Below are 57,671 nucleotides of genomic sequence, written 5' to 3' on the forward strand. Positions count from 1 at the left end.
AAAATTATATTGTAGTTATATTTTTACCCTCTGTCATTGGCTTTATACGGGTTTACCCGTTAGGTGCAAGATATAAGGTAGGCAAAGCAGTAAAACAAAATAAAGTATATATAGTTCCTGATTATTGGATTGGCAGCGGTATGTTAGCAGCAAATGCGGTTACTGATGATTTATTTAAGTATTTAGTTAAATGAGAAAATTTTATTATGGAAGACTTTTGCCGTCTACCTAAAAATACTTCATCAACAGGAAAAATTATGTTTACTATCCATTGTAACTATCCGTAATCAATACGTTTTCTGTAAGCTTGCAGCGTAAGTCCTAAGAATGTGAACACTCAGATATAAATATATATTTATCTGTTGAACAACACTAAATATTATGATTTTAAATTGTAGTCATACAATACCTGCCCAACTCAAAAATTCCGCCTATGGTTCAAAAAATTCCGTTTAACGTTCATTATCATCATCCGCAATCAATGCGTTTCCTGTAAACTTTATAATAATTCTTTTATTGCTCTATTTCAAGTATGATTCCTAAACCATTGTATAAACAGACCACTAGCAAAAAAATAATAGTTCTTGTGTTCTAGCATTTCAATGAAAAAATATACTAATTTATTATCAAAATATCTTCTGCCTCAAAAAACGCGCGCTATTTGGTTGACTCTTGCGCTGTTATCTAGTATTGCTCTACAATTAATCAATCCGCAAATCATTGGCTACTTTATTGATACTGCTGTTGCGGGTGTTTCTACTCAAACACTTTATTTCGCTGCTACTATTTTCATTGCCGTTGCAATTCTAACTCAGCTTTTCTCTATAATTACAACTTACCTCAGCGAAAATGTTGCTTGGACTGCTACTAATGCGCTTCGCAGCGACTTAGTTACTCACTGTCTTTCTCTTGACTTTTGTTTTTTTAAGTCTCGTACACCTGGTGAGTTAATAGAAAGAGTAGATGGTGATGTCAATGCTTTATCACAATTCTTCTCGCAATTGGTTATAAATATTTTAGGCAATGTTATTTTACTTGCTGGTATTTTAATCATACTGTTTTTACAAGATTGGCGTATCGGCGCCTCTTTAACTATATTTAGCTTTATAGCACTCAGTATACTAGTAAGTTTACGACCCCTTGCAATTATACCTTGGACTGCTTATCGTCAAGTAAGTGCAGAATTTTTTGGATTTATTGGGGAATATATTGTAGGACTAGAAGATATCCGCGCGAATGGTGCTGTGAATTTTGTCATGCACCGTTTTTATAAATTTTTACAACCTTGGCTGTCTATTTACCATAAAGCTCGTTTTGCCGATACTACTGTTTGGGCAACAACGGTAGGATTATTTGCTGTTGGGAATGCTCTCGCTTTAGGAATAACTGCTTATTTATGGAACCAAAAAGCAATTAGTATCGGTACAATTTATGTATTATTCCATTATACAAACTTACTACAAGAACCAATCGAGAAAATCCGCGAGGAATTAGAAAACTTTCAACAAGCAGAAGCTAGTATTTATCGTATTCAGGAAATTTTAGACCATCCAGTAAAACGAGACGTGACTAATCTACAGGCATTAGAAGCTGGAGCATTGTCGGTGGAATTTGACAATGTTTGTTTTAGTTACGAGTCAGATAATCAGCGCGCGCTTAATAATCTATCATTTTACTTACCCCAAAATCAAGTATTAGGAATTTTAGGACGCACTGGAAGCGGTAAAACTACAATTACACGTTTACTATTAAAATTTTATGAACCGCAATCTGGTTATATACGTTTAAATAATATTCCCAGTCCACAAATATCTTCAAAAGAATTACGTACACGAATAGGTATTGTTACTCAAGATGTACAGCTATTTCACACTACAGTGCGTAATAACTTAACTTTTTTTAATCCTGCCATTGACGATACAGAGATTATAGATATTTTAACAGAATTAGGTTTATATAAATGGTTATCTTCACTTCCAAATGGCTTAGATACAATCTTAGCATCAGATAGTACAGGTCTTTCTGCAGGACAAGCACAATTACTTGCTTTTGCTCGTGTTTTTCTCAAAAACCCCAGTTTAGTTATTCTTGATGAAGCTTCCTCTCGTCTTGACCCCAACACAGAAAAAAGTTTAGAAGCAGCAATTGATAAATTATTATTAGGACGTACTGGAATCATTATAGCCCATCGTCTCCAAACTATACAGCGAGCTAACCAAGTTCTAATATTAGAAAATGGACAAGTACTGGAATATGGCAGGCGCCAAGATTTACAAAATAATTATCATTCTCATTTTGCTCAGTTGTTAAGGACTAACTTAGATGAATCAAAATAAAAAAATAGATATCAAACAACTTTTATGGCGAATGATTCGCTATAATTTTAGGCTTTATTTAATCGATGCTTTTTTTTGGCTATTTATTGCTGGACTCCCTATTATACCAGGATTGATTATTCGAGAATTTTTGAATACCCTTACTAATCAATCTCAATTTAGCTTATCACCTTGGACGTTTGTTATACTCTTAGTTGCAACTGGAATTGGCAGAGTAATATTTATTTTCATTGGTCGCGTCACAAAAACTCAGCACCGCTTCACGATGAGTGCTTTGATACGACATAATTTATTGCGTATAATTCTCAACCGTCCTGCTGCACTAGCTTTGAAAAGAGAAAACCAATCCCAAAATAATTTAGCATTAGGAGAATTAATTAGCTACTTCCGTGATGACGTTGAACTTATAGAAGATAATGTTGTTAGCACTTCTGAACTATTTGACGCGGGAGTGTTTGCGACGATAGCTTTTATAATTCTAGCTAGCATCAATTGGCAGATGACTATTTTAATATTTCTGCCTGTAGTTGGAATTGTAGTTTTCATCCAACAAATGGAACACCGCATTAAACGCTATCGTCGCGCGAGCCGTATGGCAACTGAGAATGTCACAGGATTAATAGGTGAAATATTTAACTCAGTACAAGCCATCAAAGTTGCAGGCGCCGAAACATCAGTAATTAATCATTTTCAAAAGCTCAACGACCAACGGCGCCGAACTATGCTCAAAGACCAATTATTTACCGCTATTTTAAACTCTAGCTTTCAAAATCTAGTAAACTTTGGCACAGGAATAGTATTACTATTAAGCGCAAACTTACTAAAAAATAATATCGGATTAACAGTTGGAGATTTTGCTTTATTTGTATATTACTTGGCGTATATCACCGACTTTATCACATTCTTTGGAGAATTTATGGCTTTAACTAAACAAACAGAAGTCTCTTTCGAGCGGATGACCGACTTAATAGAAGATAATACTAATTTATCTAATACCTTAGTTGCCTCTCGACCACTTTACTTAAATAATATCTGGGGAGAAAGACAAAACTTACCTAGAATAGAACCAATACAACAAACCTACTCAGACTTACAAACATTAACCGTTCAAAACCTGACCTACTTACATCAAGGAAGCAACCAAGGAATTAAAAATATCACCTTTGAAATACAACGAGGAACTTTAAATGTAATCACAGGAGACATTGGAGCAGGAAAAACAACCCTATTACAAGTTTTATTAGGACTATTACCCTTACAAACAGGTAAAATTTACTGGAACGGCTGCTTAATAAATGACCCAGCAATCTTTTTTACACCTCCTCGCAGCGCTTACGTACCACAGATTCCTCAATTATTCAGTCAAACATTACGAGATAACCTTTTACTTGGTAGACAGGCGCCACGAGAAGACATCGAAAAAGCACTATATAATTCAGTCTTTGCCGAAGATATTGGCGCCATGCCCTTGGGACTAGAAACACTAGTAGGTTATAAAGGAGTTCGCCTTTCAGGTGGTCAACTACAACGAGCAGCTATAACGCGCGCTTTAATACATCAACCAGAATTATTAGTATTTGACGACATCTCCAGCGCATTAGACGTACAAACAGAAGAACAACTTTGGCGGCGCCTGTGTAACACTCAAAAGCAACAACATACTATCTTAGTAGTATCACACCGTGAATGGCTAATCAATCGCGCAGACCAAATTATTGTAATTAATCAACAGTAATACAAATGGCGCCACGACAAAACCACAACGTAGGGTGCGATCAGTCTATAAAAAACCCTCAACATCTTAACAAAACTTGTGGACTGATTGCACCAGCAAGCAAGGAAAGGCAACCACGGAAAAGCAGAATTAATAAAATATTAAAATGCTTTAATGTCGCCAAAAGTTTATACTACACCAACTTAAGGTTATAAGTTATTACATATAAAATCAAAATTTAATTATATAAAATTACAAAAAAAACAGTAATAAATTATACAATAAATATTTACCTTTTTTGGGTTTTAACTTATTATTTAAACATGATTCATCCAGGGTATTAATGATGAGCTACGATAACGTTTGTAAAATATTAGCTGAAAAATATCCACTTGATTTTGCGAAATGGTTAATCTCAACTAAAGTACGAAAAGTCAAAGTGCTAAAAACAGAATTGAGTATAGAGCCAGTTCGCGCGGACTCCGTATCATTTTTGCAAACACGAGAACGTATTCTTCATATAGAATTCCAAACTCTACCTCCATCCAAACCTCCAATACCTTTTCGGCAGTTGGATTATTCCGTCAGACTTAAGCGACAGTACGATCTTCCTGTGACGCAAGTGGTTATTTTCCTAAAATTCACAGATGACCCAATCGCTTATACAGACGAGTATAGAGACGAAACGACAGTCCATAAATATCAAGTCATTCGCATGTGGGAGCAAGACCCTGAGATATTCTTAAACAGCGAAGGATTGTTACCACTGGCGCCATTGGCAGCAACAAGTTCGCCAGAAGCCTTACTGTCGCAAGTTGTCGAGAAGATTGCTACAATTTCAAATAGAGGTGATAGACAAAACACTGCTGCATATACACAAATATTAGCTGGTCTCAAGTTTGACAAAACAATGATTCGCAATTTATTAAGTGAGGACATCATGAAAGAATCAGTAATTTATCAGGATATATTACAAAAAGGAGAAAAGCAAGGGGAAGAGAAAGGTGAAAAGCGAGGTGAGAAAAATGAGGCTTTTCGCCTTGTAAGTCGTCAATTAAATCGAAAATTCGGCGCCATCGACTCATCAATTATTGAACGTCTCCAAGGCTTGACAACAGAGCAACTTGAAGCTTTAGGAGAAGATTTTCTAGATTTCTCAAGTATTTCTGATTTAGAAGCTTGGTTAAATAGATAATTAAGAGTCTAACTTTAAACTATATATTCTCAGGTCAAAGATAAAAACTTTGACCTTTTTTATAATTGTGTCAGCAGTTTAATAACCTCTCCCCTTACCCCTCTCCTACAAGGATACTGCTGACGAATGGTAGATCTGACCCCTCATTTCACACAAATTGGCGGTAGAGACCGTATTAATTCGGTCTCTACGTAGGTCTGGAATAAGGCAAAATCGTTGTCGTGATGGGCGCCCCGAATCGCCAGCAGTATCCTCGTAGGGAAGGGGTTAGGGGTTAGGGGTTAGGTTCTTAGTAAACAAGTTACCCATATAAAATACATATCTGCATTGACTTGTAAGAAGATTATGCTGACCAATATGATGCAGTATGTGAATATAGTCAAATTATGCAGGTTAAGATTTAATTTATAATATTTAAAAATATGTACTTATCTGACGCTTCCGGAAATCTCTCTAGAAGCGTTAGTTTTACGTTTTCCTTTGAGAAAAATAAGTACACCTATTGACAAGCAGTAAAAAGAGAATGATAATCATTTCAATCAAAACAAATAATTCTCTTTGCAACTGATACAACAGATGTAACGGATAAGTTATTGGTAAGTATGGTTATCTAAAATAACCTATCCGCTACATCCGCTCATCATCCGTTGCCAGGTTTGCCAGCTATTTTAGAGGGGAGGACATGGATATATTTCAGAATTGGATGATAGAATCTGCTGGGTGTGATATTTGTAACATTTCTACATTAAACACTAGCCATAACCGTGTTATTGTGCAACAACGTATTCGTTCTAATAAAAATTGTTTATTAGAGTAACGGGGAAAGTTTGGTGAAAATCCAGCGCTGTCCCGCAGCTGTAATGAGGCAAAACTTGTCTCTAAGTCAGAATGCCCGTCAATAGTCACAAAAAAGTAAAATTATCTGCGAGGTACAGATGAGAAATATTATATGTAATTCCCAATGGGGAATAAATTTTGCTGTGTCTCTGACAGCAATGTTAGGGATATTATACGGTCATAGCGCTGTTGCAGAAATTACGCAGGTATCCGAGTTTCCTAAGAATGAAAAAACTGCTTCAGATTTACAACCCGTTGCAGAAGAAATTGCTCAACAACCTGCATTAACAGAAGAGACAGAACCAGATATTGAATTAACTGTAATTGAAAAGTTATTAAATGTACCTGTTTATGCACCTTTTCGTCGTGAGGGGACAGTCAAAGACTCGACTCGTCCTATCTATGTCATTACTGGTGAAGAGATGGAAGCGCAAGGCGCCAGAACAGTTCGAGAAGCGCTGAAGTTTCTGCCTGGTATACTCCCAGATGGAACGGTTGGAACTGAACCTCATGCTTTGAGCGGTCAGTTTATTCGTGGTTCTAATAGTGAACAAGTGCTGATACTACTAGATGGTAGACCAATCAATAACTTAGGTGGTGGTCGTTTTGATTTGTCAGAATTTACTACTACTAATATTGAGCGGGTGGAAGTACTACCTGGTGGGGGTTCAATTTTATATGGTTCTGATGCGATTGGTGGAGTTATCAATATTATTACTCGGCGCCCGCCAACAGAAAACAAAATTACTACTGATACAAAGGTAAATTTTGGTTCATATGGACTTAACCAACAAAGTATCCAGTCTGGTGGAAGAACGGGAAATATTGGTTGGGTAGTTGGATATAACCGTATTCAAGGAAAATATAATTACCCTTTTTCAATTCCCGAAGCTAACTTTAGGGGAGTGCGTAAAAATAATGATGCTCTGTTTAATAACTTTAATGTCAAGTTAGAGGCAGATTTAGATAAGCGCAATACTTTAACTTTGTCTACTTTATACTTGGGGAAAGACCAAGGTACACCTGGGGGAGTTCCTATACTTGTACCGCAATTTGGTCAAGGTTCTGGTAATGTTCTCACCGATAGAAACCGGAAATATACAGACCAAGTATTAAGTGATTTAACTTGGAATTCTAAACTGGGGAATGGAGATGATTCATTACTAACAGCAAAATTTTATCTTGATTTTACCAATACTCGCTTTGACTCTAATTCTATAACTATTCCGCCTCAATTCAACAGAAGATTTGAGACGAGGCAAAGTTCTTATGGTGTTCAAGCTACCCATAGCTGGCAGTTCGACAAAAACCATAGTGTTGTTTATGGTTTTGATTATCGCAATGTCAATGTCAATAGTAGTGCAATTAGGTTTGCTACAGGCGCCAAAGTCCCCAACTATGATGATACTATTGGTCAAGGCGCCATCTTTGCCAGGTATGAAACAAGCTTTATCCCTAAAGTCAAGTTAAATTTTGGTGTGCGTCAAGATTTTAATAGTTTAGCTTCAGGTGGAGCAACATCTCCATCAGTGGGTGTGAAGTGGGATATAACTAACTCTACTACTCTACGAGCGAACTATATCAAGAACTTTCGCGTTCCAACAATTGCTAACTTATTTAATGTTAACCCTACTAATGTTGGTAATCCAAATCTTAGACCTGAAAGAGGAGATAGTTACGATATTGGTATTGACCAGAAATTAGGTGATATTGGTTTACTGCGCTTAACATTTTTCCAAAATAATATATCTGACCTCATTGCTTTTAAATCTATCAGACCTGCTGTGAACGGAGTAACTGGAACATGGGAAAATATTGGTTTAGTTGAAACAAGTGGAATCGAAGCTGCATTAAATTTACAACTTGCAAAGAATCTTTACGCTTTTGTTAATTATACAGCAAATGACCCACGCATTAAAAAAAGCTCTAATCCCGCAGAAATTAATAAAGAATTAAGATTTGCAGGCGCCGATAAACTAGGTTTGGGTGTTTCATATGAAAATCCTCAAGGGTGGTATTTTGGACTATTAATGAATTCCCTTGGTGCATATCCAACGAATAATACAAATACCGAATCATTAGCTGGTTACACAACTTTTGACGCCAAAACTCGAATTCCTCTCAGTCAGAATTTTACACTTAATGCTAGTGTAGATAATATCTTTAATCAAAGGTATCAGTTGTTTGCAGGATTCCCTGATGCGGGTAGAGTGTTCCAAGTTGGTTTAAGCGCGAATTTCTAATTATATATACGAGGAAAATTGCCATGACTCAATTTAACCCAATGGTAAAACCATTAAATCAGATTTCTCGCGAACCTACTGGTAATGGTTGGAATATAGAGTATGAATATTTTGATTGTCAAAGTGATGTGCTTGCTTGTTTGACTTACACATTATTTCAAGATAACTGGCATCAAATTGGGTTGGGTCATCTTGAGCAAGGCAGCGTTTTAGAGCTAGAATTTAATGAGGCGCCTAAAAAATGCGTTCTTTATGATGGGTATCTCACGGTTATTGCTCAAGAGTGGCATTTTCACTTGTGTATCGAAGAAACTCTAGGTGGTCCAGATAACGAGACTCCACCAGAACAGCGACAACAAAGATTAATTAACAAAGGTGCATTATATCGACGCATCAACCCAGAAGGAGAACCGAGAAGCTGGGGTATACAGTTTTGGAATGGTGCGGGTGAAAAAGCAATGACTATATTTCTACCAAATCCATATATAGAGGATGAGAATTTATTACCTGATGGTAAAGCGAATTTTGCTAAATTAGACTTTTACCATGAACTTCGGGAAACTTATGTATTGGGAACAAAGCAATTACCTTTTACCAAGAACCCTTTTAAGTGTTCTTATGTAGCAGTTTGTACATCTGGACGCTGTTATCCGTCTCAGAAATGGCAACCTACATTTGAAGCACTTTTATCAGCAGTAGAAAAAGCCAAATTACATATAGAAGTGCGAACAACTGGTTGCTTACAGGTTTGTAAATTGGGTCCAGTTGCTTTTTATTCTGATGATAAAACTTGGTATACTCGTGTTCAACCAGAAGTTGCAGAGAAAATTGTCAGCGAGCATTTAATTCAAGGTAATAAAGTCATAGAATATATTTACCCACCTGTTTAATTAATGTAGAGACGTGACATGTCGCGTCTCCCTTACAATATTTTTATTTAAAATGGCTATGATTAAACCGCAAAGAAAGAATAAGAAAAATTATTTAAAACGATTATTCTTTATTTTCACTATCTTCATCATCTCCACATTAATTATTGCCTGTCAAAGTCCAAAAAGCAACCCTGACTTGGCCGCGACTAACCCATCATGCGTTCAACAATACGAAAGAACGCGCGACTACTTCCCAAACAAGGTTAAAATCACCCGCGCGAAAGGATTTAATGTAGAATATCATAACCACTATAAAGTTATCACCATTAATAACCCCTGGAAAGGCGCCAATACCAACTTTAAATACATTCTAGTTCAATGTGGTACACCCGCACCTCAAATTTCAGGCGCCCAACTAATAACAGTACCCGTTAATTCAGTCATATCCCTCTCTACTACTCATTTACCTCATTTAGCAAAATTAGGTGTAGTTGATAAATTAGTTGCTGTTAGCGATACGAAAACTGTCAATACCTCTGAAGTAGTAGAAAGAATCAAATCAGGTAAAGTTGCCAATGTTGGAAGTGATGCTACCGTCAATGTCGAGCAAATCTTAGAACTAAACCCAGATTTAATTACAACCTATGGGACAGGTAATGCCCAAAGCGATAGTTATCCTAAATTGTTAGAAGCAGGTTTGAAGGTCGCTATCAACGCTGAGTATATGGAAGATTCACCCTTGGGTAGAAGCGAATGGCTAAAGTTTACGGCTTTATTTTTTAATAAGGAGAAGGAAGCAGAACAGATATTTGGAGAAGTAGCAAGAAGGTATGATGAAATTGCAGCAAAGGCAAAAGCTGTAAAAACACGTCCAACTGTATTTGTAGGATTTAATTTTAAAGGTACTTGGTATATGCCAGGTGGTAATAGCTATGCTGCTAAGTACTTAGAAGATGCTGGTGCAAACTATCTTTGGAGTAATGAAAAGTCATCAGGAAGTTTACCTTTATCGTTTGAAGTAATTATCGAGCGCGCGACAAATGCTGATTATTGGCTAAATATGAGCCAAAAGTGGAAATCTAAACAAGAGATATTAGCCGAAGACTCTCGCTATGGCGATTTTAAAGCCGTCAAAACAGGGAATCTCTATAATAATAACGCGCGCGTGAATGAAAGCGGTGGTAATGACTACTGGGAAGGAGGAATTAGTAATCCTGATGTGGTTTTGTCAGATTTAATCAAAGTCTTTCATCCTGAAATTTTACCACAGCACGAATTAGTTTTTTATCGTCGTCTCAGTTAATGTCATGCTGAGGAACGTTAACGAAGTTTTCCCGAAGGGTAGCTTCTGGAACGAAGCATCTGGAACGAAGCATCTCTTAAAATTTCAAACTGTCATGCTGAGGAACGTTAACGCAGTTTTACCGCAGGGTAGCATCTCTTAAAATTCCAAATCTTTTAGATTCTTCGCTGCGCTCAGAATGACATTTATATTACTTTTAAAATATCGTGCATCGGAGAGGCGCCAATATATGTATATAACTAAAAACATTTCAAAATACTTAAATCAATACTCATTTTTTATAATATTGATTACCACATTGATTTTAGCCTTTTTATTAGACATAGCACTCGGCTCTGTACAAATTCCCATAGCTGAAGTTGTCAAAGTCTTATTTGGAGGAGATGCAGAAAAAGCTAGCTGGACGAATATTATTATGAAGTTTCGTTTGCCAAAAGCCATAACTGCAACAATAGCAGGCGCCGCTTTAGGTGTAAGCGGATTGCAAATGCAAACAATTTTTAGAAACCCACTCGCAGGACCTTTTGTATTAGGAATAAGTTCCGGTGCATCGTTGGGTGTAGCTTTGGTTGTCCTAACGGCAAATTTAGCTGGAGCAGGAGCAATTTTCCAAACTTTGGGTATTTTTGGTGATTTGAGTTTAGTTATTGCATCGAGTTTAGGCGCCGCTGCGGTGTTAGGTTTAGTTTTAATAGTGTCACGTAGAGTCCAAGATACTATGACATTATTAATATTAGGTTTGTTATTTGGTTATGCTACCAGCGCATTGGTTAGTATTTTGTTGCAATTTAGTGATAGTCAAAAAATCCAAGCATATTTACAATGGACTTTTGGTAGCTTTGCTGGAGTGACTTGGCGCTCCTTGCCTATCTTAGCAGGTGTAGTATTATTAGGTTTATTAGTCGCTGTTGCACTCTCAAAACCGTTAAATGTACTTCTCGTCGGTGAGTCCTATGCTTTGACGCTAGGTTTAAACTTGGAAAGAACAAGATTTTGGATAATTACGAGTGCTTCTATATTAGCAGGCGCCATTACAGCATTTTGTGGTCCCATTGCTTTTTTAGGTGTGGCAGTTCCCCATCTTTGTAGAAGCATGTTTAATACCTGTGACCATCGTATTTTAGTTCCTGCTGTAATGATAATGGGCGCCGTTATGGCACTATTTGCTGATTTAATGTGCGTATTACCAGGGAACCAAATGGTGTTACCACTCAACTCTGTAACCGCTTTACTTGGTACACCTGTTGTTTCTTGGGTGATTTTGCGACGCTATTATACAAAATGAGAAACCAGTGAATGATAGAACGTGATTCAATACTGCAAGGGATAAAGTTTCTGTAGGTTGGTGTTTAACCGAGCAGTATTGGAACGTAAGTATGTCTGAATTTAATGCAGCATCTTGAAAATTAAGACCTTGCAAAAGTATTATTTAAAATAATTTGTTCAAAAGACATACCATAAGACATTATATAAGCAAGTTTTCCCCAAGTCGCTTTACCAACAATACCATCAGGTACAAGATTATTAGCTTTTTGATATTTAATTACAGCATTTTTAGTATTGGTGCCAAACATACCATCAACAGGAATGATACCATAATCAGCAATACCGTAATCAGTTGCGCTTGTTAGTAACTTTTGAAGAATTTTAACATCGTGTCCCTGAGAACCTTGTCTCAACACTGGTTGTGTTTGTATCCATACCTCTTGTTTGATTGCAGCTTTTGTCTCATAGCCAACAATACTATCAGCAATTCCCATATGTTCTAGCTGAAACTTAATAACTGCGTTTTTAGTACTAACTCCAAACACACCATCAATAGCCCCTCTATAATAGTTCAGAGTTGCTAAATCTTGTTGTAAATCGACAACAGCGGCGCCTGTAGAACCTATTTCTAACGTAACAAATGTGACTGGCATAATAGTTTAAGTGGTTGCTTACATGGACTTACTACAAGTATTATTGCGGTAGTTACGGAAATTATTTAAATATTTTTTACGCAATATTATAGATTTTTACTCCCGAAAATAAATTTCTCTGCGCTCTAATAGCCTCTGTGGTAAAAATATTTACTCTAAAACTTAGACAACTGAGCCTGCCAAGATAGTGATTGTAGCATCTACATATTAACTAATAAAACATAAGGACTATTTCGCAACAATAGATTGATTAATCTCTCACATAGCTGTTATCCTTCCTAAAAATAGTAGAGACGTGACATGTCACGTCTCTACATGATTTAAAATGGGAAAACCAAATTTACTCATCTATTCAACATTTTTAGTAAAGTTTAACAACGGTTATTTTTTACGATGATGCGATAGAATGATAACTATTATTACGTTTGCGGTGAGTGTAAAAACTTACTAAATACAGGCTTCTGTTGCAAGTGGTGCAATGTGGAAACATAACGGGAATACTAACTTTTATGCTTTTGGAAAACAAGATGAAAACAGCCTTCTCGATACTCCTAGGGTTTATTCCCCTTTGGTTATTTTCGGCGCTGCTGCACAGTATAGATATTGATGTCAAGCGCGCGGGTGGTATTAATAACCCAAGAATGCTAATTTCTGTAACAATTATTGCTCTTATTCTTGGTATATTTGCCTCTGCTCCACTAGTTGCCTTTCATAAGCTAGGTAGACGGGGATATTGGGTTGGATTGCTGATAGTATCTTGTATACTAAGTATTTATGTTGCAGCGTTTGGTATATCAGCAACAAACTTGCAGGGTTGGTTATTGGCTTTTACTGTGATAATAACAGTATGTGCCACTATTTTCTTTCTCGCTACTGTTCCTGGTGTTTTAGCACTGAGGTCTTATCGTTCAAGATTTTCTAGGTAATTAATATAAAAACTTTTAATCAGGAAAATAAAAATCAGCTTCGTCTTCATCAATGGGTTCGGAAAGATTTTGATAGTAAGCTTCCAAATCTTCTTTACTAATAGAATTTTCTGTAGGGTTTGTAAAAAATGCCTGCACTCGTAAATATTGACGCATTCCTTGGGCACTTGCATCTAAGCGTGTTGCTTGTTGAAAATCATTTGGTAACGTAGCCCTAATTTTTACCCACGCCTGTTGTATAATTTCTTCAATAGCAGGACTGGGGGCATTATCCATCAGATTTTCCAGGTTTTCTAGAATATCTATCGTTTCTATAATTTGCTTTTGTGTTTCTGGGTTATTAAACATCCTCTTAGAGTTGTGGTGGAGGTGGAATTCTTGCTAGTATTCCTTTCTGCAAAATTTCTGGTCGCTCTTGCCGGGGAATAATACCATCAAAACTTGTATAATATTGCTCGCAGAATTTAAGTATTGCTTCTGCACTTTCAAGGGCTGGCAAATCACCGAACATTAATGAAGTTTTATTTGGCGCCGAAGTAGCTATGGCACAGGGTCTTTTACATGCGCTCAAACATTCTACTTCTTGAATTACGTACTCAGGACTTAAAGACCATTTTTCTGCTAAATTTTTGACTTGGTTATATAAAATTTTGCCACCTTTTTCACCTAGATATTCCCGTTGGGTAAGGGAGAAAGAACAGGATTTGCAAATGTATAATGCGTGAAACATAAGATATTTGGTGGGAGGGGAGGGGAGGGGAGGGGCGGGTTTATTATATTGTTTTAAGTGGCGGAATGTTTCGTTAACCCGCCCGTACTGGGGTCGGAAAATTCATGTTGAAGTTTATTATATTGTTGTTTTTTCGGCAATCACTTGTTGTAAGCGACTAATAATATTATCTACTACTAATGCTCCTAAATCTCCGGATTTACGAGTACGAATGCTTAAGGTGTTTGTTTCTACCTCGCGTTTACCGATAACACCAACGACGGGTATTTTTTCGACTTCTGCGGTACGAATCAATTTACCTAAACGTTCACCTGTATTATCTATTTCAACACGTAAGCCAGACTGTTTCAATTTTTTTGCTGCTAGTTGAGCATAATCGCGAACTTCATCGCTGACGGGTAATAAACGTATTTGTACTGGCGCCAGCCATAATGGAAAGTCACCTGCGTAGTTTTCGATTAAAATACCAAAGAATCTTTCTAGTGAGCCAAATATGGCACGGTGAATCATGATAGGACGTTTTTTGCTACCATCTGGCGCCACATATTCCATATCAAACCTTTCTGGTAAGTTAAAATCTACCTGAATTGTAGAACATTGCCAAAGACGACCAATTGCATCTTTGATTTTAATATCTATCTTGGGTCCATAAAAGGCGCCACCACCATCATCAACTATATATTTCCAACCTTTAGTATTCAAAGCTTCAACCAACGCATCAGTGGCAAGTTCCCAAATGTCATCGGAACCAACTGACTTGCTCGGACGAGTGGAAAGATTTATCTCATAGTCTTTAAAACCAAAATCAGATAAAATCTTCTCTGTCAAATTTAATACGCCTAATATTTCCGAAGCAACTTGCTCTGGTAAACAGAAAATATGAGCATCATCTTGGGTAAAACCGCGAACACGCATCAATCCATGTAAAGCACCCGAACGTTCATAACGATAAACTGTTCCTAACTCTGCCCATCTCAAAGGTAATTCTCGGTATGAGTGAAGCTGATTTTTATACGTTAATACGTGGAAAGGACAATTCATCGGCTTAATTTGATAAGCTTGATTTTCTACAGACATCGAGTCAAACATGCTTTCAAAATAAAAGTCAAAGTGTCCCGATGTTTTCCATAAATCTAAATTCGCCACATGAGGAGTATATAGCAACTCGTAACCCGCTTCGATGTGGGAACGGCGCCAATAATCTTCTATTTGATAACGGATAGCGGCGCCTTTGGGATGCCAAAACACCAAACCACCACCAGCTTCATCTTGAATACTAAATAAATTAAGCTCTTTGCCCAACTTGCGATGGTCGCGGCGTAATGCTTCTTCTCGCTGCTTTAAATATTCTTGCAATTCTTCAGGTGTTTCCCAAGCTGTACCATAAATACGCTGCAACATTGGCGCTTGTTCATCACCTTGCCAATAGGCGCCTGCAACATTCAATAATGCAAAAGCCTTGGCATTAATTTCTTTTGTCGAGTTCACATGTGGACCTGCACACAAGTCCCACCAATAGTCTCTTGGTGGTAAACTATCCGCTGTAAACAGTGAAGACTCGACTTTACGACCATCAGGACTACCAATGTAGTAACGAGTAATAGTCTCACCTTCAGAAATACGGTCTAATATATCTAACTTGTAAGGCTCATCCAAACTAGCTATTTCCGCCTTAATCTCTTCTCTATCAACCTCTTCTCGAATAATTGGCAACTTTGACTTAATTATCCGTCGCATCTCAGATTCTATCTTACCCAAGTCATTGGGAGTAATACTAACCGGACAGTCAAAGTCATAGAAAAACCCTGTTTCCGTCACAGGCCCAATAGCCACCTTCGTCCCCTTAAACAGCTTTTGTACTGCCATCGCCATAATGTGGGCACATGTATGGCGTATTTTCTCTATATTCTGACTGTCTTGCTGTACAGATTGCGACTGGGCTAAAGAACTTACCATAAAATACTTGCATGTAATAATAATCATTATCATAATAGCGCATTGTAAGTTATCTGTCTTGCCTGCCCTCTCTCTGTGCCCTAGAAATCTCTGTGGTGAAAAGAAAAAATTTGTAGAATGATTACAATTTTCAGAGATTTTTGGCGCCTTCTTGTACAAACAGCATCACGGAGATTCACGACTATCCGAAAAATCCACTACATCCGGTCAACATAAAATGTATTCATAGCAATAATGTATCTTGCAGGTATTGATTTTAGTGGAGTATAAAATACCCTGTAGGCAAATACGGTTGCATCTGTACGAGCGTTGTATCTATAGTAAAAAATTCTCCGTTTAGAATTAATTGGAGTCACTAAGTATGAAGTTAGCTGTTTATGGTAAGGGAGGAAGCGGAAAAACAACCCTGAGTGCAAGTTTGTTGCAGTTTCTCAGTTATTTCTGCAATTTTCGTGTTTTAGGAATTGATGGCGACCATAATTTACATCTTGCCAACGAACTTGGCGCCACTGAAACTGACATGCAACGGGGTGAACAAGGAACCGCGCGAGATATTGGTAATGATTTAGAATGGTTGCGCGCGTACTTTGCTGGAAATAATCCGCGTATCACTGCTGATTTACCAATGATTAAAACCACTCCACCAGGAGAAGGTTCACGTGTACTCAAATTATCTGAGCCTGCAGAATGGCGCCAGCGTTATGTTACTGTTATCGATGGAGTAGAGTTAATTCGTGTCGGTGATTTCACTTCAGAGGACTACCGTAAAAAATGCTATCACAGTAAAACTGGCGCCATTGAGATATTTCTCAAACATGTCTGGGAAGATAGTAACGAAGCAATCATAGTTGATATGTCAGCAGGGAAAGATGTTTTTGCTTCCCCGTTACCCACTTTGTTTGACGGTAATATCTATGTTGTCAAACCAACTCGCAAGTCGTTAGCAAACGCAGTTGATTTTTTGAGTCATGCCAAAAACTTTGGTGTCTCCATGCTGGTAGTGGCAACAGATATTTCTAACTGTCAAGAAGTCGCTGCAATAGAAAGTCAATTAGAAAGACCTGTAGATGGGATAATTCCCCATGACCCATTTTTCATGCAGCGAGATAGCTTACTATTATCGCGTCCACCTCATGTGCGAGAAGCAAGCTTTGCTGTTTTGGATGCACTGTATAATTTAACAGACTTATTGCGACAATTACCATTACACGACTGGGACAAAATATTAACAAGAATGCTGTACCATCACGAAGAAACAGCAGCATCTTGGGCAGGTGACAAATTTAACGAACAAATTCAGCCTGGTTTCAATCCGTTTAAACACGTTAAATTTGAAGTTTCTGTGTAAGCAAAACTTAAATATTGTAGAGTCGCAACTTATGAAGGCGCCTCTACATAATTGACTTGCTTATAAGACGGTCATAATACCTTACTTTCCTCAAATACCTTAAGTTTCACATAAGAATCTTTTACTAAAGGAAGTGCTTTAATTCTGGTAAAGATTGTTTCCAAATTATGCAGGTTTTCCTCGCCTACCGAGGAAAAATCACAGTTAGTCAAAGCTATATCCGTGTTTATTTTCCCTATAATTAAGTCTGCAAACTCCCTTTCAAAATCCTTGATTAACTTGTTTTCTGCATTGTATTTATTGAGAATAAAATTTAGCTTCATGCCCTGTTTCTTTATCAGACTACAAAGCTGCTTGGCTACTTTTATACTGTTGATATTTCCTTCAACCACCGCAATAATACAGTCAAAGGCAAAGTATAAACCGTAATTTACCATGTCAGACCCAGCAACCGAGTCTAGTACTAGCCACGACCCACTTTCCATGCTGAGAGTCGGTAGCATGTGCTTGACGGGAGCCGATAAAGCGTGGGAGCATTTGTAACTATTCATGATTTCTTCGTCACCAAGTCCCAGCACTATTAAATCCAAATTGGGATTAACCTGAGTCAAATATTTATCCAGCTTTTCTGTTTTCTCAGTTTGCGGGTATGTAAAATCAACTGGGGTGGATTTAAAATATTCTCTCCACATCCCAACCTGGGGCATATTTGCTAACTGCCTAAACTCATCGTTAAAATCTTTAAAGTAGTTTACCTCGTAAGGATTCACCCCCAAACAAGTAGATAAGTCCATATTATGGTCTGCATCAATAGCCAGGGTTCTAATTTTTTTGGCTTGGCTCAAATATTCGGATAAAAGCCAGCTAATAGTGCTTTTTCCGCTTCCCCCTTTTCCTAAGATTGCGACTTTCATAATCAAATTTTTTTGAAAGTAAAAACTTATTTTTAAATTATATAATCATCGCTTGACATAAGTGAGCTACACTACAAATCTTACTATGTTCAACAATGATAATCATTATTATATTAGCACAAAAATTTTCCTTTGACAAATATTTTTTGCTTGTATTTGGGCGCCTGCTGATAACCCTACATATCCCACACCGCATAAAACAACGTAGAGACGTGATTAATCACGTCTCCACATTAATCACCTCTTCACGACAAAGGATAATTTGACTACAGTTTTTTTGTATTATTAGGTAACAAATGCATTGTTAATATCTTAAAGTCACGCACCCATCAGTATAAACATGCGTTTATGACGCTGTGTAATCGTTAATACATTTTCCAACTTATTTGGTAATTGAGCGAAATATACCAAATAAGTCGCTTGTGTGGGCAAATAATCAATTTATCTATCTAAAGATAGATAAATAGTGCAAGCTTATCTACCTCTTGAGATAGATAAATACTTCTATTGTTTAAAGAATAATCTACTGTGATGGGTTGTACATGGGTTTAGAAGCGCAATGGCAGAGTCAAGTGAATGTAGGCAGGAGGCACAAAAATGACCCTTCGGTTTCTTTTGCTTGATGACAATCAAGAAGATGCCTTAGTAATTAAAGCTACCCTTCGTTCCGGCGCCATTGATTGTGAATTGGTAAGAGTAGAAAGCTTAGAAGAATTTAGCACTGCACTTTATGGTAATAAATTTGACTTGATATTAGCTGATAATATAGTGCCAGCTTTTGAAGCTCTTTCGATTGCCCGTAACAAAATTCCTGAAGTTCCATTTATATTTGTTTCTAGCAATTTAGATGAAAAGCTAGAGATTGAAGCTCTTGAAAGTGGCGCCACAGATTATGTACTTAAACAACGGTTGGGACGGTTGGCGCCTATAATTCAACGAGCATTGTCTTCTTCGGAACGACGCTCCAAACCAGAACCCTCTCTAGTTGCACCCCATGAACATGAAGCTCGTCTCCGTGCGGTTGCTGCTAATTTGCCGAATGCGGCTGTCTTCATTGTGGATAATAATTTGCGCTATTTGTTGGCAGAGGGACAAGCGCTTTTGGGCGCCGGATTTATTTCAGATGATTTGGTAGGGAAAACTTTATACTCAGTTCTCGACCCGACCCTTGCTACACATTACGAACCTTACTTCCGTCAAGCTCTCGGTGGCGAACCATTCAGCTTAGAGCATTACAGCCACGGACGTTACTATATCTCTCATGGCACACCTTTATATAACGAACAAGGTAATATTGACTCGGTGCTAGTAGTGTCCTACGACAACACTGTTCGTAAACAGACAGAATTGAACATAGAATTTCTCGCCACAGTCAGCCAAAATTTGGTAAGGGCAACTACTGTAGAGGAAATTGTACAAACGATTGGTGAACAATTAAACCGCTATCTCAATATTTCTATTTGTGTCTTTACCGAAATTAATGAAGAGGCACAGCTAGCGGTAAATAATTATGATTGGCATCAAAATGATACGCCAAGCTTAGTTGGAGTTTATTCTATCCCAGAGTTTGTTACCGATGAGTTTTTGCAAGCCGCCAAAGCCGGACAACCAATTGTCGTTCGGGATGTTAATAATGACCCGCGCGTTGTCGATGCTTCTCGATTTGCTGCACTAAAAATAGGTGCGGAACTCAACATCCCTATAATTAAAGATGGGGAATGGAAATTTTCGCTAAGTGTGTTTCATCAAACACCTTACGATTGGCGCCTCTCGGAAATTGAGTTGATGCAGGAATTAGCAAACCGGGTTTGGTTTAAACTAGAACGCGCGCGTGCAGAAGAAGCCTTGCGAGAAAGTGAGAAGCAAAGCCGGAATATTTTAGAAAGCATTAATGATGGGTTTTTAGCTCTGGATGAAAACTGGCTGTTTACCTATATAAATAAAGCTGGCGAAATAATACTTGAGCGTGCTTCATCCGATTTAATTGGAAAAAACTTCTGGGAAGAATATCCAGGTCTTGATGGTAGCGAGTTTGAGCAGGTTTATCGGCGCGCAGCTAGTGAGTGTGTTGCTGGTTCGTTGACAGCGTATTACCCAGACCATAAGCGTTGGTATGAAGTTCACTCTTATCCAGCCGCAAACGGGATTACCATTTATTTTAGGAATGTTACAGATAAAATCCAAGCAGAAAATGCTTTACGCGAATCTTTGTCAGCACTGCGCCAAAGTGAATCTCGCTTTCGATTAATGGTTGAAAGTGCAAAAGAATATGCAATATTTACTCTCTCACTTGATGGCATTGTTACAACTTGGAATTCCGGCGCCGAACGATTGTTAGGCTATCAAGAAGCCGAAATTATCGGTTGTAACAATCGTATTATTTTTACACCTGAAGACAACGAACATGGGCAATCCGAGCGAGAGATGCAACTTGCACAGACAGAGGGAAGGGCAGAAAACGAACGCTGGCATGTGAAGAAAGATGGTAGTCGCTTTTGGGCAAGTGGTTTAATAATGCCGTTGCTTTCTGAAGCAGGCAACACACAAGGATTTGTCAAAATTTTACAGGACAAAACCGCACAAAGAGAGGCAGATAGGCGCCTGCAACTGCTGTATGAAACAACGCGCGATTTACTCGCTACTCCCCAACCAATGCAGTTGATGAGTAACTTATTTAACAAGCTCTCAGCCCAACTTGAGTTAGACTTTTACTATCACTATATGGTTGAAAAGAAAGACAACCAGTTAATGCTGCATCTAAAAAATTATGAGGGCATTTCTGAACAAGCAGCCCAATCAATCGAATGGATTCAATTTGGTGAATATCTGTGTGGGATGGTAGCGCAAGAGCGGCGCCAAATTGTTTTTGATCAAGCGCAAATTTCCACCCATCCAAACGCCCAGTTAGTCTACTCATTAGGTATCACGGCATATGCAGCACAACCATTGATTGTACATGGTCGGTTACTAGGAACGCTCTCGTTTGCTAGCCGCACTCGCACCAATTTTACCTCCGAAGAAATGGACTTGCTGCAATCTACTTGTGAACAAATCGCTATTGCCATTGAGCGAGCAAATTTAATCACCTCAATCCAACAACAAGCCGAGCAATTGCAACAAGCCAACCGAATCAAAGATGAATTTCTTGCTGTATTATCCCATGAATTGCGCTCGCCTTTAAACCCAATCTTAGGCTGGTCTAAGTTAATGCAAACAGGCAAGTTAGATGCAGCGAAAATGGCTCAAGGCTTAACTGTAATTGAACGTAATGCTAAGTTGCAATCAGAACTAATCGAAGATTTACTTGATGTTTCCCGAATTATACAAGGCAAACTAGCCCTTAATATCGCGAGCGTTGATTTGGCGCCAACTATTCAGGCAGCAATGGAAACAGTACAGCTAGCAGCACAAGTCAAATCGATTCAAATAACCGCAAACCTTGAACCAAATGTAGGACAAGTATCCGGTGACGCAAATAGATTACAACAAATAATTTGGAATCTTCTCTCCAATGCTGTTAAATTTACCAACGTTGGGGGACAAGTAGACATTCAATTAAAGCAAAATAACAATACAGCCCAAATTATAGTAAAAGATAATGGTATTGGTATCAAACCAGACTTTCTCCCCTGCGTATTCGACTATTTTCGTCAAGAAGACGGCGCCACAACTCGAAAATTTGGTGGACTAGGTTTAGGGTTAGCAATAGTGCGTCACTTGGTCGAACTACATGGTGGAACAGTATGTGCAGAAAGTTTAGGTGAAGGACACGGTGCCACCTTTACCGTAACATTACCACTTATACAAAATCCTTCCCCAACAAACTCAGATAGTAACCCATCTGACCCATCCCTCAATTTAGATGGTATCAAAGTTTTAGTAGTAGATGATGATACCGACACGCGCGAGTTTATTGTTTTTATGCTAGATATGTATGGAGCTTCCGTTACTGCTGCTGGTTCAGGCGCCGAAGCTCTGATAATTTTTTCTCAAGATATACCAGATATATTAGTAAGCGATATTGGAATGCCAGACATGGATGGTTATATGCTCATGCAACAAATAAGAGCTTTACCAAAAGAGCAAGGTGGACTTTTACCAGCAATAGCACTTACTGCCTTCGCTGGAGAAATAAATATTATTCAAGCTCTAAAAGCAGGGTTTCAAAAACACATATCCAAACCAATAGAACCAGAAACCTTAGTAACAGCCATTACCGAGATATTGTAGCATAGGCATCCTGTTATATTTATTTACCTAAATACACATGCATCTAAAATTGTTCTTGAAAAGTATAAGTATCAGTGAGGTGGGCGGCGCCATTTAGCTTATTGTAGAGTTATTAAGAGATGCTTCTACCTGGTGCATGACAAGAGTAGGCACCGACCACTGATTATTGAGAATATCTGCCAACTTGATTAGGTTTTGAAGCTAACGCAATGTCACGCGCGATAATTACAGGTTGATTGATGTAATCTTTGTAATATTCGTCTTGTATATTCAGTTTAAAATCGCGCTCAATTTTGGGAATATTATCTAATCTACGAACTTGACCTGTTACCTGAACTTCTGTACTTCCGTCTTTTGGTAAATTAAAGGGTACACCGGAAGCATTAATAACTACGATGGGTTCGCCACTAAAAAATCGTCTATCTGCAACAGCAAAAGAACGCAACCCAACACGTTGAACAGCTTTGCTTCTAATTGTGACGTTTTTACCAATAAAATTATCGGTATCGCGCGTAATTTCAGCTGTATTAGCAATTTTTGGGGTTGTATCTTGATTAGAAGTGAAAAATCCGCTATCTCTAGTCAACATAGCTAATACAATAAGTATACCCAAAACCGCTATATCTCTAATACCTTGAGACCTATCATCGTTGGAAGCATTATTGGCTTTACTGCTAGCTTCCTTAACTGCATCACTGATTTTTGGAATTTGATTCATGACTCTACCACCTTTTACTAGCTCATTTGAGCAACCTACTTAATTCTTATACCGAAGAGTTTGGTTGGTCTTTCTATCTCAAGAGCGGTTTCATGGTAATATAGGGTAGAGATTAAGGCATAAGTGTTATCTATGATATTAACTTAACAATGTGATAACAGTTTATTAACCTTTTATTTAATACCATCTGCTGCAACTTGCCAAATTACGCGGAATGATTGGAATGATTCTTGAGATATTCTCTCCTCTATTAAAGCATTAACCGCGCGCTTGAAGATAGCATTCATATCTCGACGAATTTCTAAGATTTCTGATTGCAGAAACTTAGTAGAATCACTTAACTGTAGAACCTGTCGTTTGTTAGCAGTGGTTATACATTTTTGTAAAACTTCATCTAAATCTTTCTGATTGAATTTATTTTTTTCTGTTTTCCGTAATTCATCTGCTGAAGTTACTCTCAAAATTTTCTGCCAAATATCTGTAGGTTCAATTTGCCAATTATCTACAATTACTGTGGCTTTGTGAGGAATATCATTAAGAATTTCGCCAGAGACATTTACAGGAAGTTTTTCAATTCCATTAATAACTTTACGTAAAGTCTTACCGAAAGATATTAAAGACTCATTTGATATCAAGTTTTTTTGACTAGCAAGTTCCGCAATTCTTTTCTCAATCAGAATTTTTGCCGCTTTATCAATTATCAAATCTTTGAAATTTTTAAGCTGTTGAGTATTGTTAGATTGTTCTGCGTCTAAATATTCTACCACTGCTTGAATACAGTCTTCAGCATCCATTAAAGAATTAACTTCTCGAATATAATCATCCGCTTTATTTTTGCGTATTTGCTCAAACCGTTGAGTTACCCATAAAAATCCAGACAACCCAATTGATGCTAAAGTAATTATAAAACCTAAACTTTCTGAATATCTCTCTAGCCAAGAAGGTTTTTCTCTATCATAATATGCTTGGGCGCCTGGATGAATAGGTAGACCAATTCCAGATTTCATATTATCAGGAGGACTCATATTCGCTAGCAATGGCATGGCTTTGATAAATTCCTGGCGATAGTCATAAAGAATTTTAGTAACTATACGAATTTTTTCTTGATTAGCATCTTTATGTGCTAGTAGTAACCTTGGAGTACTGACTGTTGTTAACTTTTGCTTATTATCGGCGCTACTGCTTGGTATAGGATTACTACCTCCTCGATAGGCGCCTTCAGGAATTTCCGCTTCTTTTAAATAAGGATTTTTCAGTGTCATTGCGGCAGCTTGATCAATTGGAACCAAACGTCCACATTCTGTAAGAATTTGTCTTATATTATCATTATCTACCGCGCGCACGTAAAATACAGCATCAATTTCTTTCTGATTACAAAGAGCATTTTTGATATTATTCTTTAATTCTACTAATTGTACAAGTTGTTGACCTTCTATAATTAAACCATAATATTGCATCAGAAACGCAAAAGACTCAATTTGACCACCCTCGCGCGGAGGCATTGCAACTCTTTTATTTTTAGCTAAATCAGAAACACTTTTGATATCAGAATCATTCCTAACAACTAGCTGGTACATATCAGGAAATAACTCAGACACAAGTTGCGCTTGAGTTAACTGCCTTTGAGGAGATGGAGTCCAAGCAGGAGAATTAACAGGCGCCAAGCTAGGCAGATTTCTCATAATTAAAATATCAGCTTGAGCAGCTACTATATCAGCTTGCTTTTTCTCCAACATATCTAAGTTTTCTTGCGTCCCATCAGTTTCTTTCTCTCCTTTGGCGCCGACAGAACTGCCAACTACAGTTACACAAACCTTATTATCAGAATATATAGGTAAAAACGTTCTCATCAGCAAAGCAAAATTATGAGCATCTCCACCCTCTCGCCCAGCCGCAATCCTCAAACATCTAGGTTGATTCAAATACCAACCTAAACCTAAAATAATAATTAGCCCAATACCAAACCCACCGACGCGCAGCACACGACGTTTCATAGGCTCTCCTATTTGAGAAAGGTAACTATACCCCGCTTTGAGTATATTTATATCTAGATATTAGCAGGATATAAAAGTACAAGTAATATAATTAGTCGCATTTAATACATAGCCCAAGAAGCAAATTTAATATTAAATAAATCTTCTAATTTTAAACTCTAAATAATAATACCTTAACCTAAACTTTACTAGTTTAAGCTAATTGTTTTAGACTTCACTGGTTAACAGCATGTTTAATCTGTCATGCTGAGGTAAGAAGCATCTTAAAGTATTAATATTAACCAAGAACCTAACCCCTAACCCCTTCCCTCGTAGGATACAAAAGAGCGAATGGTAGGTCTGACCCCTCATTTCACGCAAATTGGTCGGTAGAGACCGTATTAATTCGGTCTCTACAAGGTCTGGAATGACGCATTCATTGTCGCAGACAAATCGTGGGTATGATGGGCGTCACCCTCGAATCGCTCTTCTGTATCCTCGTAGGGAAGGGGAACGATAATATAAAGATTTTAAAGCCTCTCCCCGATGCGGGGAGAGGTTTGGAGAGGGGTTATATGTATATTTTTAAACTTTTGCTACAGGCACCTCTCTTGCGTTCAAACAAATCTTAACCTACCGCATATTCTCTAAAGTGGCGTTTAAACGGAGAATGAAAATCAATTACAATATCTTGCTTATTATAAACTATTAGCTTTAGTATATATGCTCTAATCGCATTTTGAACCAACCGTGTATTAAGCTAGGCGCCAATACTCTATGTATACATATCCTGGCTACACCTGCTGTTAACCCCCATCTAGACCAGAAGGAGCGCGCATAACAGTCAACTGCTTCAAATTTGATAAACGGCGTCTGTGGATGAAGCTCTGAAAATCTTTGAAACCTTGATGGTGCGTCACTGTAGGGTTATTTTTTAACGAGGTGTCGGTATGCAGGCGCCTGTATAGTGCATAAAAATGGGAAAGCCAACATACCTGTTAACAGAAAGGGAAAACAACTTTGAATCATCAAAATTAACAGGATAAATTACTTATGAAATTCGTAACCAAATCTATCGCTCTTACTACCTTACTTGCTGTATCTTCTGGAATAGGATTTTTGGGCGCCGCTTCCCAAGTATCTGCTACAATGTTTCAAGGGCAACAAGCAAATCCTAGCAAAATTAGTCAAATCATCAGCAGCAAACCTTCAATTGTTGGTAGTTGGAAAGGGCAGATTATACCCAAAGGTGATGATACTGCCACATTTATAGAGATTGATGTACTTTCTCAAGCTGGCAACACTAAGCAAGGGACTTGGAAATTTTGGGGATATGATACAAAGACTCAGAAAGATATTGTTATTCAGAACGGTACTTTAACAGCCACAGTGAATAATAACGATGTGATTTTGGAATTAAAAGAAAAAGGCAAAACTATGATTAAATTCAAGACCCAAGTGAAAAATAATAAACTAACAGGCGAATCTTTTGAAGGTAAAAGTCAGACAAAATATTTAATTAATTTAAAGAAAGGTTAATAATTGCACGTTGTAGAGATGCGATATATCGCGTCTCTACACAGGTATTTAAATAAATCATCAATTACAGCGTTGGCAGCAAGCAAATTTCGCATAACCAGCAATAATATTCCATCCGGGTAAAATTTCAGCAGATATATCGAGTTCAATACCTTGACTTTGCGTCTTGCATAATTAGTACTCTAGGTTTGAAATGCTAAGATATTAATTTATGTAAAGAACTATAGCAATCTTTTCTCAACAATGTAAAGTTATTTATATTTTTGTTAATTATGATTGACATAGAGACAGACGCAAAAACGCACCTGCTTTTCTCGACCGCTTGAAAACTAAAACTGAAACCACAAAAAAAGGACGTTCTGCAGTTATTATACGAGCTTAGAAGATGTTTTAAATGTATAAAATTAAACTATAAATTTAGGGAATCCCCCCAACCCCCCTTAATAAGGGGGGCTTAAATGCGTCTTTTTTCCAACGAACTCGCGGGGGGTTAGGAGGGATTAAACCAAAGATTATGTATTAAATATAACTTTCTAAATCTTGTTCAATAGTTCAAGTGAGTACTAATATCATACTGTTAGTGAGTATAAAGATATGTTAGCGCCAAATAATAACTTACAGATTTTATTCACCTTGTGGCAACTATTTAAACAAATAATCTAATATTTTATTAGCTCCTAATATATCTATAATGTTCCATTTTTATGAAACAATTTGTCATCAAAAAATGAAAAGCTATCAAGAGAAATAGCTTTATCCTACGATATGCTAAGTTGCTCATGATATTTTGGGTTAATTGCACCGCTTTTATTCACTCTCAGGCGCCTCATGTGTAATGCCGGGAACTTTAGTAATAGGGATTTCTTTTAATTCTTCAGGAAATTTGTCGTAGGGAATATTGCCTGTTTTGCTTTGAGTGTGTTTTTGAGCGAATTGTAGAAGTGCTGGAGCGGATTCTAAGCTAACAGTGCTAAAGACGTAAGTGGGTTTGCGAGAAGCGGAGAAGGCGATGACGCAGGCACGACCACAGTCCCAGAGGCAACTGGTAGGTTGAACTCGAATGTTATTAAATTCGGGATTGTTGGACTGGTGGGTTTGAACTTTTTCTAGAAGGACGGCGCCATCTGCTGGCTGGTCTTCTGGGTGATCTTCGGAGAAGCAGCAGGATTTGCAAACAAAGAGGGTAGATTTAGTCATAGTTTTTTGAAGATTGATAAGGTATTTTTCAAGATTATCTAGGATAGCATTAATCGCGTAAACATTTAGGTTGGGAATCGATGAAATTAGTTTGGTTAAAGGTCAAGGAAAGTTTATTGTTGTACTCGTAGATATAGATACGGGAAAGTTAATAGGGTTAGTAAAAGAAAGAAAACAAATTGTAATATAAAATTTGATGAAAACGTGGGGAGAAGAAGTTTTAGAAAAAATCGACTGGAGTCGTAAGTATGAGTTTCTGGATAAAGAGTTCCAGCAAATTTCTCGTAAAGCCAAACAAGGCAAACGATATGCAGATAAATTAGTCAAAGTATGGGGGCATAAAGGGGAAGAACTGTGGCTATTGATACATATTGAGCTTCAAGCCAAGCCTGAGAAAGAGTTTGAAATACGTATGTTTACGTATAACTTCCGAATTTTTGACAAGTTTGGGAAACCCGCAATTAGCTTGGCGATATTATGCGATAACAGTAAGGACTGGCGCCCCAAGGGTTTCAGCTTCACCTACCCAGGTACAAGCTTGGATTTTCAATTCGGAAGCAATAAGCTTTTAGACTATAAGGATCAGTGGGCAGAACTCGAAGCGAGCGATAACGTGTTTGCTCACGTAGTAATGGCACACCTGAAAATGCAGGAAACACAAAGAAAGCCCAAAGAGCGAAAAGAGTCGAAATTTAGCTTGACCAGAACGAAGTTTAACCGCATTAGTAGGTAGTTCTGGATGTGGCAAAACAACAATTACACGTCTTATTAATAGATATGCTGATGTTAAGAGCGGCGCCGTTAAAATTGGTGGCGCCTTATCTGGTGGAGAAAGACAACGCATAAAGAAAAATGGCTAGCTTTTTATAAGTTAGCCGCTAACAGAAATTTTCAATCCTCGAAACTACCCTAAACAATGAGCGCTACAGCAAAAACTATGACTCAAACTACAAAACGAGAATCATTACCAAAACGGTTAAAAAAGTTGGCGATTGTCTTTCAAAAAGTAAAGCATTTGGATGAAGATACAATCCGCTTTTACCTTGCTAACCCTGACCTAGTGCTAAATAATATTGAAAAGTTTAATGTCAATGATATTACCACTCAAGACAGTGACCGACCTGACAAACTTTCGGTATAGCTCGGCTTTTTCTTGTTCAGGCATGAATTTAAAAAATTGAACATCAGAGAAAGTGTTAACCCATTCATCAATCAACTCGGATGGGTAAGCCACCTTCTGATGTTGCAATATTTGAATTTTAATTTTTGCCATTGCGTCATCTATCGCATCATTTTGAGGTAATTTTTGTAGATTGGCTAGTGTAGCGCGTAGTTCAATAACTTCTGCTGATTCTGTGGGTTCTTCAGACAAAGCATAATCTCGTAGCATATTCGCATATTCGGTTAGTGCTTTATCTAAGGATTCGCAAATAAAAGTGAGCGATGTACTTTTTTTGTTGGTGCAATAAGTCTCACCGTACTCAGCACGTTGTTTACAAGCTAGTAAGTTTTTGTTACGTCTAACGTAGCATTTACCACCACAACACCCACAATAAACTAAGCCAGATAGTAACCCCTTTCCGGTTTCTCCTTTGTTATTGCGTCCCCATCGGCGCCTGTTTTCGGATAGTAATGTCTCTATATCTCTATAAATTTCCTCATCAATTAATGGGATATGAGTATCTTTTCGCACGTCCCATAACTCAGGACGGTTATTATTAAACTTTCTGTTGTAACAAGTATGACCACGAAGCGTTGGATTTTTAAGCCAATTAGTTAACCCTGTTGTAGAAAATCGAATTTTGTATACTTCGTAGACATGGTGGATTGTACCGCGAATTGTTGATTGATTGCTGAGAAACCAATCAATTATTTCCCGTGCAATCACCCAATTAGATTTACCAGACTCATGCAGTGTTAAGTCAGGAACGTACTTCTCAGAATCACGGCAGTAACCAAACGGCGGCTGTGGACAAGCTTTAGTTTGTTCACGAAAGTAATTATACCCGTGAATCACTCTGCTTTGTAGCAAATCGCTTTCAAACTGAGCTAAGGCGCCCATTTGGTTAATTGAGAATTTGGAAAATGGGTTTGATATATCTTCAATTGGTGCATCTAATATAACTAACTTAATATGCTGTTCTTCAAATAGCGTAATCGCTTTGCTTATTGTCACTACAGACCTAGCTAAACGGTCTAATCGAGTGACTACTATCTCTGTTATTTTACCTTGACGACACAGAGTTAATAATTTATTAAAGTTTTGACGATTGTTAGATTTTCCTGACTTAATGTCTGAGAAAATCTTGCACACTCCAGCTTTTTCAAGACGCGCTATTTGTTGCGTTAATGCGTCGTCTTGTTCTCCGGTGCTAACGCGCGCATAGCCTACCCGCATAAATTTTAAGTCCAAAACACTTGATATTTTAGGATAAGAGATAAAGTTTCCGTTGTAAAGTCCACTGGAGTAGGAATTGTCAGTTTTTCGTTGTTTATGATCTTCTTAGCTAACGCACGGTATTCTTGAGACTGGTTGCTGTCTGGTGCGTACTCGTTAACAGTCATACGACGCAATTCAGCGTGTTGAACAATGTTGTCGCGAGGTACAAAGTGAATCATTTGGGTGTTGAGACGTTCAGCCAAGTTTTCAATCAATTCAGCTTCACGGTCAACTTTACGGCTGTTACAAATCAAACCACCTAAACGTACACCACCGGAGTGAGCATATTTCAAAATACCACGTGCGATGTTGTTAGCAGCATACATCGCCATCATTTCACCAGAGGTAACGATGTAGATTTCTTGCGCTTTACCTTCACGAATAGGCATAGCGAAACCGCCGCCTTTCGCTAATTACCACCAAAAAATTCATATCATGCTTAAACGTTGATTTGGCAAGTGCCATTTGTCTTTACTATCTATTAAAAAACAAAAAGGTGCCTATCAATAAAAAATGAAGGCGCCTGTTGATTTGGTTGTGAGTACAGGCGCCGAATTTTGTTTAATTTAAAAAACTAGACGTATTGTATTTTAAGCTTGTTACAGGCGCCTGTACTATTAAAAATAACTATATAACTGTATTGATTTAAAAAGATATTGATTCAATAGTCTATCTCCGTCTCAGTTTTGAGCTACTGGTAGTAATTTTCCGAAATAAATAAGATTTGACTTGTAAATATTATCAGAACAGCGAAACACAAAAATTGCACTATAAGGTAACAAATTATGGATTCTAATAAATTACAGAAGTTACAAAACGAAAATAACAACCCTTCCTTACCTCAAATAAGTGAGGATGTAAATAGTGAACTTTGCCAGGAAGTTGAACAAGAAAGTCTAAAGCCTGAAATTAAGCCACAGGGATGTACGTTTGTAAGACCTTGCCCAACAACTGGCAGTCCTTTAGGTTGTGTAGTATGTTAATTAACTTAAGTACATAATTCAAGGTTTATAGCTTGTAATTTGGAAGCACGCACGTTGCTAACAATTTAAAGGTTAACTTGTTAAAGGGGTTTAATTCCCCATCCCCTATGGGTTGCTTGTTTGTCTTTCCTGCGGAACACTACGTGAACGTGAACGACAATGAATGAGTTGGGGTCTAAATCCCCATCTCAAAATATAATTGCGTTCACGTAGTGTACCCTAGGGAATTGCGTTACATGCACTTCAGAATTGGTTTAATGTTGGGTGGAGAGTGCGCGCTCCGGACTATATAAAGTCTTAAATTATTTTAAGCTCTAGAGACGATAAACACAACTTGGTTTGCCAGAAAATGTAAAATCTGATATCCTGTCGGCATGTGTATAGGTAAGACCCTGCCCAACAACTGGTAGTCTTTTCGGTTATTTAGTATGTGGTTAATTAATTTTTATAGCACATGTTTCTAATTTGATGACTGAATATTTCATATATTGTATTTTAACACGAATATTAATGTAATCTATTTACAGGGAGGTATCATTAATATTTAATTAGTTCTTAATCGATATGTGTGTAATATTTAGTAGCAGTACGCTTGGTAGATTCAGCTTGAAATGTCTAGTAGTGATTTGTTGTAGTGCAGTAGCATTATTAAAAAACTCTGCTATTGCCCAAATCATACCAGATGCTACATTACCTAATAATTCAAGCGTACAAGCTATTCATAATCTTAAAATTATAAATGGTGGAACTCAAGCGGGCAGTAATTTGTTTCACAGTTTTGAAGAATTCTCTATACCTGATGGAGCAGGTGCCTATTTTAATAACAAGCTAGATATTCAAAATATTATTAGTCGAGTAACAGGTTCTAAAATTTCTAATATAAATGGTGTAATTCGCGCAAACGGTACCGAAGTAAATCTATTTTTTCTTAATCCCAACGGAATTATTTTTGGTAATAACGCCGAGTTAAATATTGGCGGCTCATTTATCGCAAGTACAGCAAGCAGTCTTAACTTTGCTGATGGTAATAAGTTTAACGCTTCAGATACTAGACCCCTACATTTGCTAACAGTGAGTGTTCCTACTGGCTTACAATTCGGAAAAATTGCAAACCCAATCCGCTTGACATCTCAAGCAGGTAACGCAACCAACCGTTTCGGGTCTCCAGTTGGTTTACAAGTAAGAACTGGTAAAACTTTAGCACTTATTGGTGGTGATGTGATATTGAGTGGTGGCAATTTAACGGCAGCAGAGGGACAAATTGAGTTATTAAGTGTAGGAAGCGATAGTAAGGTAAGCTTACAACCAAATCTTAGTGGTTGGGTTTTTGAGATTGGAGATGTAACGAATTTTCAAGACATACAATTCCTTGAACAAAATGGAATTCCATCGATTGTTGATGTCAGTGGTGAAGGTAGTGGTACTATATCTGTTCAAGGAAAGCGCGTACTATTTACTGGCGCCTCAAGTGTTTTGAGTATAACCTATGGCTCAAAATCAGGAAACAATTTAACCGTAACAGCAACAGAATCTGTAGAATTAACTGGTAACGGTACGCCCTTGATGGTTGGAACTGAGAGCGTTGGTAACGCTAGTGATTTAATAATTACAGCGAAAAACTTGATTATTAAAAATGGAGCGCAAATACTCTCTTATAGTGGAAGTTCAGGAGCAGGAGGACGATTAATTATAAATACTTCAGATTTTCTGGAACTCATTGGTGGCTACTCTTTTATATTTCCAGGTACGAGTAGCAACAATTTTATCCCCAGTTCGATTTTAAGTATAGCTTATGCTGCTGGAAATGCTGGTGAAATAGAAGTAAACGCTGGTCACTTATATCTAAAAGATGGAGCTAGGATATCAACAGAATCTCTAGGAAATTACTTTGATAATCAATATATACCAGCGACAAGACAAGGAGCGAATTTAACAGTAAATGTCAGAGATTCCATAGAATTGATTGGAAATGGAAACAATGGTGAAATAGCTAGCGGTTTATTTACATCAACTCAAGGTTCTGGAAATGCTGGAGATTTAAAGCTCAATACAAGGCAATTAGTTGTACGTGATAGTGCTGTAATCAACGTTAGCAGTCGAGTTGAAAATTTTTTGTCTTATAAATCTAATGAAATAAGTAATTTAGGTTCATCAGGCAATCTGGAAATACAAGCTAACTCTATAATTTTGGATAATCAAGGAAAATTAATTGCTGAAACTGATTTAGGTAAGGGTGGTAATATAAATTTACAAGTGCAAAACTTACTAAATTTACGACGAAACAGCCAAATATCCACCTCTGCTGGCAAGGCACAGGCTATTGGAGATGGCGGTAATATAACTATTAATGCTCCCAATGGTTTTATCATTGCTCATACCTACGAAAACAGCGATATCACCGCTAACGCTTTTACAGGCGCCGGTGGCAACATTCAAATCAACGCTACTGGCATTTTTGGCATAGTACCGCGCGGTCGAAATGACTTAACAAAAGTATTTGGAACCACAGACCCACTCAAAATAGAACCTCAAGGTTTACCAACAAGTGATATCACAGCGATTTCTCAACAAAATCCGACTTTAAACGGGCAAGTAAATATTAATACATTTGAATTTGATCCTAATCGCGGATTGGCTCAATTACCCACAGAACCAAGTGAGCCTAAGCTAGCCCAAACTTGTATTGCACAAGCAGGTCGAAATGCAAGTAAATTTTCTATTGTCGGGCGCCAGGGTTTACCAGTTAACCCTAAAGATTATCTTAGAAATACAAATATTAGCGATGATTGGATATCTTTGCCTACAGATGTTGAAAATACTAATTTAAATACGCAACAAAAAATACAATCATCAAGTACGCATTCATCAATAATCAACCTGGACACCCCAATTGTAGAAGCAAAGGGATGGATTATTGATAAGAATAACGATGTAGTGCTTGTTGAAGAGGCGCCTGCTCCTACTGGGATAAATAGCTTATTTACTCAAGCACATTGCAACACTCAATAATACAAATAAGATAGAGAGTGGAATGTATTGGCGCCTGTAAGACTAGTGTTAAAAACTAATACAAATGATTGTTATAAGCATGTGAAGCCTATACCTTAAAGATTACAAATTATTACTCACACTATTTTTTATCTTTTTGTTGCCTCACTACTTTACTCACCTATTGGGCTTATAGGCGCCATTGGATTTCACTTCGCTGGAGATATTTATCCATTCGTATCACTAAAACGTGATACTATAAATTATAGAAATCGCAGAAGAAAGAAGCGCGCGGCATGAGTTAAAATACTTAGATAAATTATTAGCCTGCATTGAAATTAAGTCTAGCAGGCGCCATGCCAGTTTAATTACTGTTAATAGTTACTACAGAAGTGATTTTAGCAATTGAGGCGCCTATACATTTTCAATCCGTAAGAGGGATTATTAATAATTGCTAGAGTGATACTGTGGTGTCAAGCCAAACGAATAACCGTTTCAATCCCTAAGAGGGATTATTAATAATTGCTAGTGCTAGGCGCCAACTGATTGCTGTATTTGGTTTTCAAGGTGCTGTTCCGCGAACCTATAGCAACAATACCGTTTGAGGTGCCGATATGTCAAGGTATGCATGGTTGAAAATCCTCAAAATGATTTACTGGCAAGGGTTTTAGAGTTACCGCGAACCTCCTAAATATATAAAATGCTCCAAAGCTTTACTGTGTAAGTGTTGTAGCCACAAATTTTGACCAGGCTTCAAAAACACCCTATGGTTTGCGGTGTTACCTGGGAAAGTGGCATATCTATATTATATTAATGATGGTGCCTGTATTTTCCACAAAGTCTGGTAACTCGCGCAGTTCGTAGTGAATTTTGATGAGAGTCAAAACACCTGATGTTTAAAAAGCGCAGCATACCTTCACTTTGAAACGCGGACACTTAATGTTCTGATCATGTCATCCATCAGATGAAGTGCATCAGCAACCGCGCGCTCGCTCTAAGCAAACAGCTTTCCTTCGACAACGGGCGCCCACTCGCTAATTAAAATATCCACAAATCGAATTGAGGCACCACTCTAGAACAGTTGTGTGCTCCTGCACTCGCACCCCTTTTACTAATGGCTACTTTTTTAACGAAGTCTTACTTCAGACGGAAGTCGTCCGTCTGAAGTAAGACTTTTAGTTCCGACGTATTGGGATTTAAATCCCCCGGAACGCGATTGTTACTTCCGACTGTAGACCATACACTTCCGACTTTTTTTAAATAGATTTACTAACATTTGTGAAACTTCCTCCGCCAGCACAACTACGTTTTTTACAATGTGGTCTAGGTTTATTTGGAGGAGGTTCAAATGTAACACCTCTGCGTTCGCAGCCTCGATTGGCGACCCTGCATTCTTCAGAGTGTGTTTTTGTTTTCATTGTGTTACTAATAACCATTGTTAATACAATCAAGCTGATAACTATTGTATTCATTATTCAAAGTCCTGATGACATACTCCGAGGGAAACTCTTAGGAACGATAATTAGATCAATATTATCTACCAATACTTGATTTTCAATGGATATTACAGATGTTTTTATACCTCTAATAAAACAATAAAGCTGCTATCGTTCAGTCAGGTCGAACAATTTTTGGAATTAGTGGGTCTTGAGCGACACGGAGTATTTACAAAATAAGCTTTTTTCATCTCCGCGCAATTATCACCTAATGCTATCAAAGTCAACTTAATGGTTGATTGTAAACGAGTTAGGCGCCACCATTAAAAATAAAAATTAAAGAATTTGTTTAATTTACGGCGATTATAGTTAATATTAGAAATTGCCTCAATTAGTTATTTTTATTATAGTTTAATATTAAGTCAATCGCATCGCTTAGAAGCTATTGCACAAGCAAATAAACTCAGTATACGCCAAATAAAATGCTCAAATATTTACGTTCCAAAGGGTGATAAATTAAGCTTTATTACCCTTTTTGCCTTACTCGAAGAACGCTTCACGTTTTTTAACACACTAATAATTCAGCATCGAGTGCAGATTCTAGCTTTATTCGAGTTCTCCATGAACAGAAATTTTCAACCGACGAACTAAGCTAAAAATAATTGGATCGACACAGAACAATGATAATCTCCAAAAAAGTAGCAGATATCCTGTTAGCAGCAGCAGAGAGGTACTTAGCTTCTCTGCCAGAAGAGGAACGGAATCAAATCTTGAATCGCGCGGTAAAGAACAGCAAGCAACCTGCCACTAAATAGCCCGCTTCCTCAACGACTTCATGAAAAGTAAACATGCAATTTATATTAGTTCTATCCTGATGCATCCCAACTAACTATGGATACGTATATGGTAGATGCACCCTAATAACGACGGCGCCTTTTATTATTTATGATTGGCGCCTTTTTATTTGTCAACAGAAGTTCTTGCATTTCATGAAGAGGAAGCTTCTCTAATTCGGCAATTTTTCGGTTGGGTGACACTAACCGTCGGAAATCGTACTAATTAAATTTTGTATTAGTTTTATCCTGATACGTCTCTAGTAACTATGGATACTTATATGGTAGATGCACCCTGATAATGACGGCGCCTTTTATAGTTTATAGATGGCGCCTTTTTTATACTTATCCGTTACATCAACTTTCATCTAAAGCAAATAATCGTCACTCATTCTTCAGTATCAGGTTTTAGGTTGCGGCTTATATTCTTGTGCGATACTATTTATAATTTGGCTTCATTAATCCATAGGGGTGAAAGCATGGGCAAAAACAAGCTAATAGCTTTTGGATGGTATGGTGGTAAATTTAGTCATCTAGATTGGCTGTTACCTCTTTTACCCGAAGCTGTGCATTACTGCGAACCATTTGGAGGTTCAGCAGCAATTTTACTCAATCGCAAGCCAGCTCCAGTAGAAACATATAATGATATCGACGGCGAGGTTGTAAATTTTTTTCGTGTACTGCGCTCTGATAAAGAAAGGTTAATACAGGCAATTGGCTTAACTCCGTTTTCGCGTGAAGAATTTGAAGTCGCGATTTCCCGACTCACTCCCGATATATCTGACTTTGAACGGGCAAGGCGATTTTTTATTCGGGCAAGGCAGGTAAGAACGGGTTTAGCGCAAACGGCAAGCTCCGGGAGATGGGCACATTGTAAATTAACATCGCGCGCAGGAATGGCAGGCGCCGTTTCTCGGTGGTTAGGAAGCGTGGAAGATTTACCAGAAATTGTGCAGCGACTTTTACGAGTGCAAATAGAAAATGACACAGCGATTAAAGTAATTCAACGTTACGATTCCGAGGATACATTATTTTATTGTGACCCTCCTTACCCTCACTCTGCAAGGGGAGACAGTCAAGCATATGCTTTTGAAATGACTGACGAGCAACATCAAGAACTTGCATCCGTATTACACAATGTTAAGGGTAAAGTGGCGGTTTCTGGCTACAAATGTGATTTAATGGAAAAGCTTTACGGAGATTGGAATGTAATTACGGCGCCTCAAAAAGTTTGTCATTCTACAAAAGGACTGCGAACAGAGGTGTTGTGGATTAATTACGATATTAATACTCTTTCTCAAAAAACTCCTAAATCCCAAAACGTAGAAACTGAATGTCAACCCCAACAACTATCCTTGATTTAGCCTTTGAAAGAGTTATCAATAATTTGAGCCAATCTCTTGTCCAAGATAGTACGATAAGAGCAAATGTAGAATTTGTTTGTCGCAATCCTCAAAACCGAGCAGGTGTAAGGCTATTATTAGCTTGTTTATTAGCAAAAGTTCATAGACCGAATTTAGATATTCGTAAACCTTATACAGAAATTGGTAGTGACGACTGTTATTCAGGTCGTACTTATGATGAAGCTTATATAACAAATTTTATTAATAAACACGAACTTCCATGTAACCCAACAACAGCATTTTTAACACCAGCCTTACGTAATCGAAATATAGTTTTAACAGTAGATGTTAATTTGGTTGGTAGACCCCCCATTCTCTATAAAACTGTTCTTCAACTACTTGATAATGTTTATTGCGGCAGCGTTTTAGCATCCGACTTATTAGCGGAGACTATCAGATATCTTCTGATTGTTAGAGATGAGAAGCGGCAAAGAATATCTAGTTTGCTGGCAAATTTACGAACGGTTGCGGGTGGCATTCCATTCTCTGCGGAAGCAATTCTTAAATTGATTGAGCAACATTTAAGCTGCCCTAATTCTAGCCGTTTACCTGTTTTGGTTGTAGCCGCTGCTTACCAATCAGCTTCTACTTACTTAGGTCAACGCTGCTTGTCTCTGAAGAGCCATAATGCTGCTGATGAACAAACAGGAGCGCTGGGCGATGTCGAAATTACCTTACTTAATGAGGAAAATGTCGTTACTGCCTACGAGATGAAAACCAAAAAGGTGACGATAAATGATATTAACCGTGCCTTACAAAAAATTAGAGATTCATCTCACAGAATTGACAACTATATTTTTATTACAACTGATATAATTGAGCCTGCTGTCCAGCAATACGCTTTCTTAATTTACGAACAAACTGGTGGGATAGAATTTGTTATTCTTGACTGTATTAGTTTTTTACGTCATTTTCTGCATATTTTTCATCGGTTACGGATGGATTTTCTAGAAGCTTATCAAGAGTTAGTACTTGCGGAATCTGAAAGTGCTGTAAGTCAAGCGTTAAAAGAGGCTTTTCTCGCACTGCGACAAGTAGCAGAAAGTAATAAAGGCGATGATTCAGATGAACTAGTTTAATTGATTTTAAAGAGTCAGGCGAATTATGGCATAAAAGTTTTGAGGAATTCGAGCTACTAATTACACCATTATTAATAATGGTGTCAAGGGTGTATTCTGGGAATAATGTATTTTTTGTCACTGTTTTGGGAACTTTTAATCTATATAATTCCCAATTTTTTCATTTTATTCTCAGTTAATGGTGCTACCGAAGCCACTGAAAATTATCTGTAAACAAGCACAATGTGATTCAGATCACATCAGCGTATCATAAAGCAAATATAAAATACTTAGTAACATAAAAAACATTTAGCATACAGAATAAGAATCACTCTATCTTCAGGGTAGGGATTTTTGTAATGGGCGCCAAGTGGAATGGTGAAATTTTGTTAGGGGGCACATAAAAAATGGTTGATAGAAATATTTGTACAGTAGCCGAAATCGATTTGGCTCTTTTAACTCAAAAACTGTACCAGTATTTTAGCTGCATAGTAGGGGAGGGATGATGTGGGAGTCATTTATATAGGTGACCGCAGCGTTGGAAAAACTCACTTAGCAATGGAGCTAACTAACCCTAAAAATGAATATGTAAAAGTAGTAAAAGTATCTGATCAAGATTACGAAGCTTTGAAAGTCGGTTTGCTGGACGAGAATTGTAGCGCAAGACCTACAAATACTACTTACCAACGTGACTTGAATATTCAAGTACGACTTCCTGCAGGTAATAAGCAAGTAATAGTTGACTGGATAGATTCACCAGGGGAGGTTTGGAGACAAAGTTGGCAAAGCCAGAACCAAAATGAATGGAGCAAGTTTTTGGATACGATACGCCAAAGTGAAGGCATTTTGCTGATTCTACCACCGCATCGAGGTTTAAACTTTATGCCTGGTGTGGATGTAGAGCAATTTCTTAGCCAACAGCAGTGGTGTAATCGTTTTGAACGGTGGGTGGAATTTTTTTGCCATGATTGTCCAAAGGCAAGGCACATTCTGATTTGTTTAAATAAAGCTGACTTGTTTTGCGATTTGCAGCGAGAGGCATTCCAGCTTGCCTATCATCTAGGTGGCGCCCAAATGAATTGGCAGCAGCGTCATAACTATGTTTCACAGCGATACTTTAGACCAATTCATCCGCAGTTAGAACAAATAAACAAAAATATATTAGGTTTATCGGTTCGCTGCTTTATCACTAGTATCTATAATCGTTCTTTATTGGAATTACCTTGGATATATTTAGCCAGCTTTTTGGCTAAGTAAAAGAAGGGCAAATCAATATAAAGAAGTATTTTTAATAAAATCAATACAAAAAATAATATGGGGAATATTCGTGTAATCGGTCCACGAGGGTCAGGTAAAACTACTTATTTAGCAGCCTTAGCTTATCAACCAGTACAATCAGGCGGCAGGACTAAGAATTTTAAGGTACAGGCAATTAATGAAGATACAAGAAAATTGGCTGAGAAGGCAGAAAATATTATTCTTGAAGGAGAATCTTTAGAACCTACAGGAGTTTTAGTTAAAACTATTGATGATGTACCTGTTTATTCTTTCAATATTCAAATTCAAACATTATTTAATAGAAAAAAAAATATTAACCTGGTAGTGAGAGATTATCCAGGTGAAATTTTTGATGAATTAGAACTAGGTTTAACAAGTCAAATTCAAACAGAATTTATTGATGAGTGTTTAACGAAGGATGTAGTTGGCTGCTTGATTTTGCTAACCGAATGGAAGAAAGGAGCAGACAAGCATTATAGCCGAGTGCTACAACGCTTTATTGAGTTAATGGATATCCAAGGGAGAATAAATGATTTACGTTTGGCTGTAACAATGAGTAAGTGTGAGCGTGGAGAACTTTGGCCTGGTCGCTTAGAACCGGAGATTGATTTATTTAGCGCGCGCTTACCAAAAACTACAGCCATTTTAAAAGAGAAAATTCCGCCTCAGAATTTAAACTTTTATGCTGTATCAACCTTTGGTGTTCTTGGTCGCAATAATCCCCGACCCAACCGGGTTGAAGAATTAGGAGGTAGCGGCAGAAATTCAGTTTTGCGAGAAGCACATCGCTGGCAACCTTACAACTTAATAACACCTCTTTACTGGCTGAGTACGGGTAGGAGGATGAGAAATGATACGTGATTTGTTCAAGAAAATTTCTCCGGAATCACTGCAAAGTAACGCAGTACTAAGGGTTATTGGCGACCGTTCTTCTGGTAAAACAACTTATATGGCATCTTTGGCGCGCTGGCCTAATGCTGACCCTTCAAGTCCTGTGCAGTCTGTTATCTCTATTAATGAAGCTGGGGAAGAATTAATAACCAAAGCTCAAAATTTATTAGAGCAAGGCTTAACTCTCGAACCAAGTAATCTTGATACTGATGTATTGCAGATGAAGGACTACAGTCTCAGAATTACCTTAAAAGCACAGTTTTCTTGGAAGAATCCCAAAGCTACAATCGGTTCCCAATTGGTAAACCTCAATATTAGTTCTAAAGACTACGCGGGAGAGTTTTTCACTGACTTGCTTTATCAAACAGGAAGCTCACAACTCAGTGATTACTTAGATGACTGTTTGCAAGCAACGGGAATTATGTTTTTAATTGATGGTAACAGTCATCGGAAAGATTTAGAGTATGCTGCGGGTTTGGACAAGTTGTTAACAGCGTTAGACCGTGCAGATATTAACGCCCTTACGCGGAAAATATCGTTAGTTTTAACTAAATGTGAGCAATCAAGCTTGTGGGTAAATTGTCACAAACCAGCATTTCTTGCTGAAGCTCGTTTTCCTCAAGTTTACAGAAAGTTACAAACATGGCAGCAAACGGGCGCCGGAAGCGTGGATTATTTTACGACTTCAGCTTTCGGAATGTTGGGAAATAAATATCCAGAGCCAAATATGAATTTACTAAGTCGCGGTCGGGACGGGGTTGCCGCAATCATCAAAGACCCCAGACGCTGGCGCCCATTTGGCTTAGTGGCGCCGATATATTGGCTTTGTACAGGTGAGCGTCATAAGGAATTAGATAAGGGTTAAACAAATGGAAGCAAATAATACTATTGAAATTCACGAGTTTAGTACTGGCATTCGCGCGGAAGAAACTGCGGATGGTGGGTGGGTGTCGCAAGGCTTTACCGGGCAGTACATGAATATGACTTTGGATAAACTTCCGTCTGCCGTCGAAAATTCTATTCATGAAAAGGAATTTGAAGTAACCGAAGGTGCTTCCAGCGACAAACCAGCAATTATTGGTCGTGTAGTAGGGAGTGATGAGGATACATGGTCTGTCGTCGCTGTAGTTACGCGCGGGCAAGATAACGTCTCACGAAGTTTTTCTGTATATCGTTACTTTCTTTGCAAGGGGGAGAATATCGAGAAAATTTTAGCTTGGTTAGATAGTCGGGGGATACCAACTTTTAACCCTTTTGACTCAAAATTTACTAGACAACCTTATCCATGTCCTGAAGATTGTCCTGAATATACTCCAGAAAGCTCAAAAGTTCCGAATATAAATTTTAAAGATTCAGAACCAACGCTATTAGAACCAGAGAAATGCAACGATTTTAAGATACTTAATTTTTTAGCGGCTAAAAAGTCGGAAGAGAACAAGCAACCTGTTTCTTGGGCATATAACGTAGAAGCGCTGGAAAAACCCAGAAAATTTCAGTTAATTCAACCAGCAAGTCAACGTGCCCACAACATTTTAGACAGAGCAATTAAAAACATAGCACATTCCTTGGCGCCAGTTATTATGGATGAAGAAGCTATCAAGTCTGCTATTAGAGGTTTAATTAATAGTTCCCAAGTCAAACCCGAAGCAGTGGAAAAAATTGCTGAAGCTATACAAAATGAACAAATTACAGAAAAATACTGGCACAGTTTGTTTGATGCACAGGGAGCAAAAATAGCAATCAGCCAAAAAATTTATAGCCCGCAGATGGTACGGTTAATTACCTTAAGAGCGATGGTAATACCTGAAACGCTACCAGAATTTATGGATTGGTTGAATTTTAAGGGTAATAAAAGTAAACTCGACGATAATCAAACTATTTCTTTAGACTTTCAAAAAGCTATTCAAGGAAAATTTCCTACAGACGGACTTACAAAAGGAATCAAGCTTCTACTTCTTGAATTATTGAATAACAAAATTACACCTGAATCTATATATTTGCTATTAATGATAAAAGGTAGTGCTTGGCATTCTTGCTGTAAAGAATTTACTAATGATGTTTTTGATGATTTACAACTAATTGCCAAACATGTTAAGCCCATATCTGTAGATTTTAAATGTCAAGCAGAAACATGGAATAGTTTAACTTATAATTGGAGTTCAATTAAATCTAATTATTTTTCTTGTTCTCAATATAAACCTTTAGCTCAGTTGTTTGAGCAGTTAAAAGACTATCGACTATCTGCTTATTTTTATCAAGTTAGTACCGGGGAAGTGCCCAAATATATCTTTAAAAAAATATCTAAAGCTCATCAACGCAAAATTGAAGAGGAACTAGGATTAGAGCTATATTGCAAATTAGCTTTGACAGAAAAAATTTATAATTATGCTGCAAATCAAGAAGTGCCAATTCAATATCTTATTTTTTTGTTAGCATTATTCGTATTATTTACTGCTAGTAAAGTATTTTCTGAACCTAAAACCAGGGTTGAATTAGCCGATTTAAGCACAGAAAAAAATCAATCAGTACCCAGTCCCACGACTCATAAAACAAAGCTGTGCAACACTAAAAATTTGCCAACTCTCACAAAAGATGAAATAAATAATGCTAACAATAAATTTAATGAAACTCGTGAATCGATTGAAAAAATTGTTGATAATTTTCAAAAAAATTCTCTATATAATAATTTAAATGAGGAAGAAATAGCAAAAAAGATTTTACATGCTTTAGGATGTAAAAATTTAAATACCGATACCGAAGATTTTAAAGCAATAATTCAAAATAAATCGTTAAAAGTTAGCGCAGCACAACAATCTGAATTAGTTAAAGTTATTTATCAGTTTCAAGATAAAAACAAACAAAAAGTTGATAAAGCTGATGGAATTATATATATGGATGGTAAGACGTACAAAGAATTAGAGAAACAAGCTCAATTATAATTGAATAATAAATTAAGACAACCCAAAGAAACAAAAAAAGTTAACGTTGAGAAAAAATGAGAATATATCTTTACATCATAACTGGAATTACATCAGCACTACTTGGTTGGAATCTGGGTCAGTATTTCTTGACTGACTTAGGTTTACTAAAACCTTTTCCCGAAATTATTCTATTTCCTTGTGTTGCTGCTTTATTAGCAATTGGGATGGTTATGAATGAAATATTTATTAGCAATCCGACTCGACCTAAACTCTGTTTGAGAATTGCTAAAACTCCTTTATTAATTGCGCTCGCTTTAGGGATTTTGGCGGGTTTGATAGCTGGGATAATTTCACAAGTTTTATTTTTACCCTCAATTCGTGTTCCGACTCCATTTGTTAGAACCATTGGCTGGCTTTTAATTGGTTCTTCTGTTGGAATTGCAGAGGGTTTAAGTTGGCGGTGGCATAGTATGGAAGCTGGTGACGTTGCACGGTTTCAACAACGGTTAATTATCAGTGTTACTGGCGCCAGTATGGCAAGTTTAGTTGCAGCTATATTATTTGAGTCTATTCGTCAAGGTTTTGGTAGGATGCCACCTGAATTTAGAAGCCTTGAAGACCCTTTAGGATTCTCAATTTTAGGTTTGTTGCTAGGCTTGATTTTTAGCATTACTAATTCGCCCAGTTATTTAGGCGCCTTGAGAGCAGGTGGTGGTTTTGAATATACAGGAATAAACTATGAGGAGATTGACCCAAATACTCCTAGCAGAAATCCTCCGCATATTGATAGGAGAGTACTTCAATTTGTTAGCGACAGCAGAGCTAGTAAAATTGAGGAAGGTCTGTCAATTAAATTACCCGGTACTGGTAAGGTGAGAATTGGTTCTACTTTTAAGCAATGTCAGATTTATATCCCTGATATACCTCCCCATGTTGGTAATTTAATTTTAAACAGGCGCCAAGCGCTACTCGAAGTAAATCCTAAATTTCTAAATACTATTGAAGTGAATGGGGAACGTTTAACTGCTACCAATAAAAAATTTTTAAAACACAACGATATATTGACATTTTTCTCTATTAATGGGAACGGAAAAAATGAAACGAATATTTATCGATTTGTCTACTATAATCGCTTCCTTGACCCGCAAGGTTAGTTTGTCTATGCTTATGGTAGCCGCTGTTACTTTCCCAGGACAAGCACAAGTAGCGGAAATTGTTGGTAATCCCACTGTCAATGATGACCGTGTAACAGTTCGGGTTAAAGTCAAAGATGCTGAAGAAAAACCTGTTATGGGTCTACAGGATACGAATTTTAAATTGTCAGTAGACAGTAAAGAAGTCCAATTTAAAAACAAAGACTGGAAAAGCCCGGAGGAAAGTACACCCCCACCAGCTTGGATTATTGTACTACTAGATTTTAGTGGCAGTATGGATAAACCAGATAGTCGGGGTACGAAAAAAATTGAGGGAGCTATTAAAGCAATTCGCCATTTCACAAACATGTTAAAAGAACGTGGAGAAAATACACAAATAGCTCTTGTTCCTTTTGGCGAACCAGGCACTACATGTCAAGGAAACCCTGTTAATGAAGAAACTATTGATAAATTCTTTCCAGCGAATGATTTTAAATTACAAAACAATCTTGATTATTTAGCTAGTTTAACTCCTTGTGCTTCTACAAACCTCTATAACCCTTTGCAAAAAACAGTTAGGTTTTTGGCTAATACCAAAGACCCTCGTTTTTATATACCTGAAGATTCCTCACAACCCAAACCAAGACTTTCAATTATTTTGCTGTCTGATGGTTATCACAATGCATCAAATGAAGAACAGGATTTTCAAGAGTTGACTAATCTATTAAAAAGAAACAGTCATATTATTGTACATACCTTGGGGTATGGTTTGACACCAAGGCAGCTAGGTATAAAATATGGCATTGGGAGAGCAGTTACTCGTCGTGATATTGGTACAGGTAGAGGTAAAGTCCCAGAAGCAGAATTTGTAGATAAACAAAGATTAGCAGAAATTGCCAAATTAACTGGTGGGATAGCCGAGTTTTCTGGAGATTCAGAAGCGATAGCCGAAAATTTGCAGCTATTTCTCAATGCTTTGTTGGGAGAGTATGAAATTACCTACACTCAACCCGATGCAGAACGCGGCGCCAAGCACAAAGTAAAAGTTACGGTTACTTATAAAGATGGTCAGCAGATAGAGTCTTTACCTAAAGGTTACACAATTACCGTTTTTGGCAGGTCGTTTCCTCTATCTATACGACTTGGCATATTAATCTGCACATTGCTTCTGCTGTCACTAGGTGGTGTGGCGCCATTTTACTTTTGGGGGAAACATCTAAAAAACCAAGCTTTAGGAGATTAATTACAGCAATGAATACTTTACACAAGTTAATTATATTTCCTTTGATTGTGTTACTTATTTCAGCATGTAATGCATTAAATGCACAAAGCTTAACTGGAAACCAAGCAAATTCTAGTTCTGACAAATGTCCAGACAAACCAACTGGTTCTCTCAACATCAATAAAGTTGAAAAAATTCAGCTAAGTTCACAACCTGTTACAAAATCCGCTCAAGTCCAAGCGGGTCAATATTTAGGATACACTTTTACCGCCGAATCAGGTCAAAAGTTAAATCGCGAAACCAAAGAAAATATTTGTATTTGGGTTTATGCTCCAGATAATCAGATTATCACAGGTAAAGATTTATTGCAAAGAGGTAGGTATATTATTCAAGTTACGGCGCCGCAAGGTTATACTGCTTTTGATTTAAAGCTAAGTTTAGAATCACCAGCAACTTCTAATTCATCTTCTGATGATACTAACAAGCAGATAGCTACATCCCCACCTTCAGCAACCGAAAGTTCGTCTGTAAACACAAATATTCCCATATCAAGAACAGAAAGTTTACCTGCAACTACAAATAACACGTCTCGACCATCTCCTGAAAAAGTCGTGGAAGATTACTTTGTTAAAATTAATAATAAGGAATTCTTAGATGCATGGAATATTTTAACTACTCAAGCTCAAGATAATAAACAATATCATCCAAATGGATTTAATTCCTTTTTGGAATGGTATAGAGACACTGTTGATTATGTAAATATTCAAAATATAGCTTTAGTGCAGTCTAACCAAGATGTGGCAACGGTGAACTTTAGGAGTAGATATAACGTTAAATATGGCAAAATAGTTCCTGTCAATTTAATGTTTTATATGAGGTGGAATGAAGAAAAGCAAAATTGGGCTATTAATAGAATACAAGTTTTAAAATAATTAAATACAATTATAGCATCTATTTATGAAAACTTATACAGCAATTTCCGTTTCTGGCTTATTACCTACGAATCAAGCAATAAAAATATTTTTAATATTACCAATATTACTGTGTAGCAGTTGTTCAGCATTACAGATACTAGCTAAGGATATTTCTAATAATGCTGATGCGAAGTGTAGAGAAAAACCTGCTGGCACACTGGATAGTAAAAACGTCAAAAAAATTCAATTAGGCTCTCAAACGGTTATAGAGTCTGCTCAAGCAAAAGCAGATGAATATTTAGGGTATGCTTTTGAAGCTGAATCTGGTCAGAAACTGCGCCTTTCTACAGATGCTGATGTTTGTGTATGGGTATATGCACCTAATAATCAAATTTTGAAAGGTGAAGATTTGTTGCAAACAGGTAGATACATCATTCAAGTCTCAACGCTTAAAGATTCCAAAAATTTTGAAATGAAAATGGCTTTGGGTAATCCCCAGGATTTTTCAAATTCTAACTCTTCTGTTTCTAATTCTTCCGTTTCTAATACTTCTGTTTCTAATAATGCTACTCCTACAGTTCTTCCAAATCCTATTATAGCTACGTCTACATCTACATCTGAAACTAATTTCAGCCAAGAACAAGCACTAGGGTTAATTCAAGAATGGTATACTGCTAAACCACAAATCTTTGCAGAGCCTTTTGATACAAGTTTAGCTAATAAACTGACTACTGGAAAACTATATGAAAAAATTGTACATCCAACAGATGGTTCTATTGCTTGGCTTAAAGGCAATAATTCCTACTATAGATATACCCGGCATGAAATTAAAAATGTTATGGAGTTCTCCAATTATGAAAAACAACCATATATAAAGGTCAGAATCATTGAAGAATTATATTTTTATGATAAAGGTCAAATTAGCAAGAAAAATTCTGGACTTTATCAAAGAAATTTTATCTACTTTTTTGCTCAAGATGATAACGGAGCCTGGAAAATATCCGATAGTGCAAAAATAAATTAGTAGGGTGGGCATTGCCCACCATACACATATCTCAAAAATCTGGCAGATATTTTTATATAAATTAAATCATTAGATTATGGTTAAATATAGTTTTTATCTGAAAGTCAAAGTTAGTGGAGACGAACATTCTTACTCTTTAGACTTAAATTCAAATCAAGAAAATGCTCCTGAAAAAGTTTTTACTTCCGAGGTTAGAGAAAATATTCGTTTAAACCTGCAAAACCAAAGTTTATGTGCTATAAAGGATAATCATATAAACCAGATTGTTAATACTTGGATACAAGATATCAAAGAGGGATATCGAGATAGCACACTAACTTTGAATTTACCTCTATTAATAGAATCAGGAATCGAAGAGCTAAATGAACAAGGGAATCAAGAGATTCCTGCTCTAGTTAATCCTGATTTATCTGATATAGAGCCGACGTTTGGAATGTTGCCACCGTTAATTTTTTCTTAAGTCAAATTTTACACATTATTTAGAGGATTACAAATGTCAGATGCATTAAATATAAGCATTACTCCGCATCGAGAATTTATGCCTGCGGATACGGCAGGACAGAAATTATTCTTGATGTTGAAAATACGCCCAAATAAAGAAGTAGCTAAAACTCTTCCACCTACTAACTTTGTATTTGTCATTGATACCAGTGGTTCGATGTATGAAGTAGTTTCTGGAGAAATAACTCCTACTGGTACTACTTATATACAGGACGGTAAGCAATACAACGAAGTAACAGGAGGTAAATCGAAAATCGATATTGTTATTGAGTCTTTGTTAGCACTAGTACGTTCTGGCAAACTAAAAGACACTGACCGTGTTGCAATTGTTCAGTTTGATGATAATGCTTCACAGATTATTGGTTTAACCCCTGCGACACAAATTAGTCAGTTAGAAAACGCTATTACTAAACTTCGCAGCTTTTCCGGTGGTACTCGCATGGGACTAGGGTTGAGTCGTGCTTTAGATATACTTGGTAATCAAGATATGGCTGTCCGACGTACCCTATTATTTACAGACGGTCAAACTTGCGATGAAGACACCTGCCGAAATATTGCATCAGATTTTGCCGCTAAAAATATCCCGATAACTGCTTTGGGAGTTGGTGAAGACTTTAAAGAAGATTTACTTTCTCATTTGAGCGATTCTACGGGTGGAAGCTTATTTTATGTGGTTCCTGGTAATGCTATTGGTACCCAGGTTCCTATATTAGAGTTACCAAATAAAATTATTGAGGAATACAGCCAAGCACAGCAAGAAGTTATCACAAATTTAGCTTTAACAGTCAAAACTGTTAAGGGTGTAGAACTTACCCGTATTGTTCGCGCGTATCCTACTCAAGCAGAATTCCCTTTAACTCAAGACCCTTATCCTATTGGTAATGCTGCGGCAAATGATGAAACAATATTTATTCTTGAATTCAGCATGGATAACCGTCCTGCGTCGCGCGTTCGTATTGCTCAACTTGGTTTAACCTACGATATCCCTGGACAAAACCGACGTGGTGAACTTCCACCCCAAAATTTAGTAATTCAATTTGTTGTCGGACAAGGGGGTGCAGCACAAGTTGACCAAGAAGTAATGGATTATGTACAGCAATGTAATATTTCTAATATAGTTGGCCAAGCCATAACAATTGCCGACCGCGACCCCCGCAAGGCTGAAGAACTGTTAGAAACCGCGCGACGCATGACCGTTAGAATTGGCAATGCAGCAATGGAAGAATCACTCAACGGCGCCCAACAAGAGCTACGCAAAACCCAGAAAATTTCTTCAGGAACTCGTAAAACCGTTAAAATAGGCGCCAAAGGTAAAACTGTCAAAATGGGCAGTGATATTAATAGCCAATTTTCAGAAGAAGAAATGCGTCAGCTGACAGGAACCTAAAATTCACCCAATTTTAGATTAGATTCTCGGTTTTAGCTTTTGAATTGCTAGTTACCAAAAAGATTACCAAAAAAATTATCATAATCACAAGAGAAATACAAATGATTGTCTGTACAGCATGTTGCTACGATAAAAATCCAGATGACGCTGAATACTGTGACGCTTGTGGTTCAGAATTACAAGCAGCGGTAATTCCTGCACCTAGCGTTATCCAGCCACAAATATCGTCTCCACAAATACTGCAACCCAGTTCTTCAACTACAACAATAGCCAAGCTTATTTCCAAACATCCAGGTTCTCCTGTACCAGAATTTATTTTGGATAGTAATGCTATTGTTGGTATATTTGACCCAGATATGGGGCCTGTAGATATTGACTTAGAAGAATTTCCTGGTGGTGAAACCGTTTCACGTAGCCATGCAGAAATTTTTTTAGAAGCAGGAGTCTGGAAAGTCAAAGATATAGGCTCTACAAATGGCATTTTTATTAAACTAAGTGGTCAAACTCGTTACGGCGCCAGAATTACTATACCAGAAACTATAAATATTGGAGACGAAGTAGCTTTCGGTAAAGTCCGCTTCCTCTTTCAAAGCGCTTGAAGGCATTTTGAAACAGTTTTAATACTATGGGAGCAAACTTTTTCTCCCATATTTATTATATAGCCATGTTTTAAGTAAACGAAATCTACTAATAGGGTATTCAATGATATTATCTTCAACTGACACAAGCGCGACATTATTAATCCAAGAAAATCAAAGTTTCCAACTAGAAAACTTTCGAGTAAAAGTTTTATCATACCTAGGTCAACTGACAACAGATACATACTACTTCAAAGTTAATATTTTTGAAATAGAAACTGATACTGCTATAGGTAAATTAGGTTTATTGCGTGTGGGTTCAGATAAAGGAGGACTGTATCGAGAGTTGAAGTTAAGAGAAGCTCTCGGTGATTATAAAATGGTCGCTGAACTTTTAGCTCATACAACAATAGACTCCGTAATCATTAATCCCCACTTGTCTACTGCTAATCTAACGGTAAATCAAGAATATGAGCAGCATCAGCCAGACCATTCAACACAAGAGGGCGAATTAATAGACAATACAACCTTCAAAACGAGTGAAAATATAGATGAATTTAGCTTAAGCGAGCAAATTGTAAGTACAGATAGCCAAGTAGAAACAGCCTCTCAGTATTTAGAGGAGGAATATTACCCCGAAATAGAAGCACATTTTGAATTATCTTCTAGTAAACTTTTATTATTAACTGATTTTGTAGAAGATACAAAAACACTAGATACTTGGCTAAAATCAGAACCCTCCTTAGAAGATTCATTATTTATAACTAGCCAAGTCTGCCAATTTTTACGCTATGCTCATGAACGGAATTGGTGCTTTATCTCAATTGAACCTCGACTTATAACAATAGGAACACCCTGTACCTTCTTTGATTTAACCAGTGCTTATGCAGTCGGTGAAACATTGCCTTTTTGTTTGTCAGGAAGCTATTGTGCTTCCGAACTTGCTTCAAACAAGAGTCTCATCCACCAGTCAATGAGTACTTATACAGTAGGAGCATTGCTATATCATTCAATTCATCAACAACCTTTGTCACCACATCAAACAACCGAGCTTACAATCAATCCTATTCCTGGCATTTACCAAATATTAAAAATTAGCCTATCTCCAATTCCCGAAGAACGCTTCAGTTTATCTCAGTTGCTCACCACACTTTTAGAAAATCGTCAAGCAATTCGGAATCCGAAAATACGATGGAATGTTGCGAGCCGTTCGACAGTAGGGTTATCAGTTAGGCGCCTGCAAAATGAAGACAACTACGGTGTTAAGCAGCAGTTCAGCGATTTGGAAACAATGATATTGGGAGTTGTTGCTGATGGGATGGGTGGTTTATCTTACGGAGAAGTTGCAAGTAAACTAGCAGTACAAACAGTTTTAGAAGAGCCAATAACTTCTTTGAAAACCGTAGAAAAACGCAATGAATGGTTAATGTCATTATTCGATAAAGCTAATGAGGTAATATCTAATAATGTTAAAGATGCAGGAACCACGTTAAGCGTAGTACTATGTATTTCTCAACAATTAATGATAGCTCATGTTGGTGACAGTCGAATTTATCTATTACGTCAAGGTAAAATAAGCCAGTTAAGTGAAGACCATTCGCTTGTCGCGATGTTAATTGCTAGTAATCAAATCACAGAAGCTGAGAGTGAACAACATCCAGACCGAAATGTACTCATTAAATCTCTTGGCGCCAAAAATCGATTAAGCGATGGTTACGTCCAAAACCTGAAGCGTACTACTCCAGATTTATCAATGAATTTAGAACATAATGACATCTTACTATTATGTACAGATGGCGTTTGGGATTTTGTATCTAAAAACGAGCTTGAAGAAATCTTTCACAATCATCAAGATTTACAACTAGCAGTAAACCAAACTATTGATAAAGTTCTAGAACTAGGCGCCTCGGATAATGCCACCCTTTTAGCAATGCAATATCATGTCCAATAATCAGAGGATTTGTTTTCATATTTCACCTAATTAATTTTGAATTTATTTTACGCAAAATGTCTATTCAATGCCCAACATGTCTGACTACAAATACTGATAGCGCTGTCAGTTGTATAGCTTGCGGTACACCTCTTACTACCAATAGTAACTCAACTGGATATCATTTACCTCGCGGAACGTTACTAAAGCAAGGACAATATCAAATAGAAAAATTATTAGGGGAAGGTGGCTTTGGCATTACATATAAAGGAGTATATCTACCAAATTCAGCCCAAGTTGCTATAAAGGAACTTTGGCCTGAAAAAGCAGTGAGAATTGGCAATACAATAACATGGCCCTCTTCAATACCACCCGCACAAAGACTACACCAAATTAATAAAGTTCAATTAGAAGCTAGTTATCAACAAAAATGCGTTCATCCTAGTATTGCTCAAGTCTATGATTGGTTTGAGGAAAATAATACTGCTTATATAGTAATGGAATTCATACCTGGAAAGTCTTTGTATCAAATTCTACAAGACGAAGGAATATTAGAAGAAACTAGAGTTAAGTATTATTTTCTTCAAATTGCAGAAGCTTTAAAAGTTATTCATGCTAATAATTTATTACACAGAGATATTAAACCAGATAACATTTTAGTAGACAATAACAGAGCAGTATTAATTGATTTTGGCGCCACAAAAGAATTTATAGCAGGTCAAACAAGCGAGGTCAGCATAACTTTAACACGAGGTTATGCGCCCTTGGAGCAATACAGTTGTCGAGGTAAACGCTTTCCTGCAACAGATTTTTATGCTTTGTGTGCATCAATGTATGAACTGTTAACTGGAAACTTACCCCCAGCAGCTACAGATATTATAAATGGTTGTGATACACTCATTCCACCTCGACAATTACGCCCAAATCTCAGCCCCTTAATCGAAAAAATTGTTCTCACTGGAATGCAACATCGTGTTGAAGACCGTTTTCAAGGCGCCGATGAATTAATTGATGCTCTCAATAATAAATTTGTTTCTCCCAGCCAAAAAAGAGCGCGGGAGTTAGTTAAGCAAGGTAAATTGGCTGAAGCAGTTATAGTTTATGAAAAACATCTCAACAGTGAACCGAATGATGGAGAAGTTGCTACTGAGTTAGCCTTGGTACAAATGCATTTAGACGACACACAAGCAGAAAACGCGGCATTTGGCGCCATTCAATTAAAACCAAGTGATGGTAGAGCATATGGAGTATTAGGACTTGTTAACTGTCGTAAATCAAATTGGTCAGAAGCTTTAATAAACTTGCAAAAAGCAGCAAATTTATCTCCTCAAGAAGGTTGGATACTAGCAAATTTAGCCTGGGCATTAGGTAACTCCAAGAATTGGCAGCAAGCAGATTTTTTTATCAATAAAGCGCTTCAGCTTGAGCCGAACAGTACTTTTGCATTAGGTATACAAGCTTGGATAGCAGTTAATCAACAGCAATGGAAACTAGGGGTTAGTACAGCGACTCAAGCAATTTTTAAGATGAGACAAAACTCCTCTGTAAATTCTCAACAATTACAACAATGGGTATATCCTTATTTAATTTTTGCTTTAGATAAAGCAGTTGTCACTCAGCAAGCAACCGACGTAGAAAGACGTATTCAAGAATTTATTGCCCAAGTACCAAATAATAATTTTGGTTTTGGTTTTAGAGGTTGGAAGCAAGCTATGCAGGGTTTATGGAATGATGCAGCTTTAAATTTTGACTCTTCAAATAAAAGTTCACAAGTATCTAGTTGGACATTAGTTAATAAAGGAATCACTCAAGAACATTTACATAATTTCCAAGCAGCTATACAATCTTACGAAACTTGCATAGTAAAATATCCATCTCAATATTTTGCATTATATCGTCTTGGTACTTTGTACGGACAAGCTGGACAATGGCAAAAAGCACGTTATTACTTAGAAAAAGCAGTCAAATTACAACCAAATTACGCAGAAGCTTATCATAATTTAGGTTGGGTCATGATTAACATAAAAGACCAAAACGGTCAAGTAGAAAACTGTACCGAGATTTTATCAGTGTATCGTAAAGCATTTCAACTGTACACGCAGCAGGGAAAACATTCTTTCGCTCAACTTATCAAACAAGCTTTTCTAGCAGTTAACGCTGGTAATTTTTAATTTATTCACTATCATGTTTTAGGTTGCGGCTTATATTTTTGTGCGATAGTATTTAAAATCTGGCTTCAATTAATCCATAGTTTTATTCGGGCAAGGCAAGTAAGAACGGGTCTAGCGCAAACGGCAAGCTCCGGGTTCCGGGGCACATTGTAAATTAACCGAAGCGCGCAGGAATGGCAGGCGCCGTTTCTCGGTGGTTGGGAAGCGTGGAGGATTTACCAGAAATTGTGCAGCGACTTTTACGAGTGCAAATAGAAAACGACACAGCGGTTAAAGTAATTCAACGTTACGATTCCGAGGATACCTCACATCTTGCACCAGGGTTAGAAACCGGGCTTCTTGACAAAAATATCACTAGAAACCCTAATTTATCGTAAAGAAGCCCGGTTTCTTTTGGCTTGTTGAGAATGCTGCAAGATGTAAGATACATTATTTTATTGTGACCCTCCTTACCCTCACTCTGCAAGGGGAGACAGTCAAGCATATGCTTTTGAAATGACTGACGAGCAACCGAATCGAACTTGCATCCGTATCTCACATCTTGCACCAGTCCTAGAAACCGGGCTTCTTGACAAAGACTTTGCTATAAAACGTTGATTTTTCGTACAGAAGCCCGGTTTCTTTAAGCTCCGCAGCGAATGCTGCAAGATGTAAGGTATTACATAATGTTAAGGGTAAAGTAGCGGTTTCTGACTACAAATGTGATTTAATGGAAAAGCTTTACGGAGATTGGAATGTAATTACGGCGCCTCAATAACCGATTTATGCTTTCGCAACTAATTTTTATCAGTTCCATCCTGATACATCCCCAGTAACTATGGATACGTATATGGTAGATGCACCCTGATAACAACGGCGCCTTTTATTTTATAGATGGCGCCTTTTTATTTTAATTAGATATTTTACAAGACTAACTCCTGAAAATATGCACTTTTAGTTATCTTCCATTGCTAATTTATTGGTTTTCTCCTGATATATTCTCAGCCACTACGTATACTTGTATGGTAGATGCACCCTGTTAATAACGGCGCCTTTTATAGTTTATAGATGGCGCCTTTTTATTGCATAGATTAAATAATTTAAATACTAATTAGTTAAGTTGATTGACTCCTAGGACGGAAACCCTGTCTCCCATTCACGGGGTCAAAGAGTAGGTCAAATCTATCTAAAAAGCCAATACCAGTATTAACAAATACCGGAAATTGTAATTGTGGCGATATACTTAAACTCCAGCGATTAAAACCATCGCGGTTTCCTGGTGTTAAACTGTAATCAAAAACGCTATTAATTGCTAACCTTAAGGTATTTGCTGTACCTAATACTCCTGCTTTTAGTTTACCAATTGTGGCTGCTGACTTAACTTCTATCGAGCCATTAATAGTTGCAGTATCAACAATCATTCTGGCATTACAAGGAATTTTTGTTGCATTAAGAGCGATAGTTACGCAAACTCCCCCCAGTCGAGAGTCCCATCTGTCACCTTCGACACCATTAATTGCAGGTTGTTTAGTCCAAGCAGCCATTTTAAAACCCGCTTGATTTTCACTTGTTAAACCTAGAGTCAGATTACTGTTACTGTTACTATTACTATTACCAGTGATAATAAATCCATTACTTAAATTCCCTGGTAACTTTCTTAACGGGTTGTAGGGAAGGGATTTTTCAAAATAGTTGACTCCAATAATACCGGAGAAAGGAGTACCGCTCTTAGCAGAACAGTTAGGTCTTTGTGCGGTACATTGGCGACTAGTCACAATTTGTATGGGTACAGGTTCTGTTGTGGGAATTAAACCAAAGCGAATCGGAGCGTAAACTAATTCACCTTCTAAAATAGTACCATCACTTAATGTCTCCCTAATAGTTTGCCCTGTTCTGCGTATGGGAGTATTACCTAAAAATTCTCTGGGCACTCGCAGTCCTGATGAGCCTGTATCTAATAAAATACGTCTTGGGGCGCCACCTGCACTCGATAATTCCAGAAAATAACCGCGCGCTCGCGTTAGAGCGCTAGGTCTGGTAAATAAAGGTAAAGAGACGGTTCTAAAAGTTGGTTGGCGAGGTGTAATTTGAGATACATCACGCCGTCTAGAAGTAGGAAAAAGCGCTGCATATACTGACTGTCGCTGCGGGGCTGGTTCTGGGGCAATATCCCAAAGACTCTCGTAGTAGAAAAAAGCAACACCCAAACCTCGTTGTTGCGCTGCTTGTACTTGGGATTGAACTTGGGCGATTGTCACCAGACGACCCCGCAATCCAGCCATAATACCGATACCAACGGGAATACTTTGTTGACTTTCTAAAACTTCTGGGCGAGTAATTTTACTGCTAAAGCTGTTTAAATCGTCACGATAAACCTGCATGACTAACTCGTCAACAATACCCAATCGCACCCAGTTTAGCCAATCTTGCAGATGAAACTTGTAGGCAAAATCGTAGTAATTAGGGGAAACTGAGACAATCGCGTTTGGTTTTATTGCTTTTACGCTTTGGTAAAGGTCTACCATAAAGGCAGTAATTTTATCAGCACGCCATTTTATCCAGGCTTGAGCTTGGGGATTAGATGGGGGAGGATTGCCAGTTTCTTGAGTATAAAGGTTAATAGTATACTTGTCGTAACCGAAATCTACAGG

The 57,671-nt window shown here is 37.5% G+C and carries 42 protein-coding genes, 3 pseudogenes and 1 riboswitch (1 of these 46 running past the window's edge); of the genes and pseudogenes, 34 read left to right on the forward strand and 11 right to left on the reverse strand.

What is annotated here, in order from left to right; all coding sequences use genetic code 11:
• The 9 genes and pseudogenes from DSM106972_RS53980 to DSM106972_RS29805 all read left to right on the forward strand — a co-directional run.
• Positions 1-194 (forward strand): annotated as a pseudogene (locus DSM106972_RS53980) (hypothetical protein); the annotation flags it as partial.
• A gap of 408 nt (positions 195-602) precedes the next feature.
• Positions 603-2,336 carry an ABC transporter ATP-binding protein gene (locus DSM106972_RS29775; protein ID WP_127084090.1) on the forward strand — a complete coding sequence of 578 codons (1,734 nt, stop codon included), beginning with the start codon at positions 603-605 and terminating at the stop codon, positions 2,334-2,336.
• Positions 2,323-4,071 (forward strand): ATP-binding cassette domain-containing protein, encoded by a 1,749-nt coding sequence (locus DSM106972_RS29780; RefSeq protein WP_127084091.1) that lies wholly within the window; start codon positions 2,323-2,325, stop codon positions 4,069-4,071. Before DSM106972_RS29775 ends, DSM106972_RS29780 begins: the two co-directional genes overlap by 14 nt.
• A 325-nt stretch (positions 4,072-4,396) precedes the next feature.
• Positions 4,397-5,245, forward strand: a complete 849-nt coding sequence (locus DSM106972_RS29785) for a DUF4351 domain-containing protein (protein ID WP_127084291.1) — start codon at positions 4,397-4,399, stop codon at positions 5,243-5,245.
• Positions 5,246-6,014: 769 nt separating this feature from the next.
• A riboswitch (cobalamin riboswitch) is annotated at positions 6,015-6,159 on the forward strand.
• Between the two features lie 21 nt (positions 6,160-6,180).
• Positions 6,181-8,325 carry a TonB-dependent receptor gene (locus tag DSM106972_RS29790; protein WP_127084092.1) on the forward strand — a complete coding sequence of 715 codons (2,145 nt, stop codon included), beginning with the start codon at positions 6,181-6,183 and terminating at the stop codon, positions 8,323-8,325.
• Between the two features lie 23 nt (positions 8,326-8,348).
• On the forward strand, positions 8,349-9,215 hold the full coding sequence (locus DSM106972_RS29795) for a (2Fe-2S) ferredoxin domain-containing protein (RefSeq protein ID WP_127084093.1): 867 nt from the start codon (positions 8,349-8,351) through the stop codon (positions 9,213-9,215).
• Between the two features lie 52 nt (positions 9,216-9,267).
• On the forward strand, positions 9,268-10,500 hold the full coding sequence (locus tag DSM106972_RS29800; RefSeq protein WP_233787178.1) for an ABC transporter substrate-binding protein: 1,233 nt from the start codon (positions 9,268-9,270) through the stop codon (positions 10,498-10,500).
• A 4-nt stretch (positions 10,501-10,504) separates the two neighbouring features.
• Positions 10,505-10,642 (forward strand): hypothetical protein, encoded by a 138-nt coding sequence (locus DSM106972_RS53985; protein WP_186538439.1) that lies wholly within the window; start codon positions 10,505-10,507, stop codon positions 10,640-10,642.
• 87 nt (positions 10,643-10,729) lie between these two features.
• The gene (locus DSM106972_RS29805; protein ID WP_127084292.1) at positions 10,730-11,785 is read left to right on the forward strand and encodes an iron chelate uptake ABC transporter family permease subunit; all 1,056 of its coding nucleotides are present in this window, start codon (positions 10,730-10,732) and stop codon (positions 11,783-11,785) included.
• Between the two features lie 121 nt (positions 11,786-11,906).
• Here DSM106972_RS29805 and DSM106972_RS29810 read toward each other — a convergent pair whose 3' ends face one another.
• Positions 11,907-12,419 carry a peptidoglycan-binding domain-containing protein gene (locus tag DSM106972_RS29810; RefSeq protein WP_127084095.1) on the reverse strand — a complete coding sequence of 171 codons (513 nt, stop codon included), beginning with the start codon at positions 12,417-12,419 and terminating at the stop codon, positions 11,907-11,909.
• Positions 12,420-12,946: 527 nt separating this feature from the next.
• Between DSM106972_RS29810 and DSM106972_RS29815 the strand changes: the two genes are divergently transcribed.
• The gene (locus DSM106972_RS29815) at positions 12,947-13,345 is read left to right on the forward strand and encodes a hypothetical protein (protein WP_127084096.1); all 399 of its coding nucleotides are present in this window, start codon (positions 12,947-12,949) and stop codon (positions 13,343-13,345) included.
• A 15-nt stretch (positions 13,346-13,360) separates the two neighbouring features.
• On the opposite strand, the gene DSM106972_RS29820 is transcribed toward DSM106972_RS29815, so the two are convergent.
• The 3 genes from DSM106972_RS29820 to thrS all read right to left on the reverse strand — a co-directional run bounded on the left by DSM106972_RS29820 (position 13,361) and on the right by thrS (position 16,031).
• On the reverse strand, positions 13,361-13,693 hold the full coding sequence (locus DSM106972_RS29820) for a hypothetical protein (RefSeq protein ID WP_127084097.1): 333 nt from the start codon (positions 13,691-13,693) through the stop codon (positions 13,361-13,363).
• Positions 13,694-13,697: 4 nt separating this feature from the next.
• Positions 13,698-14,075, reverse strand: coding sequence for a DUF1636 family protein (locus DSM106972_RS29825; RefSeq protein WP_127084098.1), 378 nt, complete (start codon positions 14,073-14,075; stop codon positions 13,698-13,700).
• 117 nt (positions 14,076-14,192) lie between these two features.
• Complete coding sequence (thrS, locus tag DSM106972_RS29830; protein WP_127084099.1) at positions 14,193-16,031, reverse strand: threonine--tRNA ligase; 1,839 nt, start codon at positions 16,029-16,031, stop codon at positions 14,193-14,195.
• 361 nt (positions 16,032-16,392) lie between these two features.
• Here thrS and DSM106972_RS29835 point away from each other — a divergent pair, with 361 nt between their 5' ends.
• On the forward strand, positions 16,393-17,379 hold the full coding sequence (locus DSM106972_RS29835; RefSeq protein ID WP_127084100.1) for a nucleotide-binding protein: 987 nt from the start codon (positions 16,393-16,395) through the stop codon (positions 17,377-17,379).
• 71 nt (positions 17,380-17,450) lie between these two features.
• Here DSM106972_RS29835 and DSM106972_RS29840 read toward each other — a convergent pair whose 3' ends face one another.
• Positions 17,451-18,293 carry a nucleotide-binding protein gene (locus DSM106972_RS29840; protein WP_127084101.1) on the reverse strand — a complete coding sequence of 281 codons (843 nt, stop codon included), beginning with the start codon at positions 18,291-18,293 and terminating at the stop codon, positions 17,451-17,453.
• A 597-nt stretch (positions 18,294-18,890) separates the two neighbouring features.
• Here DSM106972_RS29840 and DSM106972_RS29845 point away from each other — a divergent pair.
• Positions 18,891-22,523, forward strand: a complete 3,633-nt coding sequence (locus tag DSM106972_RS29845; RefSeq protein ID WP_127084102.1) for a PAS domain S-box protein — start codon at positions 18,891-18,893, stop codon at positions 22,521-22,523.
• A gap of 163 nt (positions 22,524-22,686) precedes the next feature.
• Here the strand turns inward: DSM106972_RS29845 and DSM106972_RS29850 are convergent, their stop codons facing one another.
• The gene (locus tag DSM106972_RS29850; protein WP_127084103.1) at positions 22,687-23,241 is read right to left on the reverse strand and encodes a hypothetical protein; all 555 of its coding nucleotides are present in this window, start codon (positions 23,239-23,241) and stop codon (positions 22,687-22,689) included.
• Positions 23,242-23,414: 173 nt separating this feature from the next.
• On the reverse strand, positions 23,415-25,235 hold the full coding sequence (locus DSM106972_RS29855) for a TAXI family TRAP transporter solute-binding subunit (RefSeq protein ID WP_127084104.1): 1,821 nt from the start codon (positions 25,233-25,235) through the stop codon (positions 23,415-23,417).
• Between the two features lie 1,032 nt (positions 25,236-26,267).
• Here DSM106972_RS29855 and DSM106972_RS29860 point away from each other — a divergent pair.
• Positions 26,268-26,753 (forward strand): hypothetical protein, encoded by a 486-nt coding sequence (locus tag DSM106972_RS29860; protein ID WP_127084105.1) that lies wholly within the window; start codon positions 26,268-26,270, stop codon positions 26,751-26,753.
• 807 nt (positions 26,754-27,560) lie between these two features.
• On the opposite strand, the gene DSM106972_RS29865 is transcribed toward DSM106972_RS29860, so the two are convergent.
• Positions 27,561-27,950 carry a DUF1636 family protein gene (locus DSM106972_RS29865; RefSeq protein ID WP_127084106.1) on the reverse strand — a complete coding sequence of 130 codons (390 nt, stop codon included), beginning with the start codon at positions 27,948-27,950 and terminating at the stop codon, positions 27,561-27,563.
• A 196-nt stretch (positions 27,951-28,146) separates the two neighbouring features.
• On the opposite strand from DSM106972_RS29865, the pseudogene DSM106972_RS29870 reads away from it, so the two are divergent.
• Both DSM106972_RS29870 and DSM106972_RS55450 read left to right on the forward strand, forming a co-directional pair.
• Positions 28,147-28,668: pseudogene (locus tag DSM106972_RS29870) on the forward strand (hypothetical protein); the annotation flags it as partial.
• 37 nt (positions 28,669-28,705) lie between these two features.
• The gene (locus tag DSM106972_RS55450; RefSeq protein WP_272954045.1) at positions 28,706-28,810 is read left to right on the forward strand and encodes a hypothetical protein; all 105 of its coding nucleotides are present in this window, start codon (positions 28,706-28,708) and stop codon (positions 28,808-28,810) included.
• Between the two features lie 203 nt (positions 28,811-29,013).
• On the opposite strand, the gene xisF is transcribed toward DSM106972_RS55450, so the two are convergent.
• Complete coding sequence (gene xisF / locus DSM106972_RS29880; protein ID WP_127084107.1) at positions 29,014-30,348, reverse strand: fdxN element excision recombinase XisF; 1,335 nt, start codon at positions 30,346-30,348, stop codon at positions 29,014-29,016.
• Positions 30,349-30,353: 5 nt separating this feature from the next.
• A pseudogene (locus DSM106972_RS29885) lies at positions 30,354-30,791 on the reverse strand (NifH family ATP-binding protein); the annotation flags it as partial.
• 384 nt (positions 30,792-31,175) lie between these two features.
• On the opposite strand from DSM106972_RS29885, the gene DSM106972_RS29890 reads away from it, so the two are divergent.
• The 19 genes from DSM106972_RS29890 to DSM106972_RS53990 all read left to right on the forward strand — a co-directional run bounded on the left by DSM106972_RS29890 (position 31,176) and on the right by DSM106972_RS53990 (position 55,418).
• Positions 31,176-31,373 carry a hypothetical protein gene (locus DSM106972_RS29890; RefSeq protein ID WP_127084108.1) on the forward strand — a complete coding sequence of 66 codons (198 nt, stop codon included), beginning with the start codon at positions 31,176-31,178 and terminating at the stop codon, positions 31,371-31,373.
• A gap of 564 nt (positions 31,374-31,937) precedes the next feature.
• Entirely contained in the window at positions 31,938-34,382 is a 2,445-nt protein-coding gene (locus DSM106972_RS29895) for a two-partner secretion domain-containing protein (protein ID WP_170213611.1), read from the forward strand.
• A 2,095-nt stretch (positions 34,383-36,477) separates the two neighbouring features.
• Positions 36,478-36,612, forward strand: coding sequence for a hypothetical protein (locus DSM106972_RS55030; RefSeq protein ID WP_267901173.1), 135 nt, complete (start codon positions 36,478-36,480; stop codon positions 36,610-36,612).
• 497 nt (positions 36,613-37,109) lie between these two features.
• Positions 37,110-37,994, forward strand: a complete 885-nt coding sequence (locus tag DSM106972_RS29900; RefSeq protein WP_127084109.1) for a DNA adenine methylase — start codon at positions 37,110-37,112, stop codon at positions 37,992-37,994.
• Positions 37,964-39,112 carry a restriction endonuclease, SacI family gene (locus tag DSM106972_RS29905; RefSeq protein WP_127084110.1) on the forward strand — a complete coding sequence of 383 codons (1,149 nt, stop codon included), beginning with the start codon at positions 37,964-37,966 and terminating at the stop codon, positions 39,110-39,112. Before DSM106972_RS29900 ends, DSM106972_RS29905 begins: the two co-directional genes overlap by 31 nt.
• Positions 39,113-39,598: 486 nt before the next feature.
• Positions 39,599-40,348 (forward strand): TRAFAC clade GTPase domain-containing protein, encoded by a 750-nt coding sequence (locus tag DSM106972_RS29910; RefSeq protein ID WP_127084111.1) that lies wholly within the window; start codon positions 39,599-39,601, stop codon positions 40,346-40,348.
• 57 nt (positions 40,349-40,405) lie between these two features.
• The gene (locus DSM106972_RS29915; RefSeq protein WP_127084112.1) at positions 40,406-41,230 is read left to right on the forward strand and encodes a TRAFAC clade GTPase domain-containing protein; all 825 of its coding nucleotides are present in this window, start codon (positions 40,406-40,408) and stop codon (positions 41,228-41,230) included.
• The gene (locus DSM106972_RS29920) at positions 41,220-42,125 is read left to right on the forward strand and encodes a hypothetical protein (RefSeq protein WP_127084113.1); all 906 of its coding nucleotides are present in this window, start codon (positions 41,220-41,222) and stop codon (positions 42,123-42,125) included. The genes DSM106972_RS29915 and DSM106972_RS29920 overlap by 11 nt, the downstream gene beginning before the upstream one ends.
• A 4-nt stretch (positions 42,126-42,129) precedes the next feature.
• Positions 42,130-44,199: a hypothetical protein gene (locus DSM106972_RS29925; protein ID WP_127084114.1), complete on the forward strand. Its 2,070-nt coding sequence runs from the start codon at positions 42,130-42,132 to the stop codon at positions 44,197-44,199.
• A gap of 56 nt (positions 44,200-44,255) precedes the next feature.
• Positions 44,256-45,335, forward strand: coding sequence for a hypothetical protein (locus DSM106972_RS29930; RefSeq protein ID WP_127084115.1), 1,080 nt, complete (start codon positions 44,256-44,258; stop codon positions 45,333-45,335).
• Positions 45,277-46,557 carry a VWA domain-containing protein gene (locus tag DSM106972_RS29935; RefSeq protein ID WP_233787177.1) on the forward strand — a complete coding sequence of 427 codons (1,281 nt, stop codon included), beginning with the start codon at positions 45,277-45,279 and terminating at the stop codon, positions 46,555-46,557. The genes DSM106972_RS29930 and DSM106972_RS29935 overlap by 59 nt, the downstream gene beginning before the upstream one ends.
• Positions 46,558-46,565: 8 nt before the next feature.
• Positions 46,566-47,468 carry a hypothetical protein gene (locus DSM106972_RS29940; protein ID WP_127084116.1) on the forward strand — a complete coding sequence of 301 codons (903 nt, stop codon included), beginning with the start codon at positions 46,566-46,568 and terminating at the stop codon, positions 47,466-47,468.
• Between the two features lie 25 nt (positions 47,469-47,493).
• A complete protein-coding gene (locus tag DSM106972_RS29945) occupies positions 47,494-48,474 on the forward strand; it encodes an ARC6/PARC6 family protein (RefSeq protein WP_127084117.1) in 981 nt (326 codons plus the stop codon).
• 76 nt (positions 48,475-48,550) lie between these two features.
• Positions 48,551-48,934 carry a hypothetical protein gene (locus DSM106972_RS29950; RefSeq protein ID WP_127084118.1) on the forward strand — a complete coding sequence of 128 codons (384 nt, stop codon included), beginning with the start codon at positions 48,551-48,553 and terminating at the stop codon, positions 48,932-48,934.
• Positions 48,935-48,967: 33 nt separating this feature from the next.
• Positions 48,968-50,362, forward strand: coding sequence for a vWA domain-containing protein (locus tag DSM106972_RS29955; RefSeq protein ID WP_127084119.1), 1,395 nt, complete (start codon positions 48,968-48,970; stop codon positions 50,360-50,362).
• 101 nt (positions 50,363-50,463) lie between these two features.
• On the forward strand, positions 50,464-50,961 hold the full coding sequence (locus DSM106972_RS29960; RefSeq protein ID WP_127084120.1) for an FHA domain-containing protein: 498 nt from the start codon (positions 50,464-50,466) through the stop codon (positions 50,959-50,961).
• 103 nt (positions 50,962-51,064) lie between these two features.
• On the forward strand, positions 51,065-52,891 hold the full coding sequence (locus tag DSM106972_RS29965; RefSeq protein WP_127084121.1) for a PP2C family protein-serine/threonine phosphatase: 1,827 nt from the start codon (positions 51,065-51,067) through the stop codon (positions 52,889-52,891).
• Positions 52,892-52,947: 56 nt separating this feature from the next.
• Positions 52,948-55,041 (forward strand): serine/threonine-protein kinase, encoded by a 2,094-nt coding sequence (locus tag DSM106972_RS29970; RefSeq protein WP_127084122.1) that lies wholly within the window; start codon positions 52,948-52,950, stop codon positions 55,039-55,041.
• 173 nt (positions 55,042-55,214) lie between these two features.
• Positions 55,215-55,418 carry a hypothetical protein gene (locus tag DSM106972_RS53990; protein WP_233787176.1) on the forward strand — a complete coding sequence of 68 codons (204 nt, stop codon included), beginning with the start codon at positions 55,215-55,217 and terminating at the stop codon, positions 55,416-55,418.
• Between the two features lie 717 nt (positions 55,419-56,135).
• On the opposite strand, the gene DSM106972_RS29990 is transcribed toward DSM106972_RS53990, so the two are convergent.
• Positions 56,136-57,671: the 3' portion of a glycoside hydrolase family 10-like protein gene (locus DSM106972_RS29990; protein WP_127084295.1), read on the reverse strand. Its footprint extends 624 nt past the window's final position; the window shows 1,536 of its 2,160 coding nt (coding positions 625-2,160); its start codon lies beyond the right edge, outside the window; its stop codon occupies positions 56,136-56,138.

The organism is Dulcicalothrix desertica PCC 7102 (assembly GCF_003991905.1).
GTDB classification, from domain to species: Bacteria; Cyanobacteriota; Cyanobacteriia; order Cyanobacteriales; family Nostocaceae; genus Dulcicalothrix; species Dulcicalothrix desertica.

Coding starts and splice junctions, on each gene's coding strand:
- DSM106972_RS29865 (WP_127084106.1), bottom strand. CDS start 27,950: ATGACTAAATCTACCCTCTTTGTTTGCAAATCCTGCTGCTTCTCCGAA.
- thrS (WP_127084099.1), bottom strand. CDS start 16,031: ATGGTAAGTTCTTTAGCCCAGTCGCAATCTGTACAGCAAGACAGTCAG.
- DSM106972_RS29825 (WP_127084098.1), bottom strand. CDS start 14,075: ATGTTTCACGCATTATACATTTGCAAATCCTGTTCTTTCTCCCTTACC.
- DSM106972_RS53990 (WP_233787176.1), top strand. CDS start 55,215: ATGGCAGGCGCCGTTTCTCGGTGGTTGGGAAGCGTGGAGGATTTACCA.
- DSM106972_RS29785 (WP_127084291.1), top strand. CDS start 4,397: ATGAGCTACGATAACGTTTGTAAAATATTAGCTGAAAAATATCCACTT.
- DSM106972_RS29960 (WP_127084120.1), top strand. CDS start 50,464: ATGATTGTCTGTACAGCATGTTGCTACGATAAAAATCCAGATGACGCT.
- DSM106972_RS29890 (WP_127084108.1), top strand. CDS start 31,176: ATGGATTCTAATAAATTACAGAAGTTACAAAACGAAAATAACAACCCT.
- DSM106972_RS29775 (WP_127084090.1), top strand. CDS start 603: ATGAAAAAATATACTAATTTATTATCAAAATATCTTCTGCCTCAAAAA.
- DSM106972_RS29950 (WP_127084118.1), top strand. CDS start 48,551: ATGGTTAAATATAGTTTTTATCTGAAAGTCAAAGTTAGTGGAGACGAA.
- DSM106972_RS29905 (WP_127084110.1), top strand. CDS start 37,964: ATGTCAACCCCAACAACTATCCTTGATTTAGCCTTTGAAAGAGTTATC.
- DSM106972_RS29915 (WP_127084112.1), top strand. CDS start 40,406: ATGGGGAATATTCGTGTAATCGGTCCACGAGGGTCAGGTAAAACTACT.
- DSM106972_RS55030 (WP_267901173.1), top strand. CDS start 36,478: ATGATAATCTCCAAAAAAGTAGCAGATATCCTGTTAGCAGCAGCAGAG.
- DSM106972_RS29895 (WP_170213611.1), top strand. CDS start 31,938: ATGTGTGTAATATTTAGTAGCAGTACGCTTGGTAGATTCAGCTTGAAA.
- DSM106972_RS29850 (WP_127084103.1), bottom strand. CDS start 23,241: ATGAATCAAATTCCAAAAATCAGTGATGCAGTTAAGGAAGCTAGCAGT.
- DSM106972_RS29810 (WP_127084095.1), bottom strand. CDS start 12,419: ATGCCAGTCACATTTGTTACGTTAGAAATAGGTTCTACAGGCGCCGCT.
- DSM106972_RS29805 (WP_127084292.1), top strand. CDS start 10,730: ATGTATATAACTAAAAACATTTCAAAATACTTAAATCAATACTCATTT.
- DSM106972_RS29840 (WP_127084101.1), bottom strand. CDS start 18,293: ATGAAAGTCGCAATCTTAGGAAAAGGGGGAAGCGGAAAAAGCACTATT.
- DSM106972_RS29965 (WP_127084121.1), top strand. CDS start 51,065: ATGATATTATCTTCAACTGACACAAGCGCGACATTATTAATCCAAGAA.
- DSM106972_RS29815 (WP_127084096.1), top strand. CDS start 12,947: ATGAAAACAGCCTTCTCGATACTCCTAGGGTTTATTCCCCTTTGGTTA.
- DSM106972_RS29835 (WP_127084100.1), top strand. CDS start 16,393: ATGAAGTTAGCTGTTTATGGTAAGGGAGGAAGCGGAAAAACAACCCTG.
- DSM106972_RS29790 (WP_127084092.1), top strand. CDS start 6,181: ATGAGAAATATTATATGTAATTCCCAATGGGGAATAAATTTTGCTGTG.
- DSM106972_RS29920 (WP_127084113.1), top strand. CDS start 41,220: ATGATACGTGATTTGTTCAAGAAAATTTCTCCGGAATCACTGCAAAGT.
- DSM106972_RS29940 (WP_127084116.1), top strand. CDS start 46,566: ATGAATACTTTACACAAGTTAATTATATTTCCTTTGATTGTGTTACTT.
- DSM106972_RS29970 (WP_127084122.1), top strand. CDS start 52,948: ATGTCTATTCAATGCCCAACATGTCTGACTACAAATACTGATAGCGCT.
- DSM106972_RS53985 (WP_186538439.1), top strand. CDS start 10,505: ATGCTGAGGAACGTTAACGAAGTTTTCCCGAAGGGTAGCTTCTGGAAC.
- DSM106972_RS29780 (WP_127084091.1), top strand. CDS start 2,323: ATGAATCAAAATAAAAAAATAGATATCAAACAACTTTTATGGCGAATG.
- DSM106972_RS29820 (WP_127084097.1), bottom strand. CDS start 13,693: ATGTTTAATAACCCAGAAACACAAAAGCAAATTATAGAAACGATAGAT.
- DSM106972_RS29945 (WP_127084117.1), top strand. CDS start 47,494: ATGAAAACTTATACAGCAATTTCCGTTTCTGGCTTATTACCTACGAAT.
- DSM106972_RS29845 (WP_127084102.1), top strand. CDS start 18,891: ATGACCCTTCGGTTTCTTTTGCTTGATGACAATCAAGAAGATGCCTTA.
- DSM106972_RS29930 (WP_127084115.1), top strand. CDS start 44,256: ATGAGAATATATCTTTACATCATAACTGGAATTACATCAGCACTACTT.
- xisF (WP_127084107.1), bottom strand. CDS start 30,348: ATGCGGGTAGGCTATGCGCGCGTTAGCACCGGAGAACAAGACGACGCA.
- DSM106972_RS29860 (WP_127084105.1), top strand. CDS start 26,268: ATGAAATTCGTAACCAAATCTATCGCTCTTACTACCTTACTTGCTGTA.
- DSM106972_RS29855 (WP_127084104.1), bottom strand. CDS start 25,235: ATGAAACGTCGTGTGCTGCGCGTCGGTGGGTTTGGTATTGGGCTAATT.
- DSM106972_RS29925 (WP_127084114.1), top strand. CDS start 42,130: ATGGAAGCAAATAATACTATTGAAATTCACGAGTTTAGTACTGGCATT.
- DSM106972_RS29935 (WP_233787177.1), top strand. CDS start 45,277: ATGAAACGAATATTTATCGATTTGTCTACTATAATCGCTTCCTTGACC.
- DSM106972_RS29795 (WP_127084093.1), top strand. CDS start 8,349: ATGACTCAATTTAACCCAATGGTAAAACCATTAAATCAGATTTCTCGC.
- DSM106972_RS29955 (WP_127084119.1), top strand. CDS start 48,968: ATGTCAGATGCATTAAATATAAGCATTACTCCGCATCGAGAATTTATG.
- DSM106972_RS29800 (WP_233787178.1), top strand. CDS start 9,268: ATGGCTATGATTAAACCGCAAAGAAAGAATAAGAAAAATTATTTAAAA.
- DSM106972_RS29900 (WP_127084109.1), top strand. CDS start 37,110: ATGGGCAAAAACAAGCTAATAGCTTTTGGATGGTATGGTGGTAAATTT.